The organism is Microbacterium xanthum, assembly GCF_034531355.1.
Classification (GTDB): Bacteria; Actinomycetota; Actinomycetes; order Actinomycetales; family Microbacteriaceae; genus Microbacterium; species Microbacterium xanthum.
Genome location: NZ_JAWHUE010000001.1, coordinates 794,230 through 849,562 on the forward strand (window position 1 = coordinate 794,230; position 55,333 = coordinate 849,562).

Genomic DNA, 55,333 nt, shown 5'->3' on the forward strand with positions numbered 1-55,333 from the left:
CTCTAGCGCGAAGCGCCGACGCGCTGCTGCACGGCCTCCTTGACCGCGAGGAACGCATCCTTCTTGCGCGCCACCCACTCCAGAGCGGTGACACCGGCTGCCAGGACGTCTTCGGCGAGTTCGCCCGGATCGGTGAACTTGTGGCTGGAGTCACCCGTCAGGCCGCCCTCCAGAGCGAGCCGGCCCACCAGGTCCAGCTTGAGCACCTTCGTGCCTTCCGTGAAGCTGACCTCGTCGAGGTCGACCCACACCATGTTGGGGCGGGTCGTCGATTCGAAGGCGTATCGCTTGTTCGTCAGATCCAGCACGACCTGCCAGATCGTCTGCGACGCGTCGGGCTTGCCGGGCTCGGGCGTGCGGAACGGCTGCGCGGCGTTGCGGATGATGCTGAACATGGCCGCCATGGCATCGATCTGCGTCTTCGGCTCGACCTGGCGCGCCACGTAGTACGACGCGCGCGCGAACCGGTCGCTGGCCAGTGTCGAACCGGGCAGATGCTCGGTGCCACCGAGGCCCTCGACCGTCTTGACGAGCTCGAGCTGCTTGTCGTACGTCGGGGAGTTCGTCATGACGAGGTAGTCACGGCTGTGGTAGACCTTCGGCTTGCCGTCGGTGTACTCGATGATCGCGGAATCGCCCGATGCATCGTTGATCGCCAGGTGCAGCGTCGGCACCAGGTGTCCCGTCGGGTCGAACAGCTGCGCGATCTGCACCTGCGTGTCATTGGTCCATGCGACGGCCTCGGCGACGGTGGCGAAGTTGTCGAGGTAGTACTGCAGCCACACCCCCTGGCTCAGCTGCACCGCATCCTCCTCAGGCGTGCCGTAGTCGGACTCGGCGAGCCACAGGATGTGCCCGGCGAAGCCCTTCTCGTTCATGCCGTCCGTCGCGATCAGGTCGAACGCGGTCGCCACGATGCTGCCGTAGGTCGCGGTCCACGTGAGGGCGCCGTTGACACCGTCCGTGCGCTCGATGCCCCGCGGGAGCTTCCACAGATTGGTGAGCAGATCCATGTGGAAGTCCATGTTCCGCCCGACGATGACCGATCCGTGGGCATCCGGCCACATCACTCGTGTGCACATGCGAAGTTCTCCTGCTTTCGGGTCGAGACGACGGTTGGTCGGTTGACCCGATGCTGTCGCGAAGTGTCCGCTCGCGCCGCGGCCCACAGGGCTTTTCACCCCCCTCGTCACCCGCAGCCTCACCCGGCATCACCCGGTCGACGACGTCGCCTGTCAGGCGAGGAGGCGAGACGACACTTCCCCGGCACCGCACGACGTCCTAGGATCCCGAAGGAGGCGGACGGTCACCTGATCGCACGACACGAGGAGCACGTGCGAGCAGGTGTGACGAAGCGGAAGCACGGGGTCGAGCATGAACGCGGTCATCGGTGACATCCTCCCCCTCGCCCTGGGCGTTGCGATCAGTCCCATCCCGGTCATCGCCGCGATCCTCATGCTGCTCTCACCGCGGGCGCGGGTCATCAGCGTGGGATTCCTCCTCGGATGGATCCTCGGCATCGTCGTCACTGCGACGGCATTCACGTTGCTCGCCGGCGTCCTCCCCGAAGACGACTCCGCTGCGTCCCGCCCCGCGAGCGGAGCGATCAAGCTGGTGCCATGCAATATTGCGTAAAGGTACCTTCGTTTTGTGAACTGCTCTACTTCGTGAGTGCGGGGACCAGGAACACGCTGATCAGGAGGCCAAGTACGGCGCTAAATGCCGCGCTCCAACGGACCACCTTGCCCCACTGATCCGGCGTGGATGTGCCCCACTTCGCATCGTTCTCTTGAAGATGGGGCAGCGAGAAGGTGTGGCCCACAAGAGCGACGACAGCGACTATGAGTCCGAAAAGCGCCACTCGAAACAAGAACTCGTCGACGGTGGTGATGGGTGGGATGAAGGCTGCCACCGGGGCAAGGCCGAGGATGAGAACGAGGAGAAGCATCATGTCGCTGACGCTACTAGGCTTCCGGCCTCAGACACGCGATAGCGTCTCTGGGAGGGGTGTGCCGCAGCCGTAATAAGAGCGCCGAGACCTCTACTCTAGGAACATGCGTTCGGTGGAGTTGTTCGGTGGGGCAGGGGGTCTCGCGCTCGGTAGCGAGCTTGCTGGCTTCCACCCGGAAGTGTTCGTTGAATGGGACCGATGGGCGTGCGACACGGTGCGCCAGAACCGAGCCAACGACTACCCCCTCGTTCGTGACTGGCAGGTGCACGAGGGCGATGTGCGCGCGTATGACTGGACGAGCATCAAGGGCGAGATCGACCTCGTTACTGGTGGCCCGCCCTGCCAGCCGTTCAGCATGGGCGGCAAGGCCCGCGCCGCTGACGACGCCCGCGACATGTTCCCGGCTGCCGTGGAGGTCATCCGGTCGCTCCGGCCCAAGTCGTTCCTGATCGAGAACGTGAAGGGCCTCACCCGTTCCACGTTTGCCAACTACTACCAGTTGATCCTCCTCCGCCTTCAGTTCCCGGAGGTCGTTGCCCGCGCTGGCGAGACGTGGCTGGATCACCTGCACCGCCTCCAGGCTGAGGCCACGTCCACGCACACGTCCGAGCTGCGATACAACGTGGTGCCGACGGTCGTCAACGCGGCTGACTATGGGGTGCCGCAGCACCGTCACCGCGTGTTCATGGTGGGCTTCCGGTCCGACCTGGATGCCGAGTTCCAGTTCCCCGCAGCCACCCACTCGCGCGAAGCGCTGATGCATTCCATGTGGGTGACCGGCGAGTACTGGGACAAGCACAAGGTGTCCAGCCGCAAGCGCCCCGAAGCGCCCTCCGTCCGTGCCATGTCGCACGAAGCCCCGCTGACGAAGCCCTGGCGCACCGTGCGCGATGCACTGGCTGGCCTGCCCACGCCGACCGAGCGCGGCTCGACCAGGTTCCTCAACCACTTCCAGCAGCCGGGGGCGCGGTCGTATCCGGGGCACACCGGCAGCCCGATTGATGCGCCTGCCAAGACCCTCAAGGCGGGCGACCACGGCGTGCCAGGCGGCGAGAACATGCTCCGCGATACGGACGGATCGGTGCGCTATTTCTCGATCCGTGAGAGCGCGCGCCTGCAGACATTCCCCGACCGGTATGAACTGCACGGCTCCTGGAGCGAGGCCATGCGCCAGCTTGGCAACGCGGTCCCCGTGCGCCTTGCTCAGCAGGTAGCCGGGAGCGTGGCTGAGCACCTTGCTATCGCCGAACTGCGAGCCAACATCGCCCGCCGAACGACGACAGCTCGGAGCATCGCGTGAGCCTGGCCTTCAACCCGCTGGACATTCCGAACCTGGGCAAGAGCGTCGCCAACGCGATCCTGGAGACGGACCCCACGCCGATCCAGTCGGTGGCGCGCTTCACGGGGGCGGGCGTCTACGCGATCTACTACACCGGCGATTTCCCGGCCTACGCAGCCATCGCTGATGCGAACCGCGACGGCAAGTTTGAGCTCCCGATCTACGTGGGCAAGGCCACACCGTCAGGCGGTCGCCGTGGGGTGACGCTGACCACCAGCGGATCGCCGCTGTTCTCGCGGATTGACGACCACCGCAAGAGCATTGAGGCTGCAACCAACCTCGATGCCGCCGACTTCTACGTGCGGTGGTTGGTAGTTGAGTCGATCTGGATACCCCTGGGCGAGTCGGTGCTCATTCAGCACTTCGCCCCGGTGTGGAACGCGGTGATTGACGGCTTCGGCAATCACGATCCTGGGAACGGCCGATACAACGGGCTGAACACCAAGTGGGACACGCTGCACCCTGGGCGCGTATGGGCAACTCGACTTCGCCCGCGCGTGGACACCACGGCCACAATCTCGCAAGAGGCCATCGAGTACATCCGGTCGCGCAGCGAGTAGCGCGCGCCTGGCGGAGCTAGAGCGACTGCTGGCGAGCGAACGGGCCAAGGCATGACCCAACACGTCGGCAGCCCCCTACCGGTCGGGCAGAGGGCTACCTGGGGTCGGCAGGGCTGTCAGTCGTCGATGCGCGCGTAGGCAGCCTGCATCTCGGCTGTGACGCTGGTGCCCCACTTGCGCACCTGGCTGAGCGTGGGCTGCCGTGCAGCTACGTGAGCGCTAAGGGCAGCTTCCTGGATGCGCGCAGCGGTCACTTCCCAGGCCTCGGTGATCGCGAAGGTGGCGTCCATCACGATGAAGACAGCCGTGTGGAAATCGGTGCTACGGAACGGGCTGAACTTGCCCCCTGCCACGGTGCGCACCCCCATCGCCTTGACCTGGATGCGCTGGCCGGTAGGCGTCGTGATGTCGTGCGACTTAGTGCTGGTCGGCTCCAGCACGCCGCCACGGGCCAGCCATACGATGTGCTCAGCGATGTCGCCGAGGGGTTTGTTGTTCGTCCGCACCAGCTCGCGACGGCGCAGCTCGGTCACGATGCTGGCCTCCAGCAGCAGCAGGCTACGCACGGGCAGCGCGGTCAGGTCAGGCAGGTCGTTCATGTGGTTCTCCTTGGTGTCAATCATCGGGCCTTGCCGCACGGGACGCCGCCGACCAGCCTGGGGGCGCAGCCTCACGCCTTGGCGGCGACGTTGAGGTGACGGCTGAGCGCGGCCTTGCTGCCGTAGGACTGGCCGCAGGTGCAGCCGTTGGCCTTGTTCGGGTCGGCGTCGTGCACGACCGGCACGCTGGCGTCCACGTGGCGCTGCTCGGCGATGACCACGCCTTCCTCGGTCGCGACGGTGCTGCCCTTGCTGGCGCGGGGCTTGCGCTCGGGCTTCGGGGCGCGCTTGGGCGGGGTGACCGTCCAGCCGTTGGGCAGGCTGCCCGCGTTGGCGATGGCCCGCTGGGTGAGCGCTTCCAGATCGCCGGCCTCGATGCTCTCCAGGAGCGCCTGGTAGGCGAGCGCCCGGATGCCCTTGAGGCGAGCACGCTGCACGCTGACACCGAACGTGTCAACGACCTGCTGGATGGCGGCTTCGATGGTCTCCAGGGCCTCGTCGGCAGTGGCCTGCTCAACGGTCTCGACGGGCTTCAGGGACTTGGTAGCGGTGCGCTTGGTAGCCATGATGTGGAACCTTTCGTGGGGCTGGTGTGTGGAACTTGACTCGAACGTCTGTTCGGTTAGTTGAACCATGCATCACCGTCCCGAGGGCATCCAAGACCGGGACTCAAGATCGTGCCTTGGGTACCGGCAGCGGGCAGGCAAGTTCCAGGCGCAAGGCGGAGAGGCGCGTTTCCGGCTGTCCGCAGCAGACGCACAGAGACCCCCAGGCGACTAGCCCAGGGGTCTCTCGGTGCTGGCGTCACGCGGCTGCTGCTGTGTCCCTGGTGGCCGACTGGTAGGCGCGGCGCACGGTGGACTCGTGCCACTCGGGCAGGCCGGTCGGGGACAGCACCCCTTCGTCCATCAGGTCAGCCGCGATGCGCCCGAAGCTGCACCCCTGCTCTCGGTCCTGCACGATGCGGCGCAGTACAGCCGGGGGAATGGCCGTGCGCCTGCCCAGCGGCAGCCCTCGCGCCTTGCGCGCTGCCAGCGCCTCCCGTGTGCGCGTGGCGATCAGGTCGCGCTCAAGCTCCGCGAAGGTTGCCAGCATGTTCGCCATCGCCCGACCGCCAGGCGTGGTCAGGTCAAGCGCGTTGTCCAGAACCACCAGCGCCCAGCCCTGCGTGATCGCGCTGTCGATGATGGCCGATGCATGCCGCACCGAGCGCGCCAGCCTGTCCAACTTGGCCACCATGAGGCCGTCGAACTGGCCCGTGCCCAGCATGTCCAGCCCACGGCGCAGCTCAGGGTTGACGTGCTTGCCGCTGCACCCCAGGTCCTGGAACAGCTCGTAGGTCCAGCCCCGGCGCGTGCACTCGGCGGCGATGGCTGCCTGCTGGGCCTCAACCCCCAGGCCGGACCGCTGCTGCTCCTCGGTGCTGACGCGCACGTAGGCCAGCATGTGCTTCCGCTCGCCGGTCACGGCTGCACCGCCTTGGTCCGGTCATACAGGTCGCCCTCCACGTGGTGCAGCTTGGCCCCGGTGCTGGGGTGCCGTGCGATGTAGACGTAGCTGCCCTCGACGAAGCGCAGCACCCAGCCCGCGTCGTGCAGCGCGTCGGCCAGGTCATCGTCGGCCCCGCCAGGGAAGAACGCGTCGCCGCTGCTGGGCGGCTCGAACGCATCCAGGATCGCCTTCAGCTTGGCGAACGTATCGGGGCGCTCCTGCCGCACGCGGGCCAGGGTGGCGTCGTACTTGGCCCAGTAGCCGTCCAGATTCATGCGAAGAGCCCCATGCGCTGCTCGATGTGGGCGATGATGCCGCCTGGCTCGTAGTCGTCGTCCAACTCCTGCTGGATGCGCTGGCGGGCTTCCTCGGTCGTGTTGGCCACCACGTCGATCTCTTCGATGCTGTCGGGGTAGCCGGGGTTCGCGAAGCGGATGAAGCCGGTGTAGGTAGCCATCAGCGCTGCACCCCCAGGGCGAGGGCCACGCGCAGCAGCGCAGTCCGGAACGGGGTGGCGGGGGCAGCCGTGGGGATGACGGGCTGGGCCTTGCTGGCGACGTGCGCGCTTGCCGGGGCAGGTGCAGGGGTACTCATGTTGTCTCCTTGTCGTTGTGGAACGGGGCGGATACGTGCGCTAGCGCCTTCCGCCTGGCCAGTACCCTCGCGCGCTGCTCGGGACATTCGCAAGTGTGTTCGATTGAGGGTGCTCGCGCTTGGCTGCTGGTGCTGGCTGGTGCAGCGGGAGAGCGCGGGGCAGGTCGTCGGCTAGATCGGGCCTAGACGCCCGTTTGCCCGAACGGCAGGGCTGCCCCGACCCCGTGGCACCCCAAAGACCCCCAGCGTCTGCCAGGGGTCTAGGGGCACGGGGTTACCAAGCTCGCGCTTGGGCGGCAGGTAGAAAGGAAGTCACAAGACCCTGCCGCCCCGTCTGGGGATTAGGCCGACGGGCTGCTGTAGGTCATCTGGTTGCCCAGGCGGTAGCCCACGTCGCTCGTCGCCTCGTCCACGAAGGACAGCGCCTCGGCGATGTCGGCGGTCGCGGGCTGGGCTGCACGGTAGGCCTCGCCCACGTTGACCCACACCTGCTGACGGCCCACGTAGCCGATCGCGTGCTGGAGGCTGACGTCGTCATTGCGCACGGCATCCTGCAGTGCAGCCAGCGCCTCGCGCTCGTCGCCAAGCTGGCGGGCACGCTGGGCAGCATCCCGGCGCAGCAGCACCGAGTTCGCGTCGGTCGGCTGGTTGCCCCGCAGGTCGCGCTCCAGGCTGTCCTTCAGGTTCTGCACGTAGCTGTCCTGCTCGCCCTTGAGGGTGGCGAGCTGGGCCACGGTGCCGTCGAGCAGCTTGGCGGCATCCTCGTTCTGGGCCTCGGCCGACAGGCGCGTGTCATCGAAGATGGCCTTGCGCTGCTCGTAGTACGAATCCTTGATGGCCTTGGCCCGCGCGTGGAAGCTGTCGATGGACGACTTGAGGTCGTTCTGGACGCCGAGAGGGGTGCGCTTGCTCATGATGTGTGTTCCTTACTGGTTGTGATGGGTGCCGGGGAGACCGCCCCGGCGTCGGTGGTCTTGCGGGTGATGCGTGGCGTGCGCCCGTACTTGCGGCCTGCCCAGTAGCCCGCCTGCACCTTGGCAGCCGTGGCGTAGGCGTGGCACTCGATGAGCACGTCGCACGACGCGCACAAGCTGCCCATCAGGGCGAGGTCATCCGGGGTCAGGCGCTCGTCCGTCGTGTACAGCGGGTCGCCAGCGCACGGGGGCACGGTGTCCTCCAGCGCCTTGTCGAGCGCCTGCCAGGCGACGTCCTCCTGGGTCACTGTGTGGCCCGGTACAGGCGCTCGGCGCGGGCACCAGCCCGGCGAGCCTTCCGCTCGTCGTAGCTGTACTCGACAAGCCCTGCCCGCCTGTAGGCCGACAGCAGCGTGCGGACTTCCTCAGCGGGGAGGCCAGGGGTGGCGTCCAGCAGCTCGCGCAGCGCGTGGGGCTTGCCGTCTGTCAGCACAGCCCACAGCGCCTCGTCGGTCGCGGTGTCCGGTTCGGCTGCTGCCTGCTCGGTGGTTGCGTCGGTCATGGTGTTCCTCTCAGTCGGGGTTGCAATGGTCATCAGGGCAGCCGGTAGCCGTGCATGCGCTGCACGACCGTGACGTTGGACGCGGCCTCCACGTGGCGCGTGACGGGCACCGAGCGGACCTCGCCCGCCTTGCGCCCGTAGTGCAGCAGCGCCTTGACGACGCGGCGACTGACGCCGGTCTTGTGGACGACCTCGCTGACGGTGAACGTGCCCTTGGCCAGCAGCGCGCTGACCTTGCGCCAGTCGTTGTCCAGCCGGTGCGTGCTGCCGTTGCCCTGGAAGAACACGACGTAGGGGTTGTCTTCCAGTGCAGCCGGTGTCGCGCTCATGACCGGGCCTCCATCTGTGCGGTCACGTCACGGAGCACGCGCTGCCAGTCGGTGCTCTCCAGCCAGCCCTTCTCCATCAGGTGCGCGGTCCAGTCCACGACGTGGAAGTACGTGCGCAAGCTGCCGACCGGGATGTCGTAGTAGACGTCGCCGATGCTGTTCAGCCCGCAGCCCACGTGACGCCCGCGCCACTCCACGCGAGACGGCAGCGCCATCAGTTCATGGACGGGCACCATGCGGGGGATGCCCGTGGCTTCCAGTTCGGCCCGCTGCTGGCGGTCGTGCTCGGCCCACGCCTTCTCGTGCTTCGCCATCTCGCGCCCGCGGATGATCAGTGCGCCTTCGTCGTCTGCGATGGGCTTCTTGCAGTGCTCGCAATTCCAGACGAGCCGCTTGGTATCGGTCATGATGATTCCTCTCGGGTGTGGGTATTTCTCTGGAGGGCTGCCGGATGACGCTCTCCGGGGTGGGTCGTGCACCGCTTCTTCGGGCCTTGCTGCCTCATGTGGCGTCGGGCATTCGTCCACACAGCCGCGAACCTTTTTTGGTACTGGCGCAGGTGGTACCAGTACCGCCCCCAGTACCGGCCTTTCCCTCTGTTTGCACGGAAGGGGGGCGTGGTACTGGTGGTACCCCCCCCTTTCAAGGGGGGTACCGCTGGTACCGCAGCCACCGTGGACCGATTCGGTATTGATTCCGCGTTCATGCGCGCTCCTGCCAGGCGGCGAGCCACGGGCACGAGTCGTCGTGCAGCACGTGCAGGTGATGCACTCCGAACGCATCCACTTCAAGCTCGGTCTCGGAGTGGCAATCGGGGCACCGGTAGCCGACCGCGACGGTGACAGCGCGGGGGTCCAGGTCACGCATCAGCGGCCTCCTCCACGGTCACGTCGAGTTCGGCGCGGTAGTGGCGCAGCGCATCACCCGCTCGCTTTGGACCCCACTTCATGCGGGCTTCCACATCGCGCCGCGAGGCCGGTGCAGGCTTCAGCTTGTGCAGCGCGTCCACATCGGCGCGCAGCTTCTGGTCGGCTGTGACGACCGTGACCGTGAGCTCCTGCTTCGGCGGCTTCGCCTCTTCGGCGTCGGGCGAGTAGAAGCGCCACCGAGTGACGTCCTGGTGGTCGCGCTTCATCACGAAGCTGGCAGCGCGCTGACGCTTGCCGTCGCGGGGGGAGTGGTCGCGCACATCGCCGGGGCGGTCCTTGACGATCCACATATCGGCACGGCCACCCTCGGTCGGGGTGAAGGCGGTAACGACGCGGACCTCGTACTGGGCACCGTTCCCGGCGCGCTTCTTGGCCATCGTGCCTCCGGCACCGTAGGCGCGGCTGTCGTGCCCCTTGGACAAGTGATCGATGGACACCACGCACGCACCGCCCGCAGCCAACGGCACCGACACCTGACGGTTGATGCTGGTGTAGTCATCCGCGTCGTTGCTGCTGCCGCCGAACAGCGGGACCAGCTCGCCGATGCTATCCAGCAGAACGAAGTCCGGCCCCCACTCGGCGGCATCAAGCACAGCGCGCAGCACCCCGTCGCGGCTCTCCAGCCGCTCCGAGGCGATCCGCAGCTTGTTACGGTCCAGCAGCACGCTGTCGGGCACGCCGAAGCCCCGCAGCAGCAGGGTGATCTCGCTGCCCCCGTTGTGGTCCAGGTCCAACCACAGCACGCGGCCACCAGCAGACAGCACGTCGGCAGCTACGCACGCGCCGATCATCGTCTTGCCCGACTCGGGGTCACCGATCAGCGTGTTGATCTTGCCCCGGTAGAACAGCCCCTGGCCGTCCTCACGCAGGCCGACCGTCGCCTTGGCGCGGTGCACGTTGCCGCTCAGCACCGCAGCGACGTCTACGTACAGGTCATCGTCGTCTTCGGGGTACGGCTCCACCGTGGGCTGCTGGGCGTCGCTTTCCACTCGCGTAATGGCCTTGGCCCACGCACGGTCGAACGCGATCAGGTACTTCGGGTCCGGATAGTTGGCGGTGTACCGTGCCCGCGCAGCCTCGAACGCCTGGCGCCGACCGGTGCCGTGCTCCAACCCCGACACCAGCTTGGTGATCGGGTACAGCAACTCGCCGTTGCCGATGCCGTCCTCGGGGAACCTGGTCGCCATCCGGCGCGACCGCGCAGCACGTGCCTTCTGCTCCGGGTCGGTGGCCTCGCCCGCGCCTGCCAGCCACTCTTCCAGGTCGGCCATGTCGTAGTCCCAGCCGTCCTTCTTATGGACGAGCGCCCACTCGGGAGCCGGTGCCAGCTTGGGGCGCTTGACCAACTCGGGACCGCTGTAGGCGACCATGCCGATGCCACTGCGAATGTCCACACCGGGCATGCCGCGCAGGTCGCGGTCGATGGTGAGCTGCACTCCCTTCGGCGCGCGGAAGATGTGGTGCGTACCCTTGCCGCCCCGGCTGGTGTAGTTGAACGTGCGCGGCAGGGCCACGCCCGCAGCCGTCAGGCTCGCGAGGCCGTCCTTGCCGTTCTTCTTGTCCAGGTCCACCACGACAAGGCCCGACCTGCCGCAGTGCACACCGATGGACAGGCGCGGGTCGTCGGCCCACCATTCCTCGATCTGCTTCGGCGAACGCGATGCGCCCCGGTCCCAGCCGAACCCCTCCAGGAACTTGCCGCTCGGCGTCAGCGGGAACACGTACCAGCCCGCAGCGGCGAGGCTGAGCGCGGTTTCGAGGTTGCTCATGGCCGCACCCCGTCTCCGGTGGGCAGGCGGAAGGCGCTAGCGGCCCTTTCCGACTGGCCCCGCAGCACGCGCACCGGCTTGTCGGCGCTCACGACTCGTCCTCGTCGTCAGTCTCGATCACCGCGTACATGCGCAGCGGCACGTCCGGGGTCACGTAGTAGATGCCGACGCACTCAGCGCCGCAGGTGTGCGCGTTGTACAGGCTGTCGAGCGCCCAGCGCAGCTTCTCTTCGGTGATGAACGTGCGGACCTCGTACTCCACCGGGTCGCCGTGCACGTGCACCAGCGCATAGCGCGCTTCGGCATCGGAGATGAGCACCGCTTCGGAAGCCCAGGGCTTGAACCAGTGCGGCATCGGGCCGAACTTGAGGTCGTTCTTGGCCTCGGTCTCGGTGAGGCGCTTCTTGCCGGGGTAGTTGGCCTTGATGAGACGGCTCACCGCACACCGCCAGCCCGCAGCAGCCCGGTGAGTCGGTGGATCTGCTGGTTGTTCAGCGGAGGCGCTACTGCCAGCGCCTTCTCGATGTAGGCGGCAATCTTGGCTTCGGCCAGGTCACGACGGCCGCTGGCCTCGCGCTCGGGGTCGTGGACGCGACGCCCGATCATGATCTCGGACCGCGCCTTGGTGACGGTGGGAGGGTTGTGTGTGGACAACGAAAAAGCTCCTCAACGGAACAGCGCTCATGAGCGCCAAGTGCGGAACTTCCGTTGAGAAGCTTCTGAATAGACCCCCAGCCGCGTCGTGCGCGGACCGAGAACCCCTAAGAGTGTTCAGTTATGGGCGGCTGCTACTTGGCAGCCTGTGCAAGCTGGCGCGCGTCCACCGTGGGGCGATCTCCGGAGCGCAGCTCGTCAAGAAGAGGGTACAGCCGTTCCGGAGTGTAGTAGTCCGTCCTGGTGCACCGGTCACAGATGAGCGCGTGCCGCTGGCTCACGTCGCCAGTGGGCAGCCACACCAGCGGGTCCATCGGCCCCTCGTTGTGGACGCGTGCCCAGCCCTCGTCATAGCGGAACTGAGCCACGGTGCGCGGCTTGTGTTGGTAGTTGCCTGCGCCGTGGCAGAGGACCTTGACTCGGAACTGCATGTAGCTAATGCTGCCACGCCCCGCAGCGCCCTGACTAGCGAGATAATCACCGCTAATCGGCCCTTTCTGAAGGAACTCTCCGGTCAGCGAACAGAAAATTCCCGCCAAGATTCTGGGTCGCCTCGGCGTGTTGACCGACGCCGGCGACCGCCTGCCCGACTGGGGCTGCCGGGGTGGAACGTAAGGTCGGCGGGGCAGTGCGGGGTCGCCCTGGTCGGCGTAGAGCTCCGCGCTACCGATACTGGCCTACGTTCTCCAGACCACCTGCACCGTGTCCGGGTCGAACGCCTTCCCGCTGCCACTGGGCAGGATGACTACCTGCACGAGCGTGTCAATGATGGCGCGCTTCACGTCGATGCTGAGGCCGTCCCACACCTGGCGCGCATTGGGGCCGACAAGCTCACGGGGCACCGCAGCCGGGAGGGCGGCGTCAACTGCAGAGGCAGCCGTGGCGCGCTCGGCCCGCAACGTCTCGGTGATGCGGGCAAGCTGGGCAGCCTCGATGGTGCCGTCTGCGAACATATCGGCCGCGTTGGCCATGCGGGCGTCAATCGCGTCCAGGGCGTCTCGCGCGGCTTGCAGCGCAGCAGGGTCGCCCTCGGTGAACAACTGAGCAGCATCGGGCATCTGGAGTCGGCCCAGGACGACGCCCTCAACCAGCTCGTCCACGAGTTCCTGCTTTCGGCGCACGCGGAAGCACTGACCGCACACGTAGCTCGGTGGCTGGCGCTTGGTGCCGCCCGTCTTCGTCTTCGTCCACCGGCCAGGCGCGCGAACCATCTTGCCGCCACACGGGATTGGTTCGCCTTCGTCATCCAGCGCGTCGGTAGGCCGTCCACACCGAGCGACGCCCGCCAGCAGGTGCTTCGGCTCCCTGCCCGCCGGGGCGGTACGGCGCGCGGGGTCTGTCAGCACGGCTTTGAGGCGTTCGTGTGTGTCCTCGTCAATCACGCGAGGCGCACCATCAGGGGTGCGTCCTGCTACCTTCTTCCGGTGGACGATCAGCCCTGCGAGGTTGGCGCGTAGCAGCATCTGCTTCAACGTCGTGCTGTTCCACAAGGGGTCGGGCGTGCTGTAGGTCGGCTCGGGGCGGTGCTCAGCGCGGGCTTGCTCCCTGGCGCGGTTGCGCTCGACCGCACGCGGGGAGGGAATGCCTCGCTCGTTGAAGTCCTTGCACACCGACCGCAGCGAGTCGCCGCCAAGTACGCGGCGCACAGCCTCGCGGATTGTCGCGGCCTCGGTCTCGTCCAGCACCATCGCGGAGCCTTCGCGCCGGTAGCCGTAGCCCACGCGGCCATTTTGGACACCATTGGCTGCCCGCTGCACGTTCGCCGCGACCTGGCGCGTGGCCTTCTGCTCGCCCTCGTACTGCGACCACGCTGCCACGGTGCGCGCCACGGCGCGGCCTGCCGGTGTGGTCAGGTCCAAGGTGCCAGCCGTCACGGTGTACACCGGCACGTTCAGGGCTATGACGCGCTCCAGGTCTCGGGTCAGGCGCAGCAGCCGGTCCTGATGCCACGCGATGATCGCCGTGGGCTTGGCGTCCAGCATGGCCTCGAAGCCAGGGCGCACCTTGCCGCTCGTGGCGCTGATGTCGTTATCGGTGTAAACCTGCACCACGCGCAGCCCGAGCGACTTGGCCAGCTTGCGGCAGTCGGCCTCCTGGCGAGCTACGGCCAGCGCCTCGCCCGTGCGGTCGAGACTGACGCGCGTGTAGATAACGCAATCCATAAAGGTACGTTAGCGCAATGCTCTGGCTGGGCGTCCTCCTGATGCTGCTGGCGGTGCGCAGCTGGCGACAGCGCCCTCCGCCGGGCGAGGAGGCTGCTCTCCCGCCCTGGATGAAGGCGATCGATTCGTTCACCTTCGCCAGGGCGGTCGGGCTGGCGTTCGTGCTGGCGGGGGTCAACCCGAAGAACCTGCTGCTCGGCGCCGCCGCGGGAGTCGCCATCGGCAGCGCCGGCCTGGAGGTCGGCGCGGCGGTGACCGCCGTTGCGGTCTACACGGTGATCGCCGCGATCACCGTGATCGTCCCCGTCGTCGGATACCTCGTCGCGGCCACGCGCCTCACCGCGGCCCTCACCGCGCTTCGGACCTGGCTCCAGCGCGAGAACGCCGTCATCATGGCGATCCTCCTGCTCGTGCTGGGAGTGACACTGATCGGCAAGGGCGTCGGAAGCTTCTGACCCGTCCGCACGATGACGGCCCGTCGCCACGGATTTGCCGCCGCCATCTAGGATGGGATCGTCCGGCGCCCGTGATTCCTGGAGCTCAGCCGCATGACCTCTCCTTCCGATACCTCCGCGTCGTCGCGCCCCGTCGCCGACACCGTCGAGAACGCCCTGTCGACGCCCGAGAAGGAGCAGCCGTACGGCGCGCTCGGACTCAAGCCCGACGAGTACGCGCAGATCCGCGACATCCTCGGCCGCCGCCCCACCTCGGGCGAGCTGGCGATGTACTCCGTCATGTGGAGCGAACACTGCTCGTACAAGTCGAGCAAGATCTATCTGCGCCAGTTCGGCCAGAAGGTCAGCGAGCAGATGCGCGAGAAGCTCATGGTCGGCATGGGCCAGAACGCAGGCGTCGTCGACATCGGCGAAGGGTGGGCGGTGACCTTCAAGGTCGAGTCGCACAATCACCCGAGCTACATCGAGCCGTTCCAGGGCGCCGCGACCGGCGTCGGCGGAATCGTGCGCGACATCATCTCGATGGGCGCCCGCCCCGTCGCCGTCATGGACCAGCTGCGCTTCGGCGCCATCGACCATCCCGACACCGCCCGCGTCGTGCACGGCGTCACCAGCGGCATCTCCTTCTACGGCAACTGCCTGGGCCTGCCGAACATCGGCGGGGAGACCGTCTTCGACCCGGTGTACCAGGGCAACCCGCTCGTGAACGCCCTCGCGGTGGGCGTGATGCGCCACGAAGACGTGAAGCTCGCCAACGCCACGGGCGCCGGCAACAAGGTCGTCCTCTTCGGCGCCCGCACCGGCGGCGACGGCATCGGCGGGGCATCCATCCTCGCTTCCGACACCTTCGCCGACGGCGGTCCGACCAAGCGCCCCGCCGTGCAGGTCGGCGACCCGTTCGCCGAGAAGGTCCTCATCGAGTGCTGCCTGGAGCTCTACCAGGGCGAACTCGTCGAGGCGATCCAGGACCTCGGCGCCGCCGGCATCTCGTGCGCGACGAGCGAACTCGCTGCCAACGGCGGCTCGGGGATGCGCGTCGACCTCGAGAACGTCCTGCTGCGCGATCCCACGCTCACGCCCGAGGAGATCCTCATGAGCGAGTCGCAGGAGCGCATGATGGCCATCGTCGCGCCGGAGAAGCTCGACGCCTTCCTCGCCGTCGTGGGCAAGTGGGACGTCGAGACCAGTGTGCTGGGCGAGGTGACCGGCGACGGCCGCCTGCAGATCTTCTGGCACGGCGAGCAGATCGTCGACGTCGACCCGTCGACCGTCGCCGTCGACGGCCCGGTGTACGAGCGCCCCGTCGCCTACCCGACCTGGATCGACGCGTTGCGGGAGGAGTCGGCGGCCGCCCTCCCCCGCAGCATCGATCCGGAGGTGCTTCGGGAGCAGTTCCTCGCCCTCGTGGCCAGCCCCAACCTGGCCGACACGTCGTGGATCACCAACCAGTACGACTACTACGTGCTGGGCAACACCGCGCTGTCCTTCCCCGACGACGCGGGCATGATCCGCGTCGACGAGGAGTCGGGCCTGGGCTTCGCCATCGCCACCGACTGCAACGGCCGGTACTGCCAGCTCGACCCCTACCAGGGGGCGAAGCTCGCCCTCGCCGAGGCGTACCGCAACGTCGCCGTCACCGGTGCTGTTCCCGCCGCGGTGACCGACTGCCTGAACTTCGGCTCGCCGGAGAACCCCGAGGTGATGTGGCAGTTCTCGCAAGCCGTCGCCGGCCTCGCCGACGGATGCCTCGAGCTCGGCATCCCGGTCACCGGCGGCAACGTCTCGTTCTACAACCAGACCGGCGATCAGCCCATCTTCCCGACCCCGGTCGTCGGAGTCATGGGCATCATCGACGATGTCGCCCGTCGCATCCCCTCCGGGTGGCAGGATGCCGGCGAGAACATCTACCTGCTGGGGGTCACCTCGACCGAGTTGAGCGGGTCGCAGTGGGCCGGCACCATCCACGGCCATCTCGGCGGACGCCCGCCCGCCGTCGACCTCGCCGCCGAGAAGCAGCTGGGCGACCTCGTCCACGCCGCTTCGCAGCAGGGGCTGGTCTCCAGCGCCCACGATCTGTCGTCGGGCGGCCTCGCCCAGGCGCTGGCCGAGGCGACCCTGCGCTTCGGCGTGGGCGCCCGCGTCTGGCTGCGTGAGATCAGCGAGCGCGACGGGGTGGATGCCGCAACGGCGCTCTTCGCCGAATCGACCGGTCGCGTGATCGTCTCGGTGCCCCGTGAGGAGGACGTGAAGTTCCGCGGGCTGTGCGAGGGTCGCGGCTACCCGGTGCTGCGCATCGGCGTGACCGACCTTCCCGCCGAGGGCGACGCGACCCTCGAGGTGCAGGACGTCTTCACCGTGTCGGTGCGCGACCTGCGTGAACGTTCCACCGCGACCCTTCCCGCCGCCTTCGGCCCCACGATCGCCGAACCGACCGCCTAGGAGCAGCCGATGTCGGAAGACGAAGAGTACGCCGGGTACGGCGAGGCGCGGCAGCGCCGCATGAAGGTCGTCGCGTGGGTGACGATCGTCTCGCTGATCCTCGTGGCCGGCGGGTCGACCATCCTCACCCTCCTGTTCGCCTGATCGCACGGCCCGCGGGCCGAAGCGGGGCTGATTAGGCTGACGGTGTGGACCTCTGGTTCGAGCTGCTCGGCGCATGGTGGTGGGTCGCCCCCACCGCGATCGGCGCGGGCGCGGCCGGTTACGGCGTCGCCACGGCGGGCCGTCGCCGCGCACGCCGGCTCGAACTCGACGCCGCCCGACACGAGATGTCGCGCGCGTACACGGCCCTGATCTCGGCGCGAGCGGACGTGCGCACCGCCCGCGCCGCACTGCAGACGGCGAAGGCGAACCCGAGCGCCCCCGGCGCGGTGAGCATCCCGATCGCGCGGGGCGAGCTCCAGCGCGCGAAGAACGACCACCGCGTGGCGTGGATGACCCTGCGCGCCAAGCGCACCGGTGTCAAAGCGGCGCGCGCCCAGATGCGCGCGGTGTCGGCGACCGCGAAGAACGACGACGCCAAGCTTCCCCTCGCGCGCCTCATGGCCCGGCACGACGTCCTCACCGCCCGCTGGATGCAGTACGAGACCGATGCCGCGCGCGCCCTCGCCATCCCGCAGATGTCGGATGCCCGGCATCCGGTCACCGCGGAGTTCGTGGCCGCCGAGCACCATGCGCGCTCGCTGCGACCGGCGGATCCCCGGGCGAAGACGACGGCCGAAGACTTCGTCGCCTACCGCGACGCGGTGGCCGCGGCCGAGGCGGCCTTCCGCGTCGCCGAGCAGGATGCGTGGCGCACCGCCCGGCGCCAGGGGCCGCCGCCGGTGGAGCCGCCGCGCGACTGACCCGACCGCTCCACGCCGATACGATGGCGGGGTGGAGCCGTTCTTCACCTTTCTCGGGAACTACTGGTGGCTGGTGTTCCCGCTCTTCGGTGTGCTCGCCTCAGCCGGCAGCGCGTGGGAGCGCAGCGCCCGACGACGCCATCGGCGACGCCTGGAGATCATCAAGGCGAAGGGCGAGGTGAAGGCCGCGCAACGCGGTGCGCCCGCGGTCGCCGAGACGCCCACCGCGGCCGAGCCACGGGCGGAGGAGCCCGCCGCGAAGCAGCTGGAGAAGCTCTTCGCGGCCCACGACGATGTCACCCACCGCTGGCTGGAGTACGAGCTCGACGTGTCGAAACTCATCGCGTTCCCCGCGATGAGCGACGGCCGCCAGCCGCTGACCGCCGCCTTCCTGCGTGCCAAGCGGGTCGCCGACAACGCCCGGCCCGACGCGGCGGCGACGAAGGTCACCCGCGAAGCGCTCACCGAGTACCGGGATGCGGTGACCGACTACGAGGTCGCATTCGATCTCGCCGAGCGCGACGCGCGCCGCATCAAGGACTCGACCTTCACGTCGGGCGAACGCAAACGGCTCGACACCGCGCAGCAGCTGTTGTCCGTCGCCGTCGACCAGGCGGCGACGCCGGCCGAGCGCCAGATCGCGTACAAGCGCGTCCGCGAGGAGCTCGATGGGCTCATCTCGCTGTCGGACGACGCCGTCGATCGGCTCGAGAAGAAGGTCGCCCTGGAGATCACGCCGGGCACGCCTCCGCCGCCCCACCCGCCCGCCTCCTGACGAAGCGGGGCGCCCGGCCGCAGCCGGACGCCCCGCGGGTTCCTCACAGGAGGAAGGCGATCAGGAGGTCAGGGAGTCGACCCACTCCTGGTTTCCGGCGATCCACTCTTCGACGACGGGACCGTAGTCGTCACCGTCGTACTCGTTGAACATGGCGTTCTCGAGCGAGTAGAGCTTCTCGCTGTCCATCTCGAAGTTCGAGATCCACTCGTGGACCTCGGGGAAGTCGTCCGAGAACGACGTTGCGGCGACCGAGTGGATGCCCTCGGCCTCGCCGAGCAGGCCCTCGGGGTCTTCGAGGTCCTTGATCGGGAAGGCGTCGTAGGCCCAGTGCGGACGCCACAGGGTGACGACGATGTTCTCGCCGGCATCGGTGGCCGAACGCAGCTCGGCGAGCATGGCCGGGGTCGAGGACTCGATGAGCGTCATCCCGTCGAGGCCGTAACCCGGGACGACGTCGTCGCCCGTGATGCGCATGAGTCCCGAACCGGGCTCGATGCCGACGATCTCGTTGTTGAACGCGTCGGCGTTGTCGGCGAGCTCGCTGAGCGAGTCGATCGGAGCGTCCTCGTTCACCGCGATGGTGAGTGCGGCGTCGTTGTTCCACGCGCCGAGGTCGTCGAGGTCGTTGCCGTACTCCTCCATGTAGTCGGAGTGCGTGATCGGCAGCCACGTGTCGAGCACGAGGTCGAAGTCGCCACCGGCGAGACCGGCGTAGACCGGGGCCACGTCGGCGTAGGTGAGCTCGACGTCGTAGCCCTGCTCGGTGAGGATGGCCTCCCACAGGTACGACGCGGCGATGCCCTCGTCCCACCCGTTGAAGACGGCCAGCTCGATGGCGCGGTCCGCGCCCGAGGTGTCGCCGCCCGCGTCGGAGCCGCTGTCACCCGAGTCCGAGCTGCAGCCCGCGAGCACGAGGGCCGAGGCGCCGGCAAGGGCGATTCCGGTTGCGAGGTGCTTTCTCTTGGTCATCATGTTGACTCCCTCTCCATCCGCGTGCTGTGCGCGGACTGGTCGTGTTGTCAGGCGTCCGAGTCTCGGACGCCTCCGGCGGGCGATGCACCCGCCTGGTCTGTGTCAGGCCTGCGCCCCGGCCGGCTGCGCCGACGCGGTGGAGGCCTGAGTGTCCTTCGGGGATGCCTTGCGTCGCTTCGCACGGGCACCGCCCTTGTCGGCCAGGGCCGAGGTCATGCGGTCGAGCATGATCGCGAGGATCACGATCGACAAGCCGGCTTCCGCGCCGAGGCCGACGTTGATGCGGCCGATGGCGCGGACGATCTCCTGCCCGAGTCCGGGGGCGCCGACGATGCCGGCGATGACGACCATCGACAGGCTGAGCATGATGACCTGGTTGATACCGGCCATGATGCTCGGCAGGGCCAGCGGCAGCTGGATCTGCCGCAGGATGCGGCCGCGGGTCGCACCGAACGCCTGACCGGCTTCGACGACCTCGGAGTCGACGCCGCGGATGCCGAGTTCGGTCAGGCGCACGCCCGGAGCGAGGGCGAAGAGAATCGTCGCGATGATGCCGGGCACCACACCCACGCCGAAGAAGATGATGGCGGGGATCAGGTAGACGAACGCCGGCATGGTCTGCAGGAAGTCCAGCACCGGTCGGACGATGCGCGAGACCGTGGCGTTCCGTGCCGCCCAGATGCCGACGGGAATGCTGATCGCGATCGCGATCGCTGACGCGACCAGGACGAGCGCGAGCGTGTCCATCGCGCTCTCCCACTGGTCCACGAGGACGATGAACAACAAGCCGGCGACCGTTCCGACGGCCAGCTTCCACCCCTTGATCCACCAGGCGAGCGCGCCCAGCAACAGGATGATCACCCAGAAGGGCGGGGTGGTGAGCACCCAGTCGAGGCCGTCGTAGACCACGGCGAGCACGTTGGCGATGGCGTCGAAGAGCCATCCGAACACGTCGCCGATGAAGTCGAGGATCGCTTCGATCCACTCGCCGAAGGGAAGTCGGAGGTTTTCCATCACACGCCTCCTTCCGTCGGGGCCGCGGCCGCCGGGGCGGCGTCCTCCACCGTGGCGAGCGTCTTGTCGAGCTCACCGGCGGGCACCGACACGGGCACGTCGATGATCGGGTTCTCCCGGGTCACGGCGGGCACGTTGCCCAGTGCCGCGAGAAGGGTCACGCGCGGGATGACGCCCATGAGGCGGTTCTTGTCGTCGACGACGGCGATCGGCGCCGGGCTCTCGACCGAGCGCTCCACAATCTCGGCCAGCGGCTCGTCGGGGTGCACGACCGGCTGGTCCTGACGGAGGATGCCGCGCAGGTCGGTGTTGCCGTTCTTGACGGCGCGGATGACGTCGCGGTCGGTGACCGATCCGATGAACTTGCTGCGGCTCTCCACGACCGACACGGCGCCGACCTGCAGGTCGCGCATGATGCGCAACGCGCCGCGGGCTCCGGCGTGCAACGGCGTGACGGCGACCGGCGGCTCCATGACCGACGAGGCGGTGAGCACGCGCGTACGGTCCACGTCCTGCACGAACTGCGCGACGTAGTCGTTGGCGGGATCGGTGAGGATCTCCTCGGGGGTGCCGTTCTGCACGATGCGACCGTCGCGCATGACCGCGATGCGGTCGCCGAGGAACATGGCCTCGTTGAGGTCGTGGGTGATGAAGACGATGGTGCGGCCGAGCTCCTGCTGCAGCTCGATGAGCTGCTCCTGCATCTCGCGTCGGATGAGCGGGTCGAGCGCCGAGAAGGCCTCGTCCATGAGCATGATGTCGGTGCCGGCGGTCAACGCACGGGCCAGGCCCACGCGCTGCTTCATGCCGCCGGACAGTTCATCGGGCATGGCTTCCGCGCGGTCGCCGAGGCCCACCTTCTCGAGGATCTCCTGCGCCTTCGCGCGCCGCTCGTCGCGACCGACGCCCTGGATCTCCAACGCGTAGGCGGCGTTGTCGATGACGGTGCGGTGCGGCAGCAGGGCGAAGTGCTGGAAGACCATCGAGATCGAGGAGCGGCGAATGCGGCGCAGCTCGGCGTCGGATGCCTTCGTGACGCTCTGGCCCTGAACGAGGACGTCTCCGGCGGTGGGCTCGAGGAGGCCGTTGAGCATGCGGATGATCGTCGACTTGCCCGAGCCGGAGAGTCCCATGATCACGAAGATCTCGCCGGGCTTGACGTCGAAGCTGGCGTCGATGACCGCGGCGGTGGCGCCCTGTGCGGCGACCTCCGAGCGGGTCGCACCCTTCTTCAGCTTGTCGACTGCTCCGCGCGTGTTGCGCCCGAAGACTTTGAAGAGGCCTTTCGCCTCGATGGCCAGGTCGGATGTCACGTTTGCACCTCAGCGACCCGCCCAAGATCGCGCCTGGTCGGGTCGGCTTTCGGTCACGTCCGGGTGACGGTCATCGGCGCATGGCGCAGCAACTGGAGCGCCTGCGCAACCGGCGACTCACATCGGGTTCGTCGCCAAGACCGTCGACCATACGCTCCGCGCGGGGATTCCCCAGGAATCAACCCACACTGACCGCGGACTGGTCGTCATCAGGGCTCTCGGCCCGAATCAACCCTAACCCCGACGGGCGGGCCGGGGCAAAAACGAACGACGGACGGTAACCCCATCGTTATTGACAATTCACCACCTCATGTTGCATGGTTAGTTAGTCAAGTAATGAACCAAGGGAGCACATGGTGATCGACGAGGGCAGAGCACTGTTCCTGCAGATCGCGGAGAGCGTCGAGGACTCCATCGTCGACGGCAGCCTTCCCGAAGAGGGCAAGGCACCTTCGACCAACGAGCTCGCCGCGTTCTACCGCATCAACCCGGCCACCGCCGCGAAAGGAGTGAACATGCTCGTCGACAAAGGGGTGCTCTACAAGCGCCGCGGGATCGGGATGTTCGTCGCCACCGGGGCCCGCGAACAGCTCCTCGGGGAGCGTCGCACCGCCTTCGCCGACCGCTTCGTCGAGCCACTGCTCGTCGAGGCCCGCAAGCTCGGCCTCGGTCCGGACGACCTCAGCCGTCTCGTCCGGGAGCGCGCCGCCGCATCCGACATCGAAACCGCATCCGACCACACCGAAACAGGGGGAACCGCACAATGACCGCCGTGATCGAGGTGAAAGACCTCACCAAGCGCTACCGCGAGACCGTCGCGGTCGACGAGGTCGGCTTCACGATCGAAGAGAACACCATCTACGGGCTGCTCGGCCGCAACGGCGCCGGCAAGACCACGGTGATGTCCATCCTCACCGCTCAGAACTTCGCCACCTCGGGCAAGGTGAGCGTCTTCGGTGAGAACCCGTACGAGAACGCCAGCGTGCTTCAGCGCATGTGCTTCGTGCGGGAGAGCCAGAAGTACCCGGACGACGCCACTGCACGGCACGCCTTCCGCTCGGCTCGACTGTTCTTCCCGAACTGGAGCCAGGAACTCGCGGACGAGCTGATCGACGCGTTCCAGCTTCCGGTCAAGCAACGCATCAAAAAGCTCTCTCGCGGTCAGCTCTCGGCCGTCGGTGTGATCATCGGACTCGCGTCGCGTGCCGAGATCACCTTCTTCGACGAGCCCTACCTCGGTCTGGATGCCGTGGCCCGGCAGATCTTCTACGACCGGCTCCTCGAGGACTACACCGAGCATCCGCGCACGATCGTGCTCTCGAGCCACCTGATCGATGAGGTCTCGAACCTCATCGAGCGCGTGCTGGTGATCGACCGGGGCCGCATCCTCATGGACGAGAGCACCGACGAGGTGCGCGGCCGCGCCGCGAACATCGTCGGTGACACCGCCGCCGTCGAAGCCTTCGTCGCCGGGCGCGAGGTGCTCCACCGCGAGAGCCTCGGCCGCGTCTCGAGCGTGACCGTCCTCGGCGCCCTCACCGACGCCGACCATCGGGCCCTGGCCGCGGCAGGCCTCGAAGTCACTCCCGTCTCGCTCCAGCAACTCATCGTGCGTCTGACGCAGCACGCGTCGGACGCCTCGACCTCGGAGGTGTCGCGATGAACCGCACGCTCAACGTCATCCGCCTGCAGTTGGTCAACCGCCAGACCTACGTGTGGGTCCCCCTGATCGTGCTGACCGGCTCGTTCGTCATCACGCTCGCGATCTACGCGCTCCTCAGCAGCTCGGGGCTTCCCGGCCCGTTCTACGGCGGTGGCGCGCAGGCGCCGCTGTGGTACTTCCTGTTCGTCGGCATCCAGGCGCTCACGATGACCTTCCCGTTCTCGCAGGCGCTGAGCATCACGCGTCGGGAGTTCTATCTCGGCACCCTCTCCACCGCGAGCCTCACCGCGATCCTGCTGGCCACCGTCTTCGTCCTCGGCGGCTTCCTGGAGTCCGCGACCGGCGGCTGGGGCATGAACGGATACTTCTTCCAGCTGCCCTGGATCTGGGAGACCGGCTGGTGGGCGGCGTGGCTGTTCTACTTCGCCTTCACCGTGCTCATCTTCACGATCGGCTTCGCCTCGGCCACCCTCTACAAGCGATTCGGTGGCACGTGGGTCGCCCTGGCCTACATCGCCCTGGCTCTGCTGCTGGTGGGCGGGATGTGGCTGGTGGGTCGCCTGAACGCGTGGGCAGAGGTCTTCGCCTGGTTCGCCACTCAGGGCGCTGTCGGCCTCACCCTGTGGGGGCTGCTGCTCACCGCCCTGCTGGCCGCCGGGTCGTTCCTGACGCTCCGGCGCGCGACGCCCTGATCCGCCTCTGCTTTTCAGCCCGTCCCTCTGCGTCGACTCCGGTCAGCGCAGGGGGACGGCGACGTCCGATCCGCCTTCTTCCGTGATGCGGGCACCCATCTGCACGAGTACCGGCGAGTCGACGAAGCCGCCCGCGAACAGCGCCTGCCCCTGTGTGAAGGAGGAGGATCGCTCGAGCATCGACGCCGGCGCGTAGCCGAAGACGTCGCCGAGCTCGGCGAGGTCCTTCGGCGAGCTCATCCGCATGAGGGCCAGGTTGTCGCACTGCGACAGCGCGTTGATATGCACCTTCGAGGGACGCTGGGTCGACAGCAGCAGCCACAGACCGTACTTGCGGCCTTCCGCGGCGATCTGCACGATGCGCTCGGTCAGAAGCCGTTCCACCGGTGTGGCGGGGTCGGGCCGGCAGAGGTTGTGGGCCTCATCGATCACGATCAGACGCCCGATGCGCTCCTCTCGACGTGCCCACAGATGGTCCAGCACGGCCAGGGCCGCCGCCCGCGACTCGGCGGGTGTCGGGAATCCCCCGAGGTCGAGCACGGTCGCATCGGCTGTCTCGTCGAGATGGTCTCCCACGTTCCGGCCGCCCCACGCCCAGAGATCCCACTCGGTGATGCCGAGGTTCTCGAGGCGGTTGGCGAGCTTGTCGTGCACGACCGATCCCTTGCCGCGGAGGAACGCGACGAGGTCGCGGTCGTCGATCGTGTGCACCTCGTCCTCGAGGCGGAGCAGCTGGTTGTACTCCTCGGCGTCGAGGATGGGGTCGATCTGCGCGACGGCCGCCTTGGACTTCAGCGGCAGTTCGGTGAACTGCACCTTCAGATCGTGGTCCCCCTTCTTGCCGAGCACGCGGACATCGCGCGAGCGGAGCGCTTCGGCGGATGCGGAGTGGGCCCCCGCGCGCATCTCGCCCAGCCGGACGAAGTCGGAGTTCGGATCCAGGATCACCAGCGGCAGCTCGGTCTCAAGCATCACCTGCTCGAGGAGCACCCCGAGGGCGTAGGTCTTCCCCGACCCGCTCTGGCCGCACCAGAAGGTGTGCCGATTGAGCTTCCGCGCGAGGACGTGTGCGGGAGCGCGGTCGACGGATTCGAGCAGGGTCCCGATGGGGAGTTCGGCGGCCATCGACGGCTCAGCGGGCGTCTGCCGCTGCGGTGTGGTGACGGATGACCTCGGCCACGACGAAGTTGAACCACTTCTCGGCGAACGCGGGGTCGAGGTCGGCCTCCTCGGCCAGTCGGCGCAGCCGTGCCACCTGCTGTTCCTCGCGGTTCGGGTCGGATGCCGGCATGCCGTGGTCGGCCTTGAGTTCGCCGACCTGCTTGGTGGCGCGGAATCGCTCGGCCAGCACGAAGATGAGCGCCGCGTCGATGTTGTCGATCGTGGCGCGCAACCGCAGCAACGTCTGCTCGGGCGTCTCGGTCATGTCGTCCTCCTCGGCGCGGGAGCTCACCAATAGAGTGTGAGCATGACCGAGGTTACCGACTCGCCCGACGGCCCCGCGACGCCCCCGGCCGCTTCCACCCCGCAGAACGACACGGCGCGCTGGTTCGGCATGCGCAACCCCTTCGCCTTCGGCTTCTTCGCCGTCCTCGGCGGGCTGGTCGCGGTGACCCTGGGCCTGGCGGTGACCAACATCGTCACGGTCATCATCTACATCGCCTTCGCCCTGTTCGTGGCGCTCGGGCTCGACCCGATCGTGCGCGCGCTGGAGCGCAAGAACGTCACGCGGGTGTGGAGCATCGTCATCGTCTACTTCGGGTTCGCGATCGTGCTTGCGGGCGTGCTCCTGCTGGTGCTTCCGACGGTGGTCGAACAGATCGCCCAGTTCATCAAAGATCTGCCGACGCTCATCAGCGATTTCATGAAGAGCGACGTCTTCGTCTGGGCCGAGAGCAACTTCGGCGATTCACTCGGCGACATGCTCACGGAAGCCCAGAAGTTCGTGACGAACCCGAGCAACATCGCCGCGATCGGCGGCGGCGTGCTCCAGGCGGGCATCTCGATCGCCACCGCGATCTCGGGGGGCGTCATCGTCCTCGTCCTGAGCCTGTACTTCCTGGCGTCCCTGCCGATGATGAAGCAGGCCTTCTACCGTCTGGCTCCGGCGCGCAATCGCCCCGGCATCGCCGACCTCACCGAACAGATCACCGAGTCGGTGGGCGGCTACCTGATGGGGATGGTCATCCTGGCGTTCTTCAACTCGATGTTTACGCTCATCATGTACATCGTCCTCGGGCTGCCGTTCCCGGCGCTGCTGGCGGTGACCGCGTTCTGCATCACGATCATCCCGCTGGTCGGTCCGGTGCTGTTCTGGATCATCGGCTCCACCGTCGCGCTGTTCGCGGATCCGCTGCTCGCGTTGATCTTCGCGGCCGCCTACCTCGTCTACATGCAGATCGAGGCATACGTGCTCACCCCGCGCGTCATGAATCGTACGATCTCGATCCCGGGCTCACTCGTCGTCATCGGCGCCCTCGTGGGCGGCACGCTGCTCGGCCTCCTCGGCGCGCTGGTGGCGATCCCCGTCACCGCCTCGATCCTGCTGATCATCAAGCAGGTGCTGATCCCTCGTCAGGACGCGAAGGTCTGATCGACGCCGGGGGCTATCATCGTGCTCCGCTTCCGGGCAGGATCGAGGCGGAAGGAGCACCATGACCCACCTCGAACCCGCCCCCGCCGTCATCGCCGCCCACGAGCGACTCCGACGGAGCCTGCCCTTCGACGACACGCGGGATCTCGAGCTCGCCGATCGCGGATTCCTCGGCACCGTCGACCCTCTGCTCATCACCGACGAATCCGGTGACGTCGTCTGGGACGGTGCGAGCTACGACTTCCTCGCCGGTGACGCGCCGACCTCGGTCAACCCGAGCCTGTGGCGCCAATCGACCCTTGTCGCCAAGCACGGCCTCTACGAGGTCGTCGAGGGCATCTACCAGGTGCGCGGGTTCGACCTGTCGAACATCTCGTTCGTCGAGAGCGACACCGGCGTCATCGTCATCGACCCGCTGATCTCACCCGAGACCGCCGCCGCCGCACTCGCCCTCTACCGGCGACACCGCGGTGACCGCCGGGTCGTCGCCGTGATCATCACGCACAGCCACATCGACCACTTCGGCGGGATCCTCGGCGTCACCACGCAGGAGGCCGTCGATGCGGGCGAGTGCGCCGTCATCGCGCCCGAGGGGTTCCTCGAGCATTCCGTCGCCGAGAACGTCTACGCCGGTGTCGCCATGGGACGTCGCGCCGGATACATGTACGGGGCCGCCCTGGCCCGCGGCGTGTACGGGCAGGTCGGCGCCGGTCTGGGCCAGACGACCTCGACGGGCTCGCCCGGCATCCTGCCCCCGACCCTCGAGATCTCGACCACGGGCGAGACCCACATCATCGACGGGGTCGAGATCGACTTTCAGATGGCACCGGGCACCGAGGCGCCGGCCGAGATGCACTTCTCCTTCCCCGGGTTCCGCGCCCTGTGCATGGCCGAGAACGCCACGCACACGCAGCACAACCTGCTGACCCTGCGAGGAGCCCTGGTTCGGGATCCCCACGTGTGGTCGCAGTACCTCACCGAGGCGATCGAGCGGTACGCCGAGACGACCGACGTCGTCTTCGCCTCGCACCACTGGCCGACGTGGGGCCGCGAAGAGATCGTCGACTACCTCTCGACCCAGCGCGACCTGTACGCCTACCTCCACGACCAGACGCTGCGAATGCTCAACGCCGGACTGACCGGCGCGGAGATCGCCGAGACGATCCAGCTTCCCCCGTCCCTCGAGAACGCGTGGAACGCCCGCGGCTACTACGGCTCGGTCAGCCACAACGTCAAGGCCGTCTATCAGCGCTACATGGGCTGGTTCGACGGCAACCCGGCCCACCTGTGGCCGCATCCCCCCGCCGAGGAGGCCACGCGCTACGTCGCCGCGATGGGTGGCCTCGACCGAGTCGTCGAGCTGGCTCGTACCGCGTACGACGAGGGCGATTTCCGGTGGGCCGCGACGCTCCTCTCGCACGTCGTCTTCGCCGAGCCCGGCCACGAGGCCGGTCGCGCCCTGTACGCCGACACCCTCACCCAGCTCGGGTACGGGGCCGAGAACGGCACCTGGCGCAACTTCTTCCTGTCGGGGGCGACCGAGCTGCGCGACGGGACGTTCGGTACACCGACGCGCACCGACGCCCCGCTGATCGTCGCGCAGCTCACTCCGGAACAGCTCCTGGACGCCTTCGCGGTGAAGGTCGACGGCCCGAAGGCATGGGACCTCGACCTCGTCACCGACGTGACCTTCACCGACCTCGGCCGCAGCTTCCGGGTGACGCTGCGCAACGGCGTGCTGATCTACGTCGAGAAGGAACCCGCCGCCGACGCCGCCCTGCACCTTTCGCTGACCAAGGCGCGCATGATCGCCCTCGCTGCCGGCGATGCGACCTCGCCCGGGCTGCGGCTCCACGGGGACGCCGGCGTGCTGGAGTCGTTGTTCTCGGTGCTCGACCCGGGCGACCCCGACTTCGACATCGTGCTGCCGTAAGCGGGGGCGCCCCGCCCCGTCGCCCGTTCGCCGATTCGCCTGTCACCGGATGTCGCATCCGCGGCCCAGAGCGACAGACCGCGCCAACCGAACCTGCGCGCGGGGCGTCAGCGGACGGGGAGCAGGTGGGTCGGGGAGGGGACCGTCGTGCGGTGCCGCACCCGCCCGGGCACCCCGGTGCGCGGGTCGAGCGTCGAGGCGGCGACCTCGTGCGAGCGCTCGCCCGCCACCAGCAACGTGTCGCGCGCCACCATGTGGTGGCGCGGCCATGCCACCCCCGTCTCCACCAGAGCGGTGGGCTCGAGCACGTCACCCCCGCCGCGCACGCGCAGGACCGCCATGGTGTCGCTGCCGCGCAGGCCGGCGTAGACGAACGACCCATCGCGGCCGAGGGCGATCTCGGCCCCGGTGTCACCCGGCAGCGCCCCGAGCGGTACGCCCCCGAGGATGCGCCACGATCCGGTCGCACCCGGGGCGAGCACGAACACCTCGCCCGAGAACTCCGTCACGACGTAGAGGTGCCCGCTCGGGTGCCACGCGGTGTGACGCGGACCGCAACCGCGGGGAAGCGCCACCTGTTGGTGTGCGCGCAGCCGCCCCTCGACCGGCCGCCAGATCCGCACCAGGTCGAGTCCGAGATCGGTGGTCACCACTGTGCCATCCGGGAGATACCGGGCCTCATGGGCACGCGAGGGGCGTGCATCGGGTTCTTCGCCGGCCTCCTCGGCCGTTGCACCGAGCACCTGCGCGCGGATCGCGTCGAGGTCCGGCTCGGCGTCGTACGGGTCGGATGCGGCGGGTGCGCGACGAGGGTCGAACGGACGTCCGTCGGCGTCGAGCGTCATCCGCACCACGCCACCGTCGCCCCAGCATGAGGCGAGCAGGCTCCCCCCGTCGGGAGCGACCGCGACGTGGCACGTCGCCGCCCCCGCCGGCACCGGCCCGCCGAGCGCGACGAGAGTCGACTCGCCCGTCCGCCGAAAGGCCTGCACCGCGCCGGCCTTCTCGAGCGCGGCGTAGATCACGTCCCGCGTCGGATGCGCGGCCAGCCACGACGGCGAGTCGGTGCTGACCACCTCGCCACCGAAGCCGAGGGGTCCGTCCACGAAGGCGGTGTCGGCGGAGCCGGCGTGCAGCATCCCGATACCTGTCGCCTCACCGCCCATGTCTGCGGTGTATCCGCCGGTGAACAAGCGCATGCGCGTCGAACGGGTCTCAGATGAGGTCGTGACGCACGACGACCGCGTCGCGGGCGGGACCGACGCCGATGACCGAGATGCGCGTACCGCTCATCTCCTCCAGCGCGAGCACGTAGTCCTGCGCATTCTGCGGAAGGTCCTCGAAGCGGCGCGCACCCGAGATGTCTTCCTTCCAGCCGGGGAAGTACTCCAGGATCGGCTTGGCGTGGTGGAAGTCGGTCTGGTTGACGGGCACCTCGTCGAACCGTTCACCGTCGACGTCATACGCGACGCAGACCGGGATGCGATCGAGGCCGGTGAGGATGTCGAGCTTGGTCAGCACCAGATCGGTGATGCCGTTGATGCGCGTGGCGTAACGGGTGATGGGCGCGTCGTACCAGCCCACGCGACGCGGGCGTCCGGTGGTCGTGCCGAATTCGAAACCGCGCGAACGGAGGAAGTCGCCGTTCTCATCGAACAGCTCGGTCGGGAACGGTCCCGACCCGACCCGGGTCGTGTACGCCTTCACGATGCCGACGATGCGGTCCAGGCGCCCCGGTCCCACGCCCGAGCCGGTCGCAGCGCCACCGGCGGTCGCCGACGATGAGGTCACGAACGGGTACGTGCCGTGGTCCACGTCGAGCATCGTGGCCTGACCGCCCTCGAAGACGACGACCTCGTCGCGCTTGAGGGCCTCATCGAGCAGGAGTCCGGTGTCGGCCACCATCGGGCGCAGACGCTCCGCGTACGACAGCAATTCCTCGACGACCTCGTCGCACGTGATGGCGCGACGGTTGAAGACCTTCACCAGCAGGTGGTTCTTCTGATCGAGGGCGCCCTCGACCTTCTGGCGCAGGATGTTCTCGTCGAACAGATCCTGCACACGGATGCCGACGCGGTTGATCTTGTCGGCGTAGGCCGGTCCGATCCCCCGCCCGGTGGTGCCGATCTGGCGCTTGCCGAGGAAGCGCTCGGTGACCTTGTCGAGAGTGCGGTGGTAGTGCGTGATGATGTGCGCGTTGGCACTGACCTTCAGGCGCGACGTGTCCAGCCCTCGGGCCTGGAGGGCGGTGAGCTCATCGAACAGCACCTCGAGGTCCACCACGACGCCGTTGCCGATCACGGCGTTAACGCCGGGCGAGAGGATGCCCGAGGGCAGCAGGTGCAGGGCGTACTTCTCGTCTCCGATGACGACGGTGTGGCCGGCGTTGTTGCCGCCGTTGAACTTGACGACCCAGTCGGTGCGGTCACCGAGCAGATCGGTGGCCTTGCCTTTGCCCTCGTCGCCCCACTGGACGCCGACGATCACGATGCCTGGCATGGGAGAGCCCCCTCGAATGGCGGTCCGACGCCGCACGACGCCGGCTGGACGCGCACCCCCGGTGCCGACCGTCCCGTCCCAGTCTAGTCAGGGCGTCGATATCATCCCGCAGCGGCTCCCGTCCGCACGCGGGAATACCTCGGCGACGTGCTGCATTACCACTGGTGACGGTCGATGTGCCGTCCGCCCCCGCCCGCGAGAGAATCGTCACCGACCATGACTTCCCCCGACTACGCCCTGTGGCGCCAACAGCGCGCCCGCGCCGTCACCGCACCCACCGGCAATCTCGCCCTCGTCGAGACCCGCTGGACCGGTGCCGAGCGCCCCGACATCGACGGCGAGCGCGCCGCCGCTGCCGCGTCCGTCACGATCACGGAGCTGTCGCGCACCTCCCTCGAGACCGGGGAAGCCGAGTACGGTCTGCGCCGATGGGATGCCGAGTCCGCCGCCATCGCCGCATTCGAGCGCATCGACGCATTCCCCTACGATCCGGAGTGGGTCGTCGAGGGGCGCTTCACCCCCGTGCGGGGGCAGGACGGGGGATCCCCGCGGACGGTGCCTTTCGAGCACATCCGCGACAACGGCGGCACCCGGGACCTCGTGGTGCCCGGCGACATCCACGTGACCATCGGCGGCGAAGACTTCACCGTCGCCGCCTTCGACGACGGCGGCGCCCTGCTGCTGGTCTTCGGCGATCGCACCAACGGCGTCGAGACCTACGGACCCGGCCGCTTTCTGTTCGTGACCCGGGAGGCCGACGTCGCCGGCGAACCCGGTCCCGTGGTCCTCGACTTCAACCGCGCCTTCGTCCCGCCCTGCGGGTTCTCGGCGCAGTTCAACTGCCCCCTGCCTCCGGCCTCCAACCGGTTCCCCTTCCGGATCCCGGCCGGCGAGAAGAACGTCGTGTTCCGCGACGGCTTCGACATCTATGCGGCCTGAGCCGCACCGTCCCCCGCACCACAGCATCCACAGCACCGGAGCAACCGCATGAGCACACGCTTGAACAAGAGTCTCGTCGCCCTGTCCACCGTCGCCGCCTCGGCCCTCGTCCTGGCCGGCTGCAGCGCCGGCGGTGACGCCGCCGACGGCGCATCCGAAGACGCCACGATCTACATCGGCTCGCTGTACGAGCCGCAGAACCTCAGCAACACCCAGGGCGGTGGGCAGGGTGTCACCGAGGCCTTGAACGGCAACGTCTACGAGGGGCTGTTCCGCCTCACCGACGACGGGGACGTCGAGCCCCTGCTGGCCGAATCGTCCGAGCTGAGCGAAGACGGTCTGACCTACACGATCACGCTGCGCGAGGGAGTGGAGTTCCACTCCGGAGCGCCGCTGACCTCGGCCGACGTCAAGGCGAGCGTCGAGGCGGTCATCGCCGAGGACTCCAAGTCGGCCCGCAAGTCGAGCTTCGGACCCATCGCCGAGATCAGCACGCCCGACGACCAGACGGTCGTGTTCGACCTCTCCGAGCGGTCGATCTCGTTCCTCTACAACCTCACCTACGTGTGGATCACCGGCCCCGACGCGAGCGTCGACGCCACGGACGGCACCGGGCCCTACACCCTCGACGAATGGCGCCAGGGCTCGACTCTGACCCTGCTCCGCTGGGACGACTACTGGGGCGAGGCCGCGTCCAACGCCGAGGTCGTCTTCACGTACTTCACCGACGCGACCGCCGAGAACAACGCCCTGCTCAGCGGCGAGGTCGACCTCGTCACGAGCATCCAGAATCCCGACTCGCTCGCGCAGTTCGAGGACAACGCCGACTTCACCGTCAGCGAGGGCACCTCGACGACCAAGGAGCTGCTGGCCTTCAACGACCGGGTCGCCCCGTTCGACGACCCGCTCGTGCGCAAGGCCGTCTACTCCGCGATCGACACCGAGCAGCTGCTCACCTCGATCTGGGGCGACTACGGCACCCTCATCGGATCGATGGTCCCGCCGACCGACCCCTGGTACGTCGACCTCACCGACGTGAACCCGTACGACCCCGAGCTCTCGCTGGAGCTGCTGGATGCCGCCGGCTACGCCGACGGGTTCACCTTCACGTTGGACACCCCCAACTACGACCCGCACCCGGTCGTCGCCGAGTTCCTGCAGGCGCAGCTGGCCGAGGTCGGCATCACCGTCGAGATCAACACGATCAGCGCCGACGAGTGGTACACGAAGATCTTCGCCGAGCGCGACTTCGAAGCCACCCTCCAAGAGCACGTCAACGACCGCGACGTGGTCTGGTACGGCAACCCCGACTTCTACTGGGGCTACGACAACGCCGACGTGCAGCAGTGGGTCGCCGAGGCCGAGCAGGCCGAGACCGTCGAGCAGCAGACCGAGCTGCTCGTCGAGGTCAACCGCCAGATCGCCGAGGACGCCGCGAGCGTGTGGCTGTACCTGTACCCGCAGATCGTCGTCGCCGACAGTGACCTGTCGGGCTACCCGGTCAACGGTCTGAACTCCCAGTTCTTCGTCTACGACATCGTCAAGGACTGACCCGGTCGCCGGTGTCGGGCGCACGCCCGGCACCGGCGTCATCTCCTCATGCTCATCTACCTGCTGCGCCGCTCCGCCCTCCTCGTGCTCTCGCTCGCGGTGGCGATGGTCGTCATCTTCGTGCTGCTGCGGCTGCTGCCCGGCGACCCGGCGAACGCGCTGCTGTCGGTGGATGCGACCCCGGAGCAGATCGCCGCGGCGCGCGCGCAGGTCGGGTCCGATCAGCCGGTATGGCAGCAGTTCGCCACGTGGTCCGCGCAACTGCTGCAGGGCGACCTGGGCGAGTCGTACATCAGCTCGCGCGAGGTCGGGCCGGAGATCGCCGCGCGCCTGGGCGTCACCATCCCGCTGACCCTGCTGTCGTTCACCCTCGCGCTGGTGCTGTCGCTGGTCATCGGCATCACCGCGGCGGTCAAGGCCGACCGGTGGTACGGCATCGTCCTGTCGGGCTTCTCGCAGCTGGGCGTCGCCGTGCCGGTGTTCTGGGTCGGCGTCATCCTGGTGTGGATCTTCGCCCTCCAGCTCGGGATGCTGCCCTCCGGCGGCTTCCCCCGCGACGACTGGGAGGATCCGGCCGATGCGCTCCGCTCGCTCACGCTGCCGGTGATCACGATCGCGTTCGTCATGAGCGCGTCGCTGTCGCGGTACGTGCGGTCGGCGACGATCGACGTGCTCGGCAGCGACTACCTCCGCACCGCCCGCGCGGGGGGCTCGAGCATGCGCGAGGCCCTGCTCCGGCACGGCGTGCGCAACGGCTCGGTGCCCGTGGTGGCCGTGCTCGGCATCGAGCTGTCCACGACCCTGCTGGGGGCGGTCGTCGTCGAGAGCGTCTTCACCCTGCCGGGCCTCGGGAGCATGCTGCTGACCGGCATCGAGCAGCACGATTTCGCCAACATCCAGGGCGTGCTCGTGGTGAGCACCCTGTTCGTCGTCCTCGTCGGGTTCGCCGCCGACATCGCCCAGCGCCTCATCGATCCGCGCCTGCGCACGAGCATCTCGGGGAACCTGCGATGACCGCCCCCGGCATCGACGCCCCCGCCACCGACTCGGGCACCAGCCCGTCCGCGACGGCCCCACGCGCCGCGCGTCGGCGGGGACGACGCGCCACCCTCGCGATCGGGCTCACCCTCACAGCGTTCGTCGTTGTCGTCGCCGCCGTCTCCCTCGTGTGGCTGCCCTACCCCCTCACCGACATCAGCGGCGGGCGTCTCAGCGCACCGAGCCTCGCGCATCCGCTCGGCACCGACCGCCTCGGCCGCGACCTGCTGTCGCAGCTGATGGTCGGCGCCCGCATCGCCCTCACCGTCGGAGCCGGGGCGGTGGCGATCGCCGCGGTCCTCGGCACCGCGATCGGCCTGGCGGCGGCCTTCGCGCGGCCATGGCTCGACGACACCCTCTCGGCCGGTCTCGACGTCGTGATCGCCTTCCCGGTGCTGCTGCTGGCCATGCTCGTCGTCGCCGTGCAGGGCCCCTCGCTCGGGTCGGCGATCCTCGCGATCGGCCTGGCGATGTCGGCCGTGATCGCCCGACTGACCCGCATCCTGTCCCGCCGCGTGCTGCAGGAGCAGTTCGTCACCGCCGCCCGCACGAGCGGCACCCGCACCGCCGGGATCGTGTGGCACCACATCCTGCCCAACATCGCCCCCACCCTCGCGGTCAGCCTCGCCCTGCAGTTCGGTGTCGCGGTGCTCGCCGAGGCGAGCCTGTCGTACCTGGGACTCGGCGCACCGCCGCCGAACGCCTCCTGGGGCCGGATGCTGCAGGAGGCCCAGGGGACGGTCCTCACCGCCCCCGTCGGCGCGATCGCGCCGGGTCTGGCCGTGATCGTGCTCGTGCTGGGTGTGAACTTCCTCGCCGACGGGCTGCGCGACGTCACCGACCCGACGCGGAGGAGGACCCGATGAGTCTGCTCCAGGCGACACACCTCACCCTGCGCGCCGGCTCGGCGACCCTGGTCGACGACGTGACCTTCGCGCTCGCGCCCGGCGAGCGCGTCGGCCTCGTCGGCGAATCCGGCTCGGGCAAGTCGATGACCGCCCTGGCGGCCCTGGGACTCCTTCCCGACGCCGTCACCGCGACCGGCTCGGCCCGGCTCGACGGGCGGGAGGTCGTCGGCGCGGCCGACGCCGCGGTGCGGCGCCTGCGCGGGACGGTCGCCGGCATCGTGTTCCAGGAGCCGCTGACCGCTCTCGATCCGCTGATGCGGGTGGGCCGGCAGATCGCCGAGCCGCTGCGGCGCCATCGCGGACTGCGCGGCGCCGCGCTGCGCGAGGAGGTGGCCCGCGCCCTCGCGGACGTGTCGCTCGAGGGCGACCGCATCGCCCGGGCGTATCCGCACGAGCTGTCCGGCGGCCAGCGTCAGCGCGTCGCGATCGCGATCGCCCTGGCCGCCGACCCGCAGCTGCTCATCGCGGATGAGCCCACCACGGCGCTGGATGTGACGGTGCAGGACGAGGTGCTCACGCTGCTCGAGCGCCTGGTCGCCGACCGTGGCATGGGTCTGCTGTTCATCAGCCACGACCTGGCCGTGGTCTCGCGCATGGTCGACCGGGTCCTGGTGCTCCAGCACGGGCACGTGGTCGAGGAGGGTGCGGTCCGCCGCGTGCTGGGCGCCCCGCGGCATCCGTACACTCGCACTCTCGTCGACAGCGCCCGGTTCCTCGACGCCGCGCTCGATGTCGGCGCGGGCTCCCCGGGGGCGGAATCGGACCGGAGAAGGGAGGGGCGATGACTCTGCTCGCCCTCGAGAAGGCCGGCTTCGCCTATGGTGCGACGCCGGTGCTCGACGAGGTCTCCCTCACGGTCGGAGCCGGTGAGGCGATCGGCCTGGTCGGAGAATCAGGCGCCGGCAAGTCCACGGCGCTGCGCCTGCTGCTGGGTCTCGACACCCCGAGTCACGGCCGCGTCGTCTTCGACGGGGAGAGTCTGAACCGGCGTGACCGAACCCTGATGCGGCGTTTCCGGCGCAGCGTGCAACCGGTCTTCCAGGATCCCTATTCGTCGCTGGACCCCCGCCAGCGAATAGATCGCATCGTCGGCGAACCGCTGCGGTCCTTGCGCATCTCGAGCGGTGACGAAGCTCGCGCATCCGTCGCCGAGGCCCTTCGGGCGGTCGGCCTCGATGACGACACGATGCGACGTTTCCCGCATGAGTTCTCGGGCGGCCAGCGTCAGCGCATCGCGATCGCCCGGGCGCTCGTCTCGAAGCCCCGCGTGCTGCTCGCCGATGAGCCGGTCTCGGCGCTCGATCTGACCACTCGCGTCCAGGTGATCGACCTTCTCACACGGCTGCGCGACGAGATCGGGCTCGCCCTGGTGATGGTCTCGCATGATCTCAGCGCCGTCGCGGCGGTATGCGAGCGCACCGCCGTTCTGCGCGACGGGCGCGTCGTCGAACAGGGGGCGACCCGCGACGTGCTGGCCGCCCCGAAGAGCGACTACGCCCGCACCCTCATCGCGTCGCTCCCCCGCCTCCCCCGCTGAGGGTCGCGGCGTCGCTCGGCTTTCGCCGCTCGCCTGTCACCATCGGTCGCTCCAACCCGCTGAGAGCGCGTTCGGTGACAGGCGACGTCGCCGCCTCAGCGTCCACGGGGAGGAATCTGATCGAGTCCGTGCCGGTTGGGCTTGCCCGGCTCGGCGGCGGTCTCGGGCGAGACGCCCGCCTCCCCGTCCGGCGCACCGCCGTCGGGATACTCCTGCTGCTCGACGTCGTCGCGCTCCTCCTGCGGCGGAAGGTGATCCATGGGCTTGGGGCGGTCTTCGTTCTCACTCATGCCCCCACGGTGGCAAAGCTCGCCGGATGGGTGCCAGGGGGTTGCGTGGACGCGCACCTCGTGTTGGCTTGCGCGGCCGGCACCCACCGTCCGGCGCTCCGCCGCCGGTTCGGTAGTCACCGGTTGTCGCCCTGGCGCCATTCGGCGACATCGAGTGCCCACTGAACGTGGATCGCCCTGGGATGCTGTGGAGAAACAGGGCGTGTCGGTGCAGATCATGGCAGGGTGAAGGCGGGTGCGCGCTCGAAGCGCACCCTTCTCATGGGGGGGGTTTCATGGAAGTCGCCGGACTCGTCGGCATTCTGATCATCATCGGCATCGCGGTCGTCGCCGCGATCATCGTCGGGCTCATCCTGCTGCTGTTCGCACGCAGCTGGATCAAGGTCGCCCGGGCCGATGAGGCACTGGTCATCTCGGGCCGCAAGCAGAAGGTGCAGAGCACCGTTCTGGATGCCGACGGCTCGAGCCGGTCCGAGCTCTCGGAGTCGCCGGTGACCGTCATCGTCAACGGCAAGTCGCTGGTCAATCCGATCACGCAACGTCACGAGATCATCTCGCTGCGCTCCCGCCAGGTCATGCTGCAGGCCGAGGCGCAGTCACTCGACAACGTCACCCTGAACGTCGACGGCGTCGCGATCGTCAAGATCGGGTCGGATGCGCTGTTCGTCCGCCGGGCGGCGGAACGCTTCGCGTCACAGGACGAGGCGATCGAGCAGTTCACCACGGAGCAGCTCGAAGGCGCCCTCCGCGGCATCGTGGCCACCCTGTCGGTGGTCGAGCTCATGCGTGAGCGAAAGAAGTTCTCCGACCAGATCGCCGCGGACGTCTCGCACGAACTGGCCGAGCAGGGCCTCATCCTCGACTCGTTCCAGATCAAGGGCATCACCGACGCCGTCGGCTACATCCAGTCGCTGGGTTCTCCCGAGATCCAGGCCAAGCGCCAGGCTGCGGAGATCGCGCAGACCAACGCCGACCGTGCGATCAACCAGAAGAACATCGCCAACGACGAGGCGAACCTGATCGAGCAGACCGCGCTCGACACCAACACCGCCAATGCCGCGGCCGGTGTCGGGCGCGCCCGCGCCGAGGCCGAGCAGGCCGAGCAGCTCGCACGCGCCAAGGCCGAGCAGGCTGTTCTGCAGCAGCAGGCCGAGAACAAGCAGGCCCAGCTCGACGCCGACGTCAAGCGCGTCGCCGACGCACAGCGATACGAGGCCGAGACGCGCGCGCAGGCCGAGCTGTACACGCGTGAGCGCTCCGCCGAAGCCGCCGCGATCGAGCAGGTCAAGCAGGCCGAAGCCCGTACTCGGATCGCCGAGCAGCAGGCCGAGGCCGACAAGGCACGCGCGGCCGGTGAGGCCGCCGCGGCCGAGGCCAAAGCCGCCGGTGAGGCGGGTGCCCTTCGCGCCCGCGCCGAGGCCGAAGCCGAGGCCCGCCGCCTGACCTCGCAGGCCGAGGCCGAAGCGATCCGCGCCGAAGGTGAGGCCCGCGCCGCGGCGGTGCAGGCCGAGGCCGAGGCGATCGCGTCGAACCAGGAGGCATTCCTGTCGCAGCGGGTCCTCGAGGTGCTGCCGGCCATCATGACCGAGTTCGCCAAGGGCTACGCCGCGATCGGCAATGTCTCGATCATCGGCGGATCCGGCGAGGACGGCGCATCCAGCGTCATCGGCGGCGACAGCGCCAAGGCCATGCGCTCGGTGTTCGACAGCGTCGAGGCCGCCACCGGCCTCGACCTCGCCGCGCTCATCCAGGGCCAGACCTTCGGCCGCGGCGTCGGCGAGGGACTCGCTGAGGCATCCGCACGCCCCGAACCGGCCGCCCCGGCGCGTGCGCCGCGGGGGAAGGCTGCGGAGTCCGACGGGACCGAGTGACGCCTCATGCCGACGTCGGAGAATCAGCCCGATGTCGGACGATCCGGCACAGATCCTCCGACATCGGCGCTGTACTCCGACGACGGAGCTCGGCGCGCCGCGGCCGCGCGGCCCGGACCGGATAATCTGACGCCCATGTCCCCCGCCCTCGAGCGCACCTGGACCGTGTTGCGCGCCGTCACGGCCGCGCTCATCGTCGCCGCGATCGTCCGACAGCTCGCCGCCTCCGTCGGCTCGGCCCTGGAGTACGGCCGTGATGTGGCCACCGTCATCGCGAACTTCTTCAGCTTCTTCACGATCCTCTCCAACGCCTCGTCGGCGGTCGTGCTGGCGTGGGCCGTCGTATGGTTCGCCACGCGCGGGAGGGATGCCGACGGCGTCCGTCGCCGCGAACCGCGCGGCCTCGCGATCGCGCTGGTGTCGGTGACGACCTACATGGTGATCACGGGCGTGGTCTACAACATCCTGCTGCGCGGCGTCGAGCTGCCGCAGGGGTCCGAACCGGTTCCGTGGTCGAACGAAGTGCTGCACGTCGTCGCGCCGGTGTTCCTGCTCGCCGATGCCCTGATCGCCGTTCGCCGTCGGGCGCTCGCGTGGCGCGACACCCTCTGGGTGCTCGTCTTTCCGGTCACGTGGGTGGTCTACACCCTGGTGCGCGGACCGCTCGTGACCGACCCCACGATCGGACCGGGATACTGGTACCCCTACCCGTTCCTCAACCCGAACAACCCCGACCTCGTGCCGCCGGGATACGCGGGCGTGGCCGTGTACGTCGTGGGCATCGCCGCCGCGATCATCGTCGTCGCCTATGGCGTGGTGTGGGTCGGCAGACGCCGCGCTCTCAGCCCTCGCGCTGAAGGGTGAGCATCACGCTCGCCACGCGATCGGAGGTCTCGAGCACCTCCGGCACGGTGTCGACCAGTGCGGAGTTGAAGATCACGGCGAACACGAGGTCCTGACCCGACGCGGTGGTCATGTAGCCGGAGTAGGCCTGCGCGAGCACGAACAGCTGCTCGGTTGCGGGATACCCGACCACGCGGGTTCCCGTCTTGGCCTGGATGGTGCCCTCGGCATCTGTTCCCGCTCCGGTGCCGGCGAGCGAACCGTCGACGCCGGCGAGCGGCTGCATGTCGACGAAGATGCTCCCGTGGTCACCGTCGGCGGCGGCCTTCATGAGCTCCACCTGGGCATGCGCGCTCGTGCGGTTGTAATCGTCGCTGCCCGCGGCATCCAGGAGGCGGACCTCATCGGTCGGAACGCCGAGCCGCCCGGCGTGTGCGAGCACGGCCGCGAGCCCCTCGGTGCAGGTGCGTCCGCCTTCCTGCACCGCGATGAGGCATGCCAGCAGGTCCGCGCCCCGGTTGTAGCTCATCTTCTGCACGACCCGCGCGAGTTCGGAGATCGGGGCCGACTCCCACGTGGCCACGGGATCGCCGGAGTACTCGGGAACCGCGGCGCCGATCGTGCCCTCGACCTCGATCCCCGCCTCGGCGAGCACGTCACCGAAGGCCATGGCCGCAAAGCCCGCCGGGTCGTCGATCTGCGTGTTGCGGACCGTTTCGCCCGCGTCCGCGCCGATCGACCCGGAGACGACGACCGCGTCGCCGACCTGATCGATCACGACGTCGACCTCGCCCCCGGCGACCGTCTCGACATCGCTCGAGACGGTGAGCGAGGGCAGAGCGGGGATGACACGCACCGTCGCCGACTCGCCCTCGCGGGTAGGGGTGACCACGACGTCGATGAGGTTCTCGTTGACCCAGATCGAATCGATGCGGCCGTCGGGCCAGGTCGTCTCGGGCTCGAAGTACGCGTTATCGACCGCGACACCTCCCGAGACGGTGGTCACGCCGGCCTCGACGAGCTGGTCGGCCAGCGCGCGCAAGGCCGCGAGCGGATCACCCGTGTTCAGGCCCACCGGGAGCAGTCCCGTGTTCGCCTCGTTGTGGTCGAACGAGGTGATCTCGAGCGTGCCGTCGGGCTGGTCACGCAGCCCGAAGCTGAAATCCCCCCGCCCGACGAGCACGAGGTCGCCCTCGAGGGTGCCCTCGCTCACGCCACCCGTCGCGTATACGGGGGTCGTGATCGTCGATGCCGCGCCGAGAATGTCGAGCGCGGCCGCCGTCGTATAGCTCTTCTGGATGCTCCCGGGCACGAACGGCACGGTGGACGCCCGCTCGTAGACGACCTCGCCGGATCCGCGATCCACCGCGAGGACTCCCCAACCGCCACCGTCGAGACCCGTGTCGACGATGGCCTCATCGATCGCCGTGGCGAGATCGGAGGTCTGGTTCGCATCCGATGCGGTGCAGGCGGCCAGGGCGAGGGATGCGACGGCGAGCGCGGCGGCGGTCGGAGCGAGACGGCGGAGGACGGACGAGGTCATCGGAGCACTTCCGTGGGGTCGCGCCGGGGCCCGTGCACCCGGACACCCTTCACTCTGCTGTCCCCGCGGCGGGCTGTCCAATCGGTGTCCGCCGCGAGTCGGCCTCGGTCGCGCGGATCGGTAGGCTGGGGGCATGTCGAAGGTCCTCCAGTCCCTGCCCGTCGGCGAGCGCGTCGGCATCGCCTTCTCCGGTGGTCTCGACACCTCCGTGGCCGTCGCGTGGATGCGCGACAAGGGCGCGATCCCCTACACCTACACCGGCGACCTCGGTCAATACGACGAGGACGACATCGCCTCGATCCCGGGTCGCGCGACCGAGTACGGCTCCGAGGCCTCCCGACTGCTGGACTGCAAGACCATGCTCGTCGAGGAAGGGTTCGTTGCCCTCTCGTGTGGCGCGTTCCACATCCGATCGGGCGGTCGCACCTACTTCAACACCACCCCCATCGGCCGCGCCGTCACCGGCACGATGCTCGTGCGGGCGATGAAGGAGGACGGCGTCGACATCTGGGGCGACGGGTCGACCTACAAGGGCAACGACATCGAGCGCTTCTACCGGTACGGCCTGCTGGCCAATCCCGCGTTGCGCATCTACAAGCCGTGGCTCGACGCCGACTTCGTCACCGAGCTGGGCGGACGCCAGGAGATGAGCGAATGGCTCGTCGAGCACGGCTTCCCCTACCGCGACTCCGCCGAGAAGGCCTATTCCACCGATGCGAACATCTGGGGCGCCACGCACGAGGCGAAGACCCTGGAGCACCTGAACGTGTCGCTCGAGATCGTCGAGCCGATCATGGGCGTGAAGTTCTGGGACCCGGCCGTGAAGATCGACACCGAAGACGTCACGATCGCCTTCGAGGCCGGGCGTCCGGTCGCCATCAACGGCGTCGAGTACTCCGATCCGGTGGACTTGGTCCGCGAGGCGAACACCATCGGCGGGCGCCACGGACTGGGTATGAGTGACCAGATCGAGAACCGCATCATCGAGGCGAAGTCCCGCGGCATCTACGAGGCACCGGGCATGGCCTTGCTGTTCATCGCCTACGAGCGCCTCGTCAACGGCATCCTCAACGAAGACACCCTCGCGACCTACCACGAGCAGGGTCGGCGCCTCGGGCGTCTGATGTACGAGGGTCGCTGGCTCGAGCCGCAGTCGTTCATGCTGCGCGAGTCGATCCAGAAGTGGGTCGGTTCGGCCATCACCGGTTCGGTGACGCTGCGCCTGCGCCGCGGCGAGGACTACACGATCCTCGACACCACCTCGCCGATGCTGTCGTACGCGGCCGAGAAGCTGTCGATGGAGCGTGTCGGGGACGCCGCGTTCGGCCCGACCGACCGCATCGGCCAGCTGACGATGCGGAACCTTGACATCGCCGACTCGCGCTTCCGCCTCGAGCATTACGCGGCCGCGGGCTTCATCGGCGGCGCGACCGGGGAGCTCGTCGGCGAGCTCGAGAAGGGCGGCGCGCAGGAGATCACCGAGCACGCCCTGGACTACGACGCCGACCGCGAGGAGCTCGCCGAAGCCGTCGATGGGGCCAACGAGTCCGCGTCGTTCGACTTCGGCGCCGACTGACGCGCATCCCGCCGTCGACGCGCCCCCGTCTTGGCGGACCGTCCCGCGTCCGATGTCGGATGATCGCGCGGATGTCGGATGATTCCGGCCACATCCTCCGACATTCATCCGGATCTCCGACATTCGCGACCGACCGATCCACGGGTAGCATGCACAGCAGTGCCGGCGGCCCGAGCCGGCGAGACTGAGAACCACGTTGCGAGAGACCGAGTCCCGCAATCCGGAGGACTTCGATGACGAGGCCTGACGCCGCACCCGCACCCGCTCCCGAGACGACCCCCCGACCGCGCTGGGGTCGACGGATCGGGATCATCGCGTTCGCGGTGGTCGCGGGCGTGATCGTCCTCGCATTGATCGCCGCGAGCGTGATCACCTGGACGGTCGCGCGATCCTTCCCGCAGCGAGACGGCGAGATCGCGCTGACGGGCCTGTCCGCGGATGTCACCGTGGAGCGGGACGCGCTCGGCGTTCCGGTGGTCACAGCCGACTCGACGGACGATCTGTTCTTCGCGCAGGGCTACGTGCAGGCGCAGGACCGATTCTGGGAGATGGACTTCCGCCGCCATGTCACCAGCGGGCGCCTGTCGGAGCTGTTCGGCGAATCGCAGCTGGGCACCGATCTGTTCTTGCGCACCCTCGGCTGGCGTGCGATCGCCGAGGAGGAGGTCGCGGCGCTCGACGAGACGGTGCGCGGCTACTACGACGCATACGCCGAAGGCGTCAACGCCTATCTCGCCGACCACGACGGCGCGGAGGCGTCGTTCGAGTACGCGGTGCTGGGGCTGCAGAACCCCGACTACGAGATCGAACCGTGGACGGCGGCCGACTCGGTGGCGTGGTTGAAGGCGATGGCGTGGGATCTGCGGGCCAATATCGAAACGGAGGCGACCCGCGCTCTCGCCGCCCAGGACTTCACACCCGAACAGCTCGCGGTCCTCTACCCGGAGTACCCGTTCGAGGAGAACCCCGTGATCGTGCCGGAGATCGTCGAGCCTCCCGCAGCGGATCCCGACACCCAGACGGACGCCGACACGGCCGCCGCGTCCCTCCCGACGGCGGACGCCGACGCGGGGGCAGCCGTCGCGTGGACCGAGGTGGGCGACGTGGTCGAAGCGGTCAGTCTGCTCGTGGGAGGCGCGGGTGAAGGGATCGGCTCGAACTCGTGGGTGCTGTCGGGGCGGCTGACCGACACCGGCATGCCGCTGCTCGCGAACGACCCGCACCTCGGCGCGTCGCTCCCGAGCGTGTGGCATCAGATCGGACTGAAGTGCCGCACCGTCGACGACGCGTGCCCGTTCGACGTGGCGGGATACAGCTTCGCCGGGCTCCCCGGTGTGATCATCGGCCACAACGACCGCATCGCGTGGGGCTTCACCAATCTCGCCGCCGACGTCACGGACCTCTACGTCGAGCGGCTCGAGGGGGATGCGGCGTGGAAGGACGGTGAGCTGGTGCCGTTGGACGTGCGCACCGAGACCGTTCGAGTCGCCGGCGGTGACGACGTCGAGCTCACGATCCGGGAGACCGGCCACGGACCGATCATCTCCGACGTGTCGGCGCAGTACGCCGCGATCGCCGCGGATCCCTACGTCGGCACGTCGAACGAGGCAGCCCCGCCGACGGGGACCCCGGACGGTGAGTACGCGATCAGCCTGCGGTGGACCGCGCTGGACCCGGGCACGACTGCTTCGGCGATCTTCACCCTGAACACCGCGCAGGATTTCGCCGACTTCCGGGAAGCCGCGGCAGCCTTCGACGTCCCCGCGCAGAACCTCGTGTACGCCGACGTGGACGGCAATATCGGCTATCAGACTCCCGGACGCCTGCCGATCCGCGGAGAGGGCGACGGGGCGCTGCCGCACCCGGGCTGGGACTCGGCATACGACTGGGAGGGCTTCATCCCGTTCGAGGAGCTGCCGGTGGTCTACAACCCCGACGAGGGGTTCATCGTCACCGCCAACAACGCCCTGGTCGACGACGACTACCCGTATGCGCTCACCCGTGACTGGGACTACGGGTATCGCGCGGCGCGCATCACCGACATGATCGAGCGACGGGCCGCCAACGGCCCGCTCACCGCCGAAGACATGCGCCAGATCCAGGCCGACAACCAGTTCCAGCTCGGCATCCGGCTCTCCTCGGCCATGGCGGACATCCGAACCGGTGACGCGGATGTCGACGCCGCGCTCGACCTGCTGGCGACCTGGGACGCCCAGAACGACGCCGACTCCGCAGCCGCCGCGTTCGCCAACGTCCTGTGGGACGAGCTCGCCCAGAATCTGTTCACCCGCGAACGGGACACCCCCGCGCCGCTGTCGAACCAGAGCCGGCTGTTCCTGGTGGTCGACGACCTGCTCGCCGAGCCTGATGCGGAGTGGTGGGTCAACGAAGGCCTCGGTGTCGCCTCACAAGCCGAGATGCTGACGATCTCGGCCGAAGGCGCGTACGCCCGGTTGGTGAGCCTGCAAGGCGAGAACATGGCGCTGTGGAACTGGGGCGACCTGCACGCCCTGGAGCTGCGGAGCGACACGTTCGGCTCGTCCGGCATCGCACCGCTCGAGTGGCTCTTCAACCGCGGACCGGTCCCCGTCGGAGGTGGGGCTTCCGTGGCCAACGCGACCGGATGGGACCTCGGCGGCGGATTCGAGACCCTCACGGTGCCGTCGATGCGCATGGTCGTCGATCTCGGCGACCTCGACGCATCCGAGTGGCACCAGCTCACCGGCGTCAGCGGCCATGTCTTCCACGACAACTACATCGACCAGGTCGACCTGTGGCGCACCGTCGAGCTGGCGCCGTGGCCGTTCACCGCCGCCGCGGTGACCGCGAACGCCCGTCACACACTCACGCTCACTCCCGCCGACTGACCCGGGCCTGTCCCACCGATGTCGGAGGATCGCGCCGATGTCGGAGGATGCGCGCCGGATTCTCCGACATCGGGCCGGATCTCCGACATCCGCGGACGCCGGGGTCAGCCGCCGGCGCCGGGGGGTGTCTGGGTCGAACCGCCCAGCTCATCGACGATCAGACCCGGCTCGTCGACGGTGCCGTTGCGGTAGGCCTGGCGGCCGATGACATGCGCCGACAGCGGCGCCGTGGCCATCTGGATGAGGACGACCGGCACGAGGAAGGCGACCACCGGCCAGGACCGCAGCGACAACGCCACCGCGATGCAGATGAGGATGAGCCCCAGCACCTGGGGCTTGGTCGCCGCATGCAGACGCGCGGGTACGTCCTTCAAGCGCAGCAGCCCGATCGCCGCGGTCAGACACAGCACTGCCCCGAAGAGGATCAGCACGAGGGCGAGCACATCGACCCACCCGTCCGCCGGATACGCGGATTCGGTGATCGTCTCGGCCGAGACGGAGAGGGACAGCAAGGCGTTCATCGTTCGACGTTGTCCCTTCTCGCCACGAAGCGGGCGACCGTGATGGAGCCGAAGACGCCGATCGCGGCGATGATGAGCATGACCGGCAGCGAGCGCGTGTGTCCGTTGATGGCCATCTCGGCACCGAGGACGCACAGGATCTCGGTGAGCAGCACGTCGGAGGCCACCACGCGGTCGAGGATGGACGGTCCGACCACAACCCGATAGAGCGTCAGCAGGGCCGCCGTGGTGAAGACGGCGTAGATGGTGAAGAGCAGGATGTCGGTCATCGTCCCTCCCGGTCCTTCGCCTGGCGCGCGGCGTGTTTCGCCTCGCGTTCGGCCTCTCGGATCTGGGCGACCTGCGCGCGCGACCCCACCGCACGCACGATGCGACGCTCCCACACCAGCACGTGCTCGCGTTGATGCTCGACGTCGGTGAGGTTGCGCACGCCGAGCACATGGAGATACATCACCCGCCGGTCGCGGTCGATGTCGATCACGAGCGACCCGGGGATGAGCGAGGCTGTGATCGCGGTGTGGGTCATGATCAGGTCGTCGGCCACCACCGAGGGCACGGCGATGATCGCCGACGAGGGCACCGGCCGAGGGGAGATGACCTGCCACGCGACGGTGAGCGAGCCACGGACGAGGGCCGCCAGGAACGTGAGGATGAAGATCGCGCCGTACCAGAGGTTCACGCGACCCGAGAGCTCCACGGCCGGCAACCGGAAGACACGGGTGACGAAGACGGCCACGACCAGCCCCGTGAGGAAGGCGAGGAGGGTGAACTGACCCCACAGCAGCATCCACACCGCCACCAACCACAGCAGGAACGGCAGCTGGCGCCATGCCCGCACGAGCGCGCTGCGACGTGCGGTGCGGCGGTCCGCGACGGTGGTGGTCATGACTCCGACTCCATCTCGTCCTGCTCGAGCTGCACCAGGGTCATCGGCTCGAGCAGCGCCGAGCCGATGCGGGTGCACACGTCGTAGATGGGGCCGGCGAAGACGGTCAGCGCGACGGTGATGGCCACCATGCCGGTGGTGGATGCGGTCATGATGCGCGGGATGACACGGCGCTCGGTCTGCACCGAGGCCTCGGGCGCCGCGTCGAGGTACGAGATGCGCGCCTCCGTCTCGGCGGAGTCGTCCTCTTCGCGCCAGAACGACAGGTTCCAGGCCCGCATGAGGGCGTAGAGGGTCAGGAGGCTGGTCACGATGCCGCCGACCATCATCACCATCATGATCGGGGTGCCCACCTCGGCCGCGGCGTCGAACAGCGCGAACTTGCCGATGAAACCGGAGAACGGCGGGAGCCCGCCGAGGTTGATGGCGGGGATGAAGTAGAGCGCGGCGATCAACGGCGCCCCGCGCATGAGCCCCTTGACCCGCAGGATCGACGTCGACCCGGCCTGACGCTCGACCAGACCGACCGCGAGGAACAGGGTGGTCTGCACCACGATGTGGTGGACCATGTAGTAGATCGTGGCCCCGATCGACAGCGGCGTCGCGATCGCGAGACCGAACACCATGTAGCCGATGTGGCTGACGAGCGTGAACGAGAGGATGCGTTTGAGCTCGGCTTGGGCGAGCGCGCCGAGGATGCCGACGATCATCGTCGCCAACGCGGCGATCAGCAGGAGCAGGTTGAGGTCGTTGTCGAGGAACAGCTGCGACTCGGTGCGGATCATCGCGTACACGCCGACCTTGGTCAGCAGCCCGGCGAACACCGCCGTGACCGGCGCCGGCGCGGTCGGGTAGGAGTCGGGGAGCCAGAACGACAGCGGGAACACCGCGGCCTTGATCGCGAAGGCGATGAGCAGCAGGAAGTGCAGAACGGTCTGCGTCTCCTGCGGCAGCTCCCCCATCCGCTCGGCGATCTGCACCATGTTCACCGTGCCGAGTGCACCGTAGATCATCGCGATCGCCGCGAGGAAGAGGATCGACGAGACCAGAGAGACGACGATGTAGACGACGCCGGTCCGGATGCGTGACTCGGTGCTGCCGAGGGTGATGAGCACGTAGGAGGCGACGAGGAGGATCTCGAAACTGACGTAGAGGTTGAACAGGTCGCCCGCGATGAACGCGTTGAAGATCCCCGCCGAGAGGATCAGGTAGGACGGGTGGAAGATCGACACCGGGGTGTCGTCGTCGCCGTCGGCGGCGCCCTGACCGACGGAGAAGAGAAGCACCGCGAGCAGCACGATGCTCGAGACGACGATCAACAACGCGGACAGGCGGTCGACGTACAGCACGATTCCGAACGGGATCGGCCAACCGCCGACGGAGACGGCCAACGGTGATCCGCCGATGTCGACGACGACCAGCAGCACGGCGGCGATGGCGGCGACGACGGTCAACGTCACCACCGACACGGCGACCTGCACGCGTCGGTGCTTTCCGGCGATCAGCGCGATCGCCGCACCCAGCAGCGGCAGGGTCACCAGGAGCGGAACGAGGGCGATCATGCGTCGTCCTCCTTCTTCTCGTCGGGCTCGGCGGTGGCGGTGTCGGATGCGCGGGTGCGCGGCCGGTCGACCGGGGCGTCGTCGCGGATGCCCGGGAAGTCGCGCGCGTGCACGACCCGGATGGGCGAGGTGACGGTGCCGATGAAGTCGGTGGTGCTGTCGTCGTCTTCGAGCTCGGTCTCGTCGTCCATGACCTCCTCGGTCTCGGCGTCCCGAGCGCGCACGGCGAGGTCGGCCTCGTCATCCTGCACGGTGTCGGCCTGACCCAGCTGCCAGGAGCGGTAGATGAGGGCGAGGAGGAACGCGGAGATCGCGAAGGTGATCACGATGGCCGTGAGCATGAGTGCCTGCGGCAGCGGATCGCTCATCTCGTCGGATTCACCGGCACCGTAGAACGGGGCGATCCCGGGCTGCCCGATGACGATGAGCAGCAGCAGGTTCGCGGCGTTGCCCAGCAACAGGAAGCCGATGAGCACGCGAGTGAGGCTGCGCTCGAGCATGGCGTAGACGCCGCAGGCGAACAGGACGGCCATGATGATGATCAGGACCAGCGAGACGGTCATCGCACACTCACCGCCTCGCTCCGCTGCGCGGTGGCCTGACGATCGACCTCGGCTCCGAGGCTGCGCAGCACATCCAGCACCAGTCCGACCACGACGAGGTAGACGCCGATGTCGAACACCGTCGACGTGACGAATTCGACATGCCCGAGCAGATCGGTCTCGGCCTCGACGAACCAGCGGGTCAGCGGCGGCGCGCTGAACAGCAGCGGCACGATCGCGCACGCCACGGCGATGGTCATGCCGACCCCGAGCAGGCGTCCGGCGTCGGTGGGCGCGGCGGCGCCGAGTTCATAGCGACCGCCGGCGACGTAGCGCATCACGAGTGCCATCCCGGCCACGAGACCACCGGCGAAGCCTCCGCCGGGGAGGTTGTGGCCGGCGAACAGCAGGTAGAGCGAGACGACGATGATCGTGTGGAAGAGGATGCGCACGACCACTTCCAGCATCATCGAGCGGTTCTCGGCGCGGACGCGCGTCCCCCCGAGCAGCCATGCGAGGCGGCGACCTTCGGAGGTGTCGGTGCGCGGCTTGATCCCCTCGTCGGTCTCGATGAGCGGCTGGCGTCGGGCATCCAGACGCGGCAGCGGCGCGGTGAACTCCGACAGGGTGTCGGCGCGGTGCGTGACGAACACGAGCGAGGCCACACCGGTCGCGGCGAGCACGAGCACCGACAGCTCACCCATCGTGTCCCACCCGCGGATGTCGACGAGGGCGACGTTGACGACGTTCTTCCCGTGACCGACGTCGTAGGCGAGGTCGGGCCACTCGCCTGAGATCGGGTCGGCGGTGCGCGACGCGGTGGCCACGATCGCGACGGCCGCCATCGTCACCCCCACCGCCGCGCCGAGCACGGCCCGCGCGATGGGGCGCACCGAGGCGTTGTGCTGACCGAGGCGCGAGGGGATGCGGCGCAGGACGAGCGCGAAGGCCACGAGCGTGACCGTCTCGACGAGGATCTGCGTCAGGGCAAGGTCTGGAGCACCGCTGGAGGCGAAGAGCAGGACCATCCCGAACCCGGTGACCGAGACGAGGACGACGCCGGTGAACCGCTTGCGTGCTCGCACCGCGATGAGTCCCGCGATGATCATGATGGGCGCGACCAGAAGCTGCATCGGCGTCTGGAAGGCGGCGAGCTCGGCCTTCCACTCCGCGCCCGAGAACAGCGCCACCGATTCGCCGACGACGAGCACGATGAAGATCGTGCCGACGTAGATGGGCAGCGATCCGCGCTGGGTGAGGCTGGTGACCTGCACCGACAGGCGCGCCACGCCCCGCAGGGCGGCGTTGTAGACGTCGGGCGCCCCGAACGGCAGCATCTTGGTGCCCCACGGGCGCCTCTTGGTGCTCCAGAACACCCAGGCGCCGAGCGCGAGTGTGCCGAGGGAGATGAACAGAGCCGGTTCGAGACCGTGCCAGAGCTCGAGGTGGTAGGTGTACTCCGGCGCCTCGAGCCCGGGGGACGCCGCCGGCGCCGTGTCGGCGTAGGGGGCGAGCACCGCGTCGAGCAGGGGGGCGGCGATCCCCGCAGCGAGGGTGAGGAGGGCCAGCACCACCGGGGAGGCGACGAATCCGGCGCGGGGGCGCGGCCACTCGACCGTGTCGAGGGTCTGCCCGTCCGCGTCGCGTTTGGTCCAGAACGCGCCCCAGATGAAGCGGATGCCGTACCCGACCGTGAACACCGACCCGAGTGTCACGCCGATCAGCGCGATGATCGCGTAAGGCGCCCCCTGCAGGGCTTCGTCCAGCAGCGCCGTCAGCGCCGCCTCCTTCGCCACGAAACCCAGGGTCGGGATGACGCCGGACATCGAGGCGATGGTGACGATGCTGACCGTCGCGAGGACGGGAGTCTGCCGACCCAGGCCGCTGATCTCGCGGATGTCACGCGTCGAGAGCTGGTGGTCGATGATGCCGACCACCAGGAACAGCGCCGACTTGAACAGGGCATGGGCCAGTAGCAGCGCCAGGCCGGCGAGGACCGCATCTCGCGTGCCGTAGCCGAGCACCACCGTGAGGAACCCCAGTTGGCTCACCGTCCCGAACGCGAGGATGCGCTTGAGGTCGGTCTCGCGCAGGGCCTGGAACCCGCCGAGCAGCATCGTGAAGACGCCCAGCCCGATCACGATCGGCTGCCACACCGGGGAGAAGGCGAAGACCGGCGCGAACCGGGCGATCAGGTAGATGCCGGCCTTGACCATGGCCGCCGCGTGCAGGTAGGCGCTGACCGGCGTGGGAGCGGCCATGGCCCCGGGCAGCCAGAAGTGGAACGGGAAGATCGCCGACTTCGACAGCGCACCGACCAGGAGCATCACCAGCGCCGCATCCACGATCGGCCCGGTCGGAGCCTCGGCGAGGATCGTGGTGATGCTCGACGTACCGGCGTCGACCACCAGCAGCACGACGCCGATCAGCATGACGAGGCCGCCGAGCGTCGTCACCAGCAACGCCTGCAGGGCCGCGCGCCGACTGGCCGCTCGGCGGTTGTAGTAGCCGATGAGCAGGTATGACAGGACGCTGGTGACCTCCCACAGCATCACGAGGACGACGAGGTCGTCGGTGAGCACGAGACCGTACATCGCGCCGGCGAAGGCGAGGAGCACCGCGCTGAACTGTCCGAGACCGGCCCCGCCGTCGGCGAAGTACCACCGGCAGTAGAGCATGACGAGCGCACCGACGCCGGTGACGATGAGGGTCATGAGCCACGACAGGGTGTCCATGCGCATCGACAGGTCGATGCCCAGTGGCGCGATCCACGGGACGGATTCGAAGGGCACGGCTCCCGCAGCGATCTGCTGCGTCTGCAGGATCGCCTGTACGAACGCGGCGGCCGGGAGGAGCGCGGCGATGAAGAACGCGCGCGAACCGAGACGGTGGACCAGCCACGGCATCGCCAGCGGGAGGATTGCGAACGCGGCAAGGAGGACCAGCACGGCGGCCTCCTCGGAGTCGTCAGCCGGACGGTGCACGTCATCGGCTCGGGCGATAGGGGGTCTGAGTCCCTACTCTACCGGGCGCACCCCACAAGGACGCGTCGCCCTCTACTGTGGGTGGCGGGAGGGGATCGGGGTGGAACGGGACGACCTGCAGGAGCAGGGGTCGACCTCGCCCACGCCGGCCCCGTCCGAGGGATGGATGCGCGCCTTCCGTTCGGATGCGCGGGCGCTGCTCGGAGACCCCGTCGCGGTGCGAGGACTGGTCAGCGCCGCGATCGGCACCGTGATCCTGCTGCTTCCCGCCGCGACGACGACTCTCGTGTCGTTCGTGGTCATCGGGTTGATGTTCCTCGCGGGAGGCATGGATGTCTTCTACGCCCTCACGGGGCGGCGCTGGTTCGGCGGACGGACGCCGCGGCTTCTCGCGGCACCCCGGGGACTGGCGGCGATCGCCTTCGCTGCCGCGATGGTGTTCCTCACGGTGCTCGGCGCCGGGGTGGTCACGCTCAGCCTGACCGTCGGCGTGCTCGGTCTCTATCTGGCCGTCCGCGGTGTGATCAGTGTCGTCGCGGCCGTGATGAACCGTCGCCGCCGCGACCCCGTGCCGGGACTCGCGCGCGGCGGCGTGGCGATCCTGCTCGCGGTGCTGGCCCTCACCGTCCCCTCCTCGGTGGTCACGGCCTCGATCGTGACCGTCGCGACCGCGGCGCTGCTGCTCGGCCTCGTCATGATCGCGTGGGCGTTCCGCGGCCCCTCCGCCGGGTCGGGCCTCGACCCGGCGACCGCGACGGTGCCCGAGGTGGTCTGGGACTGGATCGTCGGCGCCGACATCGGCCGCAAGGAGCGCTCGGCGCAGGCCGCGACGCTCTATTTCGAGCGACCGGGGCGCCGCAACAAGCTCGGGACGTGGTGGGTGATGCTCATCCTCTCGGTGGCGATCGCGTCCTTCGCGGTCATCGCCGATTCCACCGCGGTGGTGATCGGGGCGATGCTCGTCGCACCACTCATGACGCCGATCCTGGGGCTGGCGGGAGCGATGGTCAACGGCTGGGCCCGCCGCGCGCTGCACTCGGCGGTGCTCGTGGCCGCGGGGACCATCGCCTCGATCGTGCTGGCCTACGGCATCGCCGGGTGGTCTCCGGTGGCGATCTCGTTCGCCACCAACTCGCAGATCACCTCCCGCGTCTCACCGAACACGGTCGACCTGCTCATCGCGATCGCCGCGGGCGCGGCGGGCGCCTTCGCGACGGTGAACTCCCGCGTGGCCAGCGGCATCGCCGGGGTCGCGATCGCGGTCGCCCTGGTGCCGCCGCTGGCGGTGGTGGGCATCTCCCTGAACGGCGGGCGGTTCGACGATGCGAGCGGCGCGGCGCTGCTGTTCCTGACGAACTTCGTCGCGATCGTCTTGGCCGCTGCGCTGGTGTTCGTGCTGACCGGCTTCGCGCGACCGTTCGCGCTGCGCCACCGGCCGCGACAGCTGCTGTCGACCGTCGCCCCGGTCCTCGCCGGGGCGGCGATCATCCTCGTGCCGTTGATGACCAACGCCGAAAGCCTGCTCCACTCCGAGACGCGGGCGCGCGAGGCGACGGCGACCGTGACGGAGTGGCTCGGATCGGACACGGAGTTCGTGATCACCGATGTCAGGGTCGAGGACGACACGGTCGCGGTCGATCTGACGGGTCCGGGCTCCACTCCCGCGCCGTCCGATCTTCTGGACGCGCTCCAGGATGATTTCCTCGAGCCGGTCGGACTCGATCTCCACGTGACTCCCGTGGATGTGACGCAGCTCGATCCTCCGTCGTGAGGATCAGTGCCCCGGAACCTCGGCGGTCGTATTCCCCACGCGGAATTCACAGGTGTAGGTGATCGCGGGGGGTGGTTCACCCTCGAGCATCGCCGCGACGGCGCGTCCGGCGGCGCGCCCTTTCTCGACCGCGGGCTGGACGAGGGTGGTCAGTTCGTAGGGCGCCAGGCCATCGACGACGACGCCGTCGAACCCGGTGATGCTCACGTCGGCCGGCACGCGGAGCCCGAGGTCCTCGGCCGCACGCACGGCACCGGCGGCGAGCAGATCGCTCTGTGCGATGATCGCGGTCGGGCGGTCCGGCGCGGGCATGTCGAGGATCTCCCGCGCGGCGAGGAAACCCTCATCCATCGAGCTGGCCTCGGCCGCGTACGCGGGGGCTGACGCGAAGACCTCGCGGGCACCGAGAAGGCGTTCACGGGTGACGTCGATCTCCAGGGGTTCCGAATCGACGATCCACCCCCTCGGACGCGCGGCTCGTGTGGGCAGGGTCAGCAGTGCGACCCGCTCGTGTCCGAGAGAGGCGAGGTGGCTGGCGGCCTGGCGTTGCGCATCCCGGTTGTCGAGCATGATGCGGGGTACGCCCTCACCCGCGTCGCCCTCGATGACGACCACGGGGATGCCCCGCGCCGCCACCGCGTCGAGCGACTCGCGCAACAGTCCGCTGCATCCGATGAGGACGGCGGCGTCGATCGGAGCGGTCGTCAGCGTCGGACCGGTGCCCGAGGGGTCGTGATCGCGCAGGAGCAGCAGGCCGGCACCGATCGGTGCGACGCCGTCGGTCAGGCCGTCCATCATGAGGGTCTTGACCGGGTCGAGGAACGCCGTGCCGAGATGCTCTTCGAAGACCACCGCGACGATCCCGCTGCGGCCTCGTCGGAGGGACGCCGCGCGCGGGTCGGGACCCGCGTAGCCCAGGCGTTCGGCGGCCTCCAGGACCTTCGCGCGGGTGGCCTCGGTGACGGCGGTCTTGCCGCTGAAGACCACCGAGGCCG

59 protein-coding genes (1 of these 59 cut by a window edge) are annotated in these 55,333 nt (G+C 68.7%); 24 read left to right on the forward strand and 35 right to left on the reverse strand.

Translation table 11 applies throughout. From position 1 onward, the window contains the following. Positions 1-2: 2 nt before the first annotated feature. Positions 3-1,082 (reverse strand): linear amide C-N hydrolase, encoded by a 1,080-nt coding sequence (locus RZO50_RS03765; protein WP_322598347.1) that lies wholly within the window; start codon positions 1,080-1,082, stop codon positions 3-5. A 292-nt stretch (positions 1,083-1,374) separates the two neighbouring features. Between RZO50_RS03765 and RZO50_RS03770 the strand changes: the two genes are divergently transcribed. Continuing rightward, a complete protein-coding gene (locus RZO50_RS03770) occupies positions 1,375-1,635 on the forward strand; it encodes a GAP family protein (protein ID WP_322598348.1) in 261 nt (86 codons plus the stop codon). 25 nt (positions 1,636-1,660) lie between these two features. Here RZO50_RS03770 and RZO50_RS03775 read toward each other — a convergent pair whose 3' ends face one another. Further along, positions 1,661-1,951, reverse strand: coding sequence for a hypothetical protein (locus tag RZO50_RS03775; RefSeq protein WP_322598349.1), 291 nt, complete (start codon positions 1,949-1,951; stop codon positions 1,661-1,663). Positions 1,952-2,054: 103 nt separating this feature from the next. Between RZO50_RS03775 and RZO50_RS03780 the strand changes: the two genes are divergently transcribed. Both RZO50_RS03780 and RZO50_RS03785 read left to right on the forward strand, forming a co-directional pair. Further along, the gene (locus RZO50_RS03780; RefSeq protein ID WP_322598350.1) at positions 2,055-3,251 is read left to right on the forward strand and encodes a DNA cytosine methyltransferase; all 1,197 of its coding nucleotides are present in this window, start codon (positions 2,055-2,057) and stop codon (positions 3,249-3,251) included. After that, complete coding sequence (locus tag RZO50_RS03785; protein ID WP_322598351.1) at positions 3,248-3,850, forward strand: Eco29kI family restriction endonuclease; 603 nt, start codon at positions 3,248-3,250, stop codon at positions 3,848-3,850. Before RZO50_RS03780 ends, RZO50_RS03785 begins: the two co-directional genes overlap by 4 nt. A 116-nt stretch (positions 3,851-3,966) precedes the next feature. On the opposite strand, the gene RZO50_RS03790 is transcribed toward RZO50_RS03785, so the two are convergent. From RZO50_RS03790 to RZO50_RS03870, 17 genes are all read right to left on the reverse strand, one after another. Further along, positions 3,967-4,449, reverse strand: a complete 483-nt coding sequence (locus RZO50_RS03790; RefSeq protein ID WP_322598352.1) for a DUF6998 domain-containing protein — start codon at positions 4,447-4,449, stop codon at positions 3,967-3,969. A 71-nt stretch (positions 4,450-4,520) separates the two neighbouring features. Further along, positions 4,521-5,015 carry a hypothetical protein gene (locus tag RZO50_RS03795; RefSeq protein WP_322598353.1) on the reverse strand — a complete coding sequence of 165 codons (495 nt, stop codon included), beginning with the start codon at positions 5,013-5,015 and terminating at the stop codon, positions 4,521-4,523. Between the two features lie 238 nt (positions 5,016-5,253). Further along, the gene (locus tag RZO50_RS03800; protein ID WP_322598354.1) at positions 5,254-5,895 is read right to left on the reverse strand and encodes a recombinase family protein; all 642 of its coding nucleotides are present in this window, start codon (positions 5,893-5,895) and stop codon (positions 5,254-5,256) included. Between the two features lie 17 nt (positions 5,896-5,912). After that, positions 5,913-6,215: a hypothetical protein gene (locus RZO50_RS03805; protein ID WP_322598355.1), complete on the reverse strand. Its 303-nt coding sequence runs from the start codon at positions 6,213-6,215 to the stop codon at positions 5,913-5,915. After that, positions 6,212-6,397: a hypothetical protein gene (locus RZO50_RS03810; protein WP_322598356.1), complete on the reverse strand. Its 186-nt coding sequence runs from the start codon at positions 6,395-6,397 to the stop codon at positions 6,212-6,214. The genes RZO50_RS03805 and RZO50_RS03810 overlap by 4 nt, the downstream gene beginning before the upstream one ends. Continuing rightward, positions 6,397-6,534 (reverse strand): hypothetical protein, encoded by a 138-nt coding sequence (locus RZO50_RS03815; RefSeq protein WP_322598357.1) that lies wholly within the window; start codon positions 6,532-6,534, stop codon positions 6,397-6,399. Before RZO50_RS03815 ends, RZO50_RS03810 begins: the two co-directional genes overlap by 1 nt. Positions 6,535-6,875: 341 nt before the next feature. Then, positions 6,876-7,448 (reverse strand): hypothetical protein, encoded by a 573-nt coding sequence (locus RZO50_RS03820; RefSeq protein ID WP_322598358.1) that lies wholly within the window; start codon positions 7,446-7,448, stop codon positions 6,876-6,878. Further along, positions 7,445-7,756, reverse strand: a complete 312-nt coding sequence (locus tag RZO50_RS03825) for a WhiB family transcriptional regulator (RefSeq protein ID WP_322598359.1) — start codon at positions 7,754-7,756, stop codon at positions 7,445-7,447. The genes RZO50_RS03820 and RZO50_RS03825 overlap by 4 nt, the downstream gene beginning before the upstream one ends. Beyond that, entirely contained in the window at positions 7,753-8,010 is a 258-nt protein-coding gene (locus RZO50_RS03830; RefSeq protein WP_322598360.1) for a hypothetical protein, read from the reverse strand. The genes RZO50_RS03825 and RZO50_RS03830 overlap by 4 nt, the downstream gene beginning before the upstream one ends. Positions 8,011-8,042: 32 nt before the next feature. Then, positions 8,043-8,339, reverse strand: coding sequence for a hypothetical protein (locus RZO50_RS03835; protein WP_322598361.1), 297 nt, complete (start codon positions 8,337-8,339; stop codon positions 8,043-8,045). Beyond that, positions 8,336-8,746, reverse strand: a complete 411-nt coding sequence (locus RZO50_RS03840) for a hypothetical protein (RefSeq protein ID WP_322598362.1) — start codon at positions 8,744-8,746, stop codon at positions 8,336-8,338. The genes RZO50_RS03835 and RZO50_RS03840 overlap by 4 nt, the downstream gene beginning before the upstream one ends. 295 nt (positions 8,747-9,041) lie before the next feature. Beyond that, complete coding sequence (locus RZO50_RS03845; protein WP_322598363.1) at positions 9,042-9,206, reverse strand: hypothetical protein; 165 nt, start codon at positions 9,204-9,206, stop codon at positions 9,042-9,044. Beyond that, on the reverse strand, positions 9,199-11,037 hold the full coding sequence (locus RZO50_RS03850) for a bifunctional DNA primase/polymerase (protein WP_322598364.1): 1,839 nt from the start codon (positions 11,035-11,037) through the stop codon (positions 9,199-9,201). Before RZO50_RS03850 ends, RZO50_RS03845 begins: the two co-directional genes overlap by 8 nt. An 88-nt stretch (positions 11,038-11,125) precedes the next feature. Further along, entirely contained in the window at positions 11,126-11,476 is a 351-nt protein-coding gene (locus tag RZO50_RS03855) for a hypothetical protein (RefSeq protein ID WP_322598365.1), read from the reverse strand. Then, complete coding sequence (locus RZO50_RS03860; RefSeq protein ID WP_322598366.1) at positions 11,473-11,691, reverse strand: hypothetical protein; 219 nt, start codon at positions 11,689-11,691, stop codon at positions 11,473-11,475. Before RZO50_RS03860 ends, RZO50_RS03855 begins: the two co-directional genes overlap by 4 nt. 134 nt (positions 11,692-11,825) lie before the next feature. Continuing rightward, positions 11,826-12,122 (reverse strand): hypothetical protein, encoded by a 297-nt coding sequence (locus tag RZO50_RS03865; RefSeq protein WP_322598367.1) that lies wholly within the window; start codon positions 12,120-12,122, stop codon positions 11,826-11,828. A gap of 246 nt (positions 12,123-12,368) precedes the next feature. Beyond that, the gene (locus RZO50_RS03870) at positions 12,369-13,853 is read right to left on the reverse strand and encodes a recombinase family protein (protein WP_322598368.1); all 1,485 of its coding nucleotides are present in this window, start codon (positions 13,851-13,853) and stop codon (positions 12,369-12,371) included. 17 nt (positions 13,854-13,870) lie between these two features. Between RZO50_RS03870 and RZO50_RS03875 the strand changes: the two genes are divergently transcribed. The 5 genes from RZO50_RS03875 to RZO50_RS03895 all read left to right on the forward strand — a co-directional run bounded on the left by RZO50_RS03875 (position 13,871) and on the right by RZO50_RS03895 (position 18,427). Further along, positions 13,871-14,308, forward strand: a complete 438-nt coding sequence (locus tag RZO50_RS03875) for a GAP family protein (RefSeq protein ID WP_322598369.1) — start codon at positions 13,871-13,873, stop codon at positions 14,306-14,308. A gap of 93 nt (positions 14,309-14,401) precedes the next feature. After that, positions 14,402-16,747, forward strand: coding sequence for a phosphoribosylformylglycinamidine synthase subunit PurL (purL, locus tag RZO50_RS03880; protein WP_322598370.1), 2,346 nt, complete (start codon positions 14,402-14,404; stop codon positions 16,745-16,747). Between the two features lie 9 nt (positions 16,748-16,756). Further along, complete coding sequence (locus tag RZO50_RS03885) at positions 16,757-16,891, forward strand: hypothetical protein (RefSeq protein WP_277816624.1); 135 nt, start codon at positions 16,757-16,759, stop codon at positions 16,889-16,891. 44 nt (positions 16,892-16,935) lie between these two features. Then, positions 16,936-17,652 (forward strand): hypothetical protein, encoded by a 717-nt coding sequence (locus tag RZO50_RS03890; protein WP_322598371.1) that lies wholly within the window; start codon positions 16,936-16,938, stop codon positions 17,650-17,652. A 31-nt stretch (positions 17,653-17,683) separates the two neighbouring features. Further along, entirely contained in the window at positions 17,684-18,427 is a 744-nt protein-coding gene (locus RZO50_RS03895; protein ID WP_322598372.1) for a hypothetical protein, read from the forward strand. 60 nt (positions 18,428-18,487) lie between these two features. Here RZO50_RS03895 and RZO50_RS03900 read toward each other — a convergent pair whose 3' ends face one another. From RZO50_RS03900 to RZO50_RS03910, 3 genes are all read right to left on the reverse strand, one after another. Beyond that, positions 18,488-19,402 carry a glycine betaine ABC transporter substrate-binding protein gene (locus RZO50_RS03900; protein ID WP_322598373.1) on the reverse strand — a complete coding sequence of 305 codons (915 nt, stop codon included), beginning with the start codon at positions 19,400-19,402 and terminating at the stop codon, positions 18,488-18,490. 102 nt (positions 19,403-19,504) lie between these two features. Then, on the reverse strand, positions 19,505-20,416 hold the full coding sequence (locus RZO50_RS03905; protein WP_322598374.1) for an ABC transporter permease: 912 nt from the start codon (positions 20,414-20,416) through the stop codon (positions 19,505-19,507). Further along, positions 20,416-21,729: a quaternary amine ABC transporter ATP-binding protein gene (locus RZO50_RS03910; protein WP_322598375.1), complete on the reverse strand. Its 1,314-nt coding sequence runs from the start codon at positions 21,727-21,729 to the stop codon at positions 20,416-20,418. Before RZO50_RS03910 ends, RZO50_RS03905 begins: the two co-directional genes overlap by 1 nt. Positions 21,730-22,085: 356 nt before the next feature. Here RZO50_RS03910 and RZO50_RS03915 point away from each other — a divergent pair, with 356 nt between their 5' ends. Genes RZO50_RS03915 through RZO50_RS03925 form a run of 3 tightly spaced genes read left to right on the forward strand, consistent with a single transcriptional unit; the run spans position 22,086 to position 24,084 of the window. After that, the gene (locus RZO50_RS03915) at positions 22,086-22,496 is read left to right on the forward strand and encodes a GntR family transcriptional regulator (protein WP_322598744.1); all 411 of its coding nucleotides are present in this window, start codon (positions 22,086-22,088) and stop codon (positions 22,494-22,496) included. Further along, a complete protein-coding gene (locus tag RZO50_RS03920; RefSeq protein ID WP_322598376.1) occupies positions 22,493-23,392 on the forward strand; it encodes an ABC transporter ATP-binding protein in 900 nt (299 codons plus the stop codon). Before RZO50_RS03915 ends, RZO50_RS03920 begins: the two co-directional genes overlap by 4 nt. Beyond that, entirely contained in the window at positions 23,389-24,084 is a 696-nt protein-coding gene (locus RZO50_RS03925) for a hypothetical protein (protein ID WP_322598377.1), read from the forward strand. Before RZO50_RS03920 ends, RZO50_RS03925 begins: the two co-directional genes overlap by 4 nt. Before the next feature lie 42 nt (positions 24,085-24,126). Here the strand turns inward: RZO50_RS03925 and RZO50_RS03930 are convergent, their stop codons facing one another. After that, on the reverse strand, positions 24,127-25,209 hold the full coding sequence (locus tag RZO50_RS03930; protein WP_322598378.1) for an ATP-binding protein: 1,083 nt from the start codon (positions 25,207-25,209) through the stop codon (positions 24,127-24,129). A gap of 7 nt (positions 25,210-25,216) precedes the next feature. Further along, positions 25,217-25,510, reverse strand: coding sequence for a chorismate mutase (locus tag RZO50_RS03935; RefSeq protein ID WP_322598379.1), 294 nt, complete (start codon positions 25,508-25,510; stop codon positions 25,217-25,219). A 42-nt stretch (positions 25,511-25,552) separates the two neighbouring features. Between RZO50_RS03935 and RZO50_RS03940 the strand changes: the two genes are divergently transcribed. Further along, positions 25,553-26,677 carry an AI-2E family transporter gene (locus RZO50_RS03940; RefSeq protein ID WP_416211536.1) on the forward strand — a complete coding sequence of 375 codons (1,125 nt, stop codon included), beginning with the start codon at positions 25,553-25,555 and terminating at the stop codon, positions 26,675-26,677. Between the two features lie 61 nt (positions 26,678-26,738). Further along, positions 26,739-28,610, forward strand: a complete 1,872-nt coding sequence (locus RZO50_RS03945; protein ID WP_322598380.1) for an alkyl/aryl-sulfatase — start codon at positions 26,739-26,741, stop codon at positions 28,608-28,610. 107 nt (positions 28,611-28,717) lie between these two features. On the opposite strand, the gene RZO50_RS03950 is transcribed toward RZO50_RS03945, so the two are convergent. Both RZO50_RS03950 and RZO50_RS03955 read right to left on the reverse strand, forming a co-directional pair. Then, positions 28,718-29,809 (reverse strand): lactonase family protein, encoded by a 1,092-nt coding sequence (locus tag RZO50_RS03950; RefSeq protein WP_322598381.1) that lies wholly within the window; start codon positions 29,807-29,809, stop codon positions 28,718-28,720. A gap of 16 nt (positions 29,810-29,825) precedes the next feature. Further along, on the reverse strand, positions 29,826-31,109 hold the full coding sequence (locus RZO50_RS03955; RefSeq protein ID WP_322598382.1) for an adenylosuccinate synthase: 1,284 nt from the start codon (positions 31,107-31,109) through the stop codon (positions 29,826-29,828). A 216-nt stretch (positions 31,110-31,325) separates the two neighbouring features. Between RZO50_RS03955 and RZO50_RS03960 the strand changes: the two genes are divergently transcribed. Genes RZO50_RS03960 through RZO50_RS03985 form a run of 6 tightly spaced genes read left to right on the forward strand, consistent with a single transcriptional unit; the run spans position 31,326 to position 37,082 of the window. Beyond that, on the forward strand, positions 31,326-32,048 hold the full coding sequence (locus RZO50_RS03960; RefSeq protein WP_322598383.1) for a DUF1684 domain-containing protein: 723 nt from the start codon (positions 31,326-31,328) through the stop codon (positions 32,046-32,048). Positions 32,049-32,096: 48 nt separating this feature from the next. After that, a complete protein-coding gene (locus tag RZO50_RS03965) occupies positions 32,097-33,599 on the forward strand; it encodes an ABC transporter substrate-binding protein (protein ID WP_322598384.1) in 1,503 nt (500 codons plus the stop codon). Positions 33,600-33,647: 48 nt separating this feature from the next. Next, complete coding sequence (locus tag RZO50_RS03970) at positions 33,648-34,613, forward strand: ABC transporter permease (protein ID WP_322598385.1); 966 nt, start codon at positions 33,648-33,650, stop codon at positions 34,611-34,613. Further along, positions 34,610-35,503 (forward strand): ABC transporter permease, encoded by an 894-nt coding sequence (locus tag RZO50_RS03975; protein WP_322598386.1) that lies wholly within the window; start codon positions 34,610-34,612, stop codon positions 35,501-35,503. The genes RZO50_RS03970 and RZO50_RS03975 overlap by 4 nt, the downstream gene beginning before the upstream one ends. Continuing rightward, entirely contained in the window at positions 35,500-36,330 is an 831-nt protein-coding gene (locus tag RZO50_RS03980; protein WP_322598387.1) for an ABC transporter ATP-binding protein, read from the forward strand. Before RZO50_RS03975 ends, RZO50_RS03980 begins: the two co-directional genes overlap by 4 nt. Then, positions 36,327-37,082, forward strand: a complete 756-nt coding sequence (locus RZO50_RS03985) for an ABC transporter ATP-binding protein (RefSeq protein ID WP_322598388.1) — start codon at positions 36,327-36,329, stop codon at positions 37,080-37,082. Before RZO50_RS03980 ends, RZO50_RS03985 begins: the two co-directional genes overlap by 4 nt. A gap of 95 nt (positions 37,083-37,177) precedes the next feature. Here the strand turns inward: RZO50_RS03985 and RZO50_RS03990 are convergent, their stop codons facing one another. Next, a complete protein-coding gene (locus tag RZO50_RS03990) occupies positions 37,178-37,372 on the reverse strand; it encodes a hypothetical protein (protein WP_322598389.1) in 195 nt (64 codons plus the stop codon). Between the two features lie 275 nt (positions 37,373-37,647). Here RZO50_RS03990 and RZO50_RS03995 point away from each other — a divergent pair, with 275 nt between their 5' ends. Both RZO50_RS03995 and RZO50_RS04000 read left to right on the forward strand, forming a co-directional pair. Next, a complete protein-coding gene (locus RZO50_RS03995; protein WP_322598390.1) occupies positions 37,648-39,243 on the forward strand; it encodes an SPFH domain-containing protein in 1,596 nt (531 codons plus the stop codon). 135 nt (positions 39,244-39,378) lie between these two features. Further along, complete coding sequence (locus tag RZO50_RS04000; RefSeq protein ID WP_322598391.1) at positions 39,379-40,107, forward strand: Pr6Pr family membrane protein; 729 nt, start codon at positions 39,379-39,381, stop codon at positions 40,105-40,107. Here RZO50_RS04000 and dacB read toward each other — a convergent pair. Continuing rightward, complete coding sequence (gene dacB, locus RZO50_RS04005; RefSeq protein WP_322598392.1) at positions 40,085-41,629, reverse strand: D-alanyl-D-alanine carboxypeptidase/D-alanyl-D-alanine endopeptidase; 1,545 nt, start codon at positions 41,627-41,629, stop codon at positions 40,085-40,087. The two genes, RZO50_RS04000 and dacB, sit on opposite strands and share 23 nt — an antisense overlap. A 133-nt stretch (positions 41,630-41,762) precedes the next feature. Between dacB and argG the strand changes: the two genes are divergently transcribed. Further along, positions 41,763-43,205, forward strand: coding sequence for an argininosuccinate synthase (gene argG, locus RZO50_RS04010; protein ID WP_322598393.1), 1,443 nt, complete (start codon positions 41,763-41,765; stop codon positions 43,203-43,205). A gap of 233 nt (positions 43,206-43,438) precedes the next feature. Then, positions 43,439-46,072, forward strand: a complete 2,634-nt coding sequence (locus RZO50_RS04015) for a penicillin acylase family protein (RefSeq protein ID WP_322598394.1) — start codon at positions 43,439-43,441, stop codon at positions 46,070-46,072. A 104-nt stretch (positions 46,073-46,176) separates the two neighbouring features. Here RZO50_RS04015 and mnhG read toward each other — a convergent pair whose 3' ends face one another. The 6 genes from mnhG to RZO50_RS04045 are packed head-to-tail and all read right to left on the reverse strand — an operon-like array spanning position 46,177 to position 52,531. Further along, positions 46,177-46,593, reverse strand: coding sequence for a monovalent cation/H(+) antiporter subunit G (mnhG, locus tag RZO50_RS04020; RefSeq protein WP_322598395.1), 417 nt, complete (start codon positions 46,591-46,593; stop codon positions 46,177-46,179). Further along, on the reverse strand, positions 46,590-46,862 hold the full coding sequence (locus tag RZO50_RS04025; RefSeq protein ID WP_322598396.1) for an MrpF/PhaF family protein: 273 nt from the start codon (positions 46,860-46,862) through the stop codon (positions 46,590-46,592). Before RZO50_RS04025 ends, mnhG begins: the two co-directional genes overlap by 4 nt. Then, positions 46,859-47,479 (reverse strand): Na+/H+ antiporter subunit E, encoded by a 621-nt coding sequence (locus RZO50_RS04030; protein WP_322598397.1) that lies wholly within the window; start codon positions 47,477-47,479, stop codon positions 46,859-46,861. Before RZO50_RS04030 ends, RZO50_RS04025 begins: the two co-directional genes overlap by 4 nt. Continuing rightward, positions 47,476-49,041, reverse strand: coding sequence for a Na+/H+ antiporter subunit D (locus tag RZO50_RS04035; protein WP_322598398.1), 1,566 nt, complete (start codon positions 49,039-49,041; stop codon positions 47,476-47,478). Before RZO50_RS04035 ends, RZO50_RS04030 begins: the two co-directional genes overlap by 4 nt. Continuing rightward, entirely contained in the window at positions 49,038-49,604 is a 567-nt protein-coding gene (locus RZO50_RS04040) for a Na(+)/H(+) antiporter subunit C (RefSeq protein ID WP_322598399.1), read from the reverse strand. The genes RZO50_RS04035 and RZO50_RS04040 overlap by 4 nt, the downstream gene beginning before the upstream one ends. Then, a complete protein-coding gene (locus RZO50_RS04045; protein WP_322598746.1) occupies positions 49,601-52,531 on the reverse strand; it encodes a Na+/H+ antiporter subunit A in 2,931 nt (976 codons plus the stop codon). The genes RZO50_RS04040 and RZO50_RS04045 overlap by 4 nt, the downstream gene beginning before the upstream one ends. A 136-nt stretch (positions 52,532-52,667) precedes the next feature. On the opposite strand from RZO50_RS04045, the gene RZO50_RS04050 reads away from it, so the two are divergent. After that, on the forward strand, positions 52,668-54,338 hold the full coding sequence (locus tag RZO50_RS04050; protein ID WP_322598400.1) for a DUF389 domain-containing protein: 1,671 nt from the start codon (positions 52,668-52,670) through the stop codon (positions 54,336-54,338). 3 nt (positions 54,339-54,341) lie between these two features. Here RZO50_RS04050 and RZO50_RS04055 read toward each other — a convergent pair whose 3' ends face one another. After that, positions 54,342-55,333 carry the 3' portion of a LacI family DNA-binding transcriptional regulator gene (locus RZO50_RS04055; protein ID WP_322598401.1) on the reverse strand. The gene runs 61 nt beyond the window's last position, so only the last 992 of its 1,053 coding nucleotides appear in the window; its start codon lies beyond the right edge, outside the window; its stop codon occupies positions 54,342-54,344.

Coding starts and splice junctions, on each gene's coding strand:
- RZO50_RS03990 (WP_322598389.1), bottom strand. CDS start 37,372: ATGAGTGAGAACGAAGACCGCCCCAAGCCCATGGATCACCTTCCGCCG.
- RZO50_RS03950 (WP_322598381.1), bottom strand. CDS start 29,809: ATGCGCTTGTTCACCGGCGGATACACCGCAGACATGGGCGGTGAGGCG.
- RZO50_RS04035 (WP_322598398.1), bottom strand. CDS start 49,041: ATGATCGCCCTCGTTCCGCTCCTGGTGACCCTGCCGCTGCTGGGTGCG.
- RZO50_RS03850 (WP_322598364.1), bottom strand. CDS start 11,037: ATGAGCAACCTCGAAACCGCGCTCAGCCTCGCCGCTGCGGGCTGGTAC.
- RZO50_RS03830 (WP_322598360.1), bottom strand. CDS start 8,010: ATGACCGACGCAACCACCGAGCAGGCAGCAGCCGAACCGGACACCGCG.
- RZO50_RS04040 (WP_322598399.1), bottom strand. CDS start 49,604: ATGACCGTCTCGCTGGTCCTGATCATCATCATGGCCGTCCTGTTCGCC.
- RZO50_RS03815 (WP_322598357.1), bottom strand. CDS start 6,534: ATGAGTACCCCTGCACCTGCCCCGGCAAGCGCGCACGTCGCCAGCAAG.
- RZO50_RS03965 (WP_322598384.1), top strand. CDS start 32,097: ATGAGCACACGCTTGAACAAGAGTCTCGTCGCCCTGTCCACCGTCGCC.
- RZO50_RS03870 (WP_322598368.1), bottom strand. CDS start 13,853: ATGGATTGCGTTATCTACACGCGCGTCAGTCTCGACCGCACGGGCGAG.
- RZO50_RS03920 (WP_322598376.1), top strand. CDS start 22,493: ATGACCGCCGTGATCGAGGTGAAAGACCTCACCAAGCGCTACCGCGAG.
- RZO50_RS03905 (WP_322598374.1), bottom strand. CDS start 20,416: ATGGAAAACCTCCGACTTCCCTTCGGCGAGTGGATCGAAGCGATCCTC.
- RZO50_RS03800 (WP_322598354.1), bottom strand. CDS start 5,895: ATGCTGGCCTACGTGCGCGTCAGCACCGAGGAGCAGCAGCGGTCCGGC.
- RZO50_RS03985 (WP_322598388.1), top strand. CDS start 36,327: ATGACTCTGCTCGCCCTCGAGAAGGCCGGCTTCGCCTATGGTGCGACG.
- RZO50_RS03980 (WP_322598387.1), top strand. CDS start 35,500: ATGAGTCTGCTCCAGGCGACACACCTCACCCTGCGCGCCGGCTCGGCG.
- RZO50_RS03805 (WP_322598355.1), bottom strand. CDS start 6,215: ATGAATCTGGACGGCTACTGGGCCAAGTACGACGCCACCCTGGCCCGC.
- purL (WP_322598370.1), top strand. CDS start 14,402: ATGACCTCTCCTTCCGATACCTCCGCGTCGTCGCGCCCCGTCGCCGAC.
- RZO50_RS03835 (WP_322598361.1), bottom strand. CDS start 8,339: ATGAGCGCGACACCGGCTGCACTGGAAGACAACCCCTACGTCGTGTTC.
- RZO50_RS03945 (WP_322598380.1), top strand. CDS start 26,739: ATGACCCACCTCGAACCCGCCCCCGCCGTCATCGCCGCCCACGAGCGA.
- RZO50_RS04030 (WP_322598397.1), bottom strand. CDS start 47,479: ATGACCACCACCGTCGCGGACCGCCGCACCGCACGTCGCAGCGCGCTC.
- RZO50_RS03845 (WP_322598363.1), bottom strand. CDS start 9,206: ATGCGTGACCTGGACCCCCGCGCTGTCACCGTCGCGGTCGGCTACCGG.
- RZO50_RS03765 (WP_322598347.1), bottom strand. CDS start 1,082: ATGTGCACACGAGTGATGTGGCCGGATGCCCACGGATCGGTCATCGTC.
- RZO50_RS03875 (WP_322598369.1), top strand. CDS start 13,871: ATGCTCTGGCTGGGCGTCCTCCTGATGCTGCTGGCGGTGCGCAGCTGG.
- RZO50_RS03810 (WP_322598356.1), bottom strand. CDS start 6,397: ATGGCTACCTACACCGGCTTCATCCGCTTCGCGAACCCCGGCTACCCC.
- RZO50_RS03995 (WP_322598390.1), top strand. CDS start 37,648: ATGGAAGTCGCCGGACTCGTCGGCATTCTGATCATCATCGGCATCGCG.
- RZO50_RS03955 (WP_322598382.1), bottom strand. CDS start 31,109: ATGCCAGGCATCGTGATCGTCGGCGTCCAGTGGGGCGACGAGGGCAAA.
- RZO50_RS03790 (WP_322598352.1), bottom strand. CDS start 4,449: ATGAACGACCTGCCTGACCTGACCGCGCTGCCCGTGCGTAGCCTGCTG.
- RZO50_RS03900 (WP_322598373.1), bottom strand. CDS start 19,402: ATGATGACCAAGAGAAAGCACCTCGCAACCGGAATCGCCCTTGCCGGC.
- RZO50_RS04015 (WP_322598394.1), top strand. CDS start 43,439: ATGACGAGGCCTGACGCCGCACCCGCACCCGCTCCCGAGACGACCCCC.
- mnhG (WP_322598395.1), bottom strand. CDS start 46,593: ATGAACGCCTTGCTGTCCCTCTCCGTCTCGGCCGAGACGATCACCGAA.
- RZO50_RS03930 (WP_322598378.1), bottom strand. CDS start 25,209: ATGGCCGCCGAACTCCCCATCGGGACCCTGCTCGAATCCGTCGACCGC.
- RZO50_RS03935 (WP_322598379.1), bottom strand. CDS start 25,510: ATGACCGAGACGCCCGAGCAGACGTTGCTGCGGTTGCGCGCCACGATC.
- RZO50_RS03940 (WP_416211536.1), top strand. CDS start 25,553: ATGACCGAGGTTACCGACTCGCCCGACGGCCCCGCGACGCCCCCGGCC.
- RZO50_RS03840 (WP_322598362.1), bottom strand. CDS start 8,746: ATGACCGATACCAAGCGGCTCGTCTGGAATTGCGAGCACTGCAAGAAG.
- RZO50_RS04000 (WP_322598391.1), top strand. CDS start 39,379: ATGTCCCCCGCCCTCGAGCGCACCTGGACCGTGTTGCGCGCCGTCACG.
- RZO50_RS03975 (WP_322598386.1), top strand. CDS start 34,610: ATGACCGCCCCCGGCATCGACGCCCCCGCCACCGACTCGGGCACCAGC.
- RZO50_RS03960 (WP_322598383.1), top strand. CDS start 31,326: ATGACTTCCCCCGACTACGCCCTGTGGCGCCAACAGCGCGCCCGCGCC.
- RZO50_RS03970 (WP_322598385.1), top strand. CDS start 33,648: ATGCTCATCTACCTGCTGCGCCGCTCCGCCCTCCTCGTGCTCTCGCTC.
- RZO50_RS03770 (WP_322598348.1), top strand. CDS start 1,375: ATGAACGCGGTCATCGGTGACATCCTCCCCCTCGCCCTGGGCGTTGCG.
- RZO50_RS03865 (WP_322598367.1), bottom strand. CDS start 12,122: ATGCAGTTCCGAGTCAAGGTCCTCTGCCACGGCGCAGGCAACTACCAA.
- RZO50_RS03885 (WP_277816624.1), top strand. CDS start 16,757: ATGTCGGAAGACGAAGAGTACGCCGGGTACGGCGAGGCGCGGCAGCGC.
- RZO50_RS03780 (WP_322598350.1), top strand. CDS start 2,055: ATGCGTTCGGTGGAGTTGTTCGGTGGGGCAGGGGGTCTCGCGCTCGGT.
- RZO50_RS03795 (WP_322598353.1), bottom strand. CDS start 5,015: ATGGCTACCAAGCGCACCGCTACCAAGTCCCTGAAGCCCGTCGAGACC.
- RZO50_RS03820 (WP_322598358.1), bottom strand. CDS start 7,448: ATGAGCAAGCGCACCCCTCTCGGCGTCCAGAACGACCTCAAGTCGTCC.
- argG (WP_322598393.1), top strand. CDS start 41,763: ATGTCGAAGGTCCTCCAGTCCCTGCCCGTCGGCGAGCGCGTCGGCATC.
- RZO50_RS04025 (WP_322598396.1), bottom strand. CDS start 46,862: ATGACCGACATCCTGCTCTTCACCATCTACGCCGTCTTCACCACGGCG.
- RZO50_RS03925 (WP_322598377.1), top strand. CDS start 23,389: ATGAACCGCACGCTCAACGTCATCCGCCTGCAGTTGGTCAACCGCCAG.
- dacB (WP_322598392.1), bottom strand. CDS start 41,629: ATGACCTCGTCCGTCCTCCGCCGTCTCGCTCCGACCGCCGCCGCGCTC.
- RZO50_RS03775 (WP_322598349.1), bottom strand. CDS start 1,951: ATGATGCTTCTCCTCGTTCTCATCCTCGGCCTTGCCCCGGTGGCAGCC.